This window comes from Streptomyces sp. NPDC090445 (genome assembly GCF_044769385.1).
In the GTDB taxonomy this organism is placed as follows: Bacteria; Actinomycetota; Actinomycetes; order Streptomycetales; family Streptomycetaceae; genus Streptomyces.
The window spans coordinates 1-57,671 of the sequence record NZ_JBIVXV010000036.1 but is presented as its reverse complement, the minus strand read 5'-3'; the positions used below and the strand labels follow the sequence as shown (position 1 = coordinate 57,671).

Genomic DNA, 57,671 nt, shown 5'->3' with positions numbered 1-57,671 from the left:
GCAGGATCAGGGAGGCGAAGCCGACCACCGCGACCGAGCCGGCGATGGAGGCGAAGGCGACCCCGGCGAAGACGAGGTACTTCGCGGTGAGCACGCGGGCCCGGCCGGGCGCCGCGGTGAAGGTCGTCCGGATCAGCCCGGTCCCGTACTCGGAAGTGATCGTCAGGACGCCGAGGGCCATGACGGCGACCTGGCCGATCAGCAGCCCGAACAGGGCGGGCGCGGTCGGCGGCGTGAGCGTGTCGCCGGTGTTGCGGAGTTCGAAGACGGCGAGCAGCCCGATGCCGACGACGAGTGCGACGAGGGAGCCGAGCGTGAACAGGGTGGAGCGCACCGAGGCCAGCTTGGTCCACTCCGAGGCGAGGGCGTGGCCCAGGTGCGGCCGGGGCGTGGGCAGCGGCGAGACGTAGCCCTCCGGTCGGTCCTTCGCCTGCTCCTTTGCCTGGTCCTTCGCCTGCTCCTTCGCCTGGTCCTTCGGCTGGTCCGCGGTCGACGTGGGGCCGGTCATCGGGTGTCCTTGCGCGTGTCCGTGGGGGCGTTCTTGGCGGTGGCGGCGAGCTCGCCGGGGCTGGCGGGCATCAGGAAGGGCTGCCCGCCCGCGCCGGGCGGCGGGGGAGCGAAGAAACCATCCTGCGGGACCTCGGGCGCCGGGGGCTCGTCCTCCCATTCGGGCAGGGCCAGCGGGTCCGGCTCCCACAGTTCCGCCCGCGGGTCCTCGGTGGAGGTGTACTCGACGGAGGACTGGGTCAGCCGCATGTACGCCTCCTCCAGCGAGGCCCGGTGCGGGGACAGCTCCCACAGCCGTACGCCGGCCTCGTGGGCGAGGTCCGAGATGTGCGGCAGCTCCAGGCCGGTCACCCGCAGCGCCCCGTCGGGCTCCTGGAGCACCCGGCCGCCCGCCCTGGTCAGGGCCGCTGCCAGCGTGTTCCGGCCATCCGCTGCCGGTCCGGCCGCGCGGACCCGCGCGAATCCGGCCGAGTTGTGGGCGATGAACTCCTGGGTGCCCATGTCGGCGAGGAGCCGGCCGCGGCCGATCACGATGAGGTGGTCGGCGGTCAGGGCCATCTCGCTCATCAGGTGCGAGGAGACGAAGACGGTGCGGCCTTCGGCGGCGAGTCGGCGCATGAGGTTGCGGACCCAGAGGATGCCCTCGGGGTCGAGCCCGTTGACCGGTTCGTCGAAGAGGAGCACCTGGGGGTCGCCGAGCAGGGCGGTGGCGATGCCGAGCCGCTGGCCCATGCCGAGGGAGAAGCCCTTCGTGCGCTGCCGGGCCACGTCCTGGAGGCCGACCACGGCCAGCACCTCGTCCACCCGGCGCTCGGGGATGCCGGACAGCTGGGCGATGGAGAGCAGGTGGGTGCGGGCCCGGCGGCCGCCGTGCACGGCCTTGGCGTCGAGGAGGGCCCCGACGTGCCGCTGGGCGTTGGGCAGCTCGCGGAAGGGGCGGCCGTTGATCGTGACATGGCCGGACGTGGGCCGGTCCAGGCCGAGGATCATGCGCATGGTGGTGGACTTGCCGGAGCCGTTGGGGCCCAGGAAGCCGGTCACGTGACCGGGCCTGACCTGGAAGGACAGCTGGTCGACGGCGGTCTTGGCACCGAAGCGCTTGGTCAGCCCGACTGCCTCGATCATTCCTCTGCCCCTTGCCCGGTGGACGGCTTTCGTCCGAGTTAAGGATTAAGAGGATATCGAGGAGGCTCCGGTTCCATCCCCGGCCGAACCCCGATCTGTCCCTGACACCGACCCCGGGAAGACCCGTAGTACGGGGGGTGTCCGCCCTGAGGCGGATCGTGAAGCGGGGTCCGTCCTGAGACGGACCCCACACCGCGGCGACGTCAGGCGTCGCGGTTCTTCAGGACGAGGAAGCCCCCGATCACCGCGGCGAGCGCCCAGGCGACCATGATCGCGAAGCCGCCCCACGGGCCGTACGGCGGCTCGTTGCCGTCCAGAGCGACCTGGACGGTCTGCATGATCGCGCCGCCGGCCTGGTTCGGGAGGTACTCGGCGACCGTCTGGGTGGCTTCGACGGAGCTCAGGATCGGCGAGATGAGGAAGAAGAGCGGCAGCAGGATGCCGAGGGCCAGCATCGAGCTGCGCAGGATCATCGTCATGCCCATGGAGAACAGGGCCAGCACGGCCATGTAGAGCCCGGCGCCGACCACCGCGCGCAGCACGTTCGGCTCCCCGATGGCGATGCTGTGGTCGCCGAGGAGGGACTGTCCGGTGAAGAAGGACACGAAGCTGGTGACCAGGCCCACGACGAGGGCGAGGGCGGTGGCCGCGGTGAGCTTGCCGGCCAGGAAGCTGCCGCGGCGCGGCACGGCGGCGAGCGAGGTGCGGATCATGCCGGTGCTGTACTCGGTGCCGACGACCAGGACGCCGAAGACGATGACGGCGGCCTGGCCGAGGGTCATGCCGGCGAAGCTGGCCATGGTCGGGTCGAAGGTGAGCTGCTGCTCCTTCGGCATGTCCTCGAACGTGGAGTCGATGAAGCCGCAGAGCAGGGCGCTCAGGCCGACCGTGACCACGAGGGCGGACGCCAGGGTCCAGACGGTCGAGCCGACGGTACGGATCTTGGTCCACTCGGACTGGAGGATCGCGGGGAAGGACATGTCACTTCCCGCCCTTGCGGTCGGCCACGAGGAGCCGGCTGTCGGCGGCGGTGCCCGGGTCCGGCAGTGCCGCGCCCGGGGTGCCGGGAGCATGGGCGTGGTACTCGACCGAGTCCGCCGTCATGCGCATGAACGCTTCCTCCAGTGAAGCCCGCTGCGGGCTGAGTTCGTGCAGCACGATCCCGTGCTGCGCGGCCAGTTCGCCGAGCTGCTCGGAGGCCACTCCGTCGACCTCCAGCGCGCCGCTGTCCGGGACGGCGGCCGCGTCGATTCCGGCCCGGTGCAGGACGTCCTTGAGCTGCTCCTGCTGCGGCGAGCGCAGCCGGACGAAGCTGCGGGAGTTCTGGTGAATGAAATCAGCCATAGGCATATCGGCCAGAAGTCTGCCCTGGCCGATGACGATCAAATGGTCCGCCGTCAGCGACATTTCGCTCATCAGATGCGAGGAGACGAAGATTGTCCTGCCCTCGGCGGCGAGCCCCTTCATCAGATTGCGGATCCAGAGAATTCCCTCCGGGTCCAGGCCGTTGACGGGTTCGTCGAACATCAGGATTTCCGGGTCGCCGAGCAGCGCAGCGGCGATTCCCAGCCGCTGGCCCATTCCGAGCGAAAACCCTTTCGATTTCTTCTTCGCCACGGGCGTCAGCCCGACGAGGTCCAGCACCGCGCCGACCCGGCCGGCCGGGATCCGGTTCGCCTGGGCGAGGCAGAGCAGGTTGTTGTAGGCGCTGCGGCCGCCGTTCATCGCCTTGGCGTCCAGCAGTGCACCGATGTGCTTCAGTGGCTCCGACAGGTCCCGGTAGTGCTTCCCGTTGATCCTGACCGTCCCGCTCGTCGGGCGGTCGAGGTCGAGCATCATGCGCATGGTGGTCGACTTGCCCGCCCCGTTGGGGCCGAGGAAGCCGGTCACCACCCCCGGTCTGACCTGGAAGCTGAGGTGGTCGACGGCGGTCTTCGCGCCGAATCGTTTGGTAAGGGCCTCAAGCTCGATCATGCCGCTCACGCTAGAACGCCAGAGGGCCCCACGCCACCTCGAAAGGGTGACAGGGGGCCCTCTTGTATGACGTTTCGCTACCGGCGAGTAGACGGCGTGTCAACCGCCCGTACGGGCGGGCCGTGCGGTAGCGCGTGCACCGCGCGCGCGGCGCGGGGCGGCACCGGCGGAGGCGTCGTCAGCGGCTCTGCTGCGCCGGGACGCCGCGGACCGGCTCGTCGTCCATCGGGGAGCCGGCGGCGGCAACGGCCGCACCGGTCAGCGTCGCCAGCATCTCGCGGACGTTGGTCAGCTGGGCGTTGATCGAGTCGCGGCGGTTGGTGAGCGCCGCCAGCTCGCGCTCCGACTCGCTGCGGATGCGGTCCGCCTTGGCGTTGGCGTCGGCCACGATGTCCTCGGCCTGGCGCTGCGCGGTCTCCACCGTCTGGCGGGCCCGGCGCTCGGCGTCCGTACGCAGCTTCTCGGCCTCCAGGCGCAGCTGCTCCGCGCGGTGCTCGATCTCCGCGAGGCGCTTCTCCGCCTTGGCCTGACGCGAGGCCAGGTCGCGCTCGGACTGCTCGCGGCGCTTGGCCAGGTTCGTCTCGAAGTCGGCGGCGGCCTGGGCGGCCTTGGCGCGGGTCTCCTCGAACAGGGCGTCGGCCTCCTCGCGCTTGGAGGCGGCGTCCTTCTGGGCCTCGGAGCGCAGGGTCGCGGCGTCCCCCTTGGCCTTCTCGACGATGCGGACGCCCTCGTCCTCCGCCTTCGCCTTGCGGTCGGCCGCGAACGACTCGGCGTCGTTGCGCACCTGCTGGGCCGCCGACTCGGCCAGCTCACGGTGCTGCTCGGCCGCGCGACGGGCCTCCTCGCGCAGGTCCTTCGCCTCTTCCTCCGCCAGCCGCAGGATCTTCTCGACCCGGGCGCCGAGACCCGCGTACGAGGGCTCCGCCTCGCTCACCTGGGCCTGGGCGTTCTGCGTTTCGAGGTGCAGCTCCTCGATCCGCTTTTCCAGGGCACTGATACGTCCAAGGGCGCTGTCGCGGTCGGAGACCAGCTTGGTGATGCGGTCGTCCACCTGACCGCGGTCGTAACCACGCCGCACGAGCTCGAAGCCGAAGGGGGAGGATGTGTCGCTCATGGGGTTCCTGTCGATGAGACCGATGAGGTGCTACGTGAGGTGTTAAGGGGAATCCTAGGCGCCCGAGCGGCGTGTCATCGAGTCAATCCCAGTTTGATCTGGACAATGACACCCCTTTTGAGTGGCAAGACGGCAGAATGCTTGTCACTCGTTCGCCTGAACCTTCATCAGGTGCACACAAACCATCCTCGCGTGGGCTACTCCGACGACTTGCCACCCGAACGAGTGGAACCCGCGCCGGCCCCGGCCTTCACGCCCCCCGAACCCTGGCTGCCGATCGAAGGCTTTCCGCCCGCAGGCGCCTCGAATGATTCCAACGCCTCAAGAACGTCCTGGACACGGGAAATCTCCGCCTGGATGTCCTCCCGCCTGCGCACCAGGACCTCCAGCTCGCGCCGGCCCTCCTCGACGATCCGCTCGGCCTCCTCCTTGGCCTCCGCCAGGGCGGCCTCGGCCAGCCTCGACAGCTCGGCCTTCTTCTGCTCCGCCTCCTTCAGCAGCGTCTCCGCCTTGCGGACCGCCGCGATGCGCACCTTGCTCGCCTCGCTGCTCGCGTCCGACACCAGGGCCTTGGCCTTCGCCTCGGCCTCCTCGCTCTGCTCGGTCGCCGCGCGCACCAGCTTGTCCACGCGCTCGCCGGCCGACTTCATCTGCTCGGCCGTCTCGCGGCGGGCCCGCTCGTGCAGCTCCTCGATCTCGCTCTCGACGCGGGAGCGCAGGTCCTCCGCCCGCTCCCTTATGGCGGCGGCGTCCGAACGCGCGCCGACCAGCAGCTCGTCCGCGTCCGTACGGGCCTTCTCCACAAGGGAGTTGCCCTCGACGGTGGCCTCCGCGGAGATCCGCTTCGCCTCCTTGCGGGCGGCGTCGACCATCTGGTCGGCCTGCTCCTCCGCGGCCGTCGTCGCAGCCACGGCCTGCGCCTGCGCGTCCGCGGCGAGCGCGTCCGCCTCGGACGCCGCCTCCGTGATGAGCCGGTCCACCTGCTCCGCGGCCTCGGTACGCCGCTTGCCGGCCTCCTCGCGCGCCTCGTCCAGCAGCTGCTCGGCCTCCTCGCGCGCCGAGGTCAGGGTGAGCTCCGCCTCCGCGTCCGCGTCCGCCTTGACCCGGTCGGCCTCCGAACGGGTCCGCGCCGCGTGCTCCTGCGCCGAGGACAGCGCCTCCGAGGCCTCCGCGCGCAGCCGCTCGGCCTCGGCCTCGGCCTCGCCGACCGTCCGCTCGTTGTCCCGGCGGGTCTGCGCGGTGAGCTTGTCCGCCTCGGACGACGCCTCCGTGATGAGCCGGTCCGCCTGCTCCGCGGCGTCCGTGCGCAGCCGGTTGGCCTCCGCCCGCGCCTCGTCCAGGGTCTGCTCGGACTCCCGCTCGGCGCTCTCCAGCGTCTCCGCCGCCGCGGCCGTGACCCGGTCCGCCTCCGCGGTGGCGTCGCCGACGATCCGGCCGCCCTCCACGCGGGCGTCCTCCAGGACCTCCGCCGCCTCGGTGCGCAGCCGCTCGGCCTCCTCGGCCGCCTCGCCGACCGTCAGCTCGTTCGCCGCGCGCACCTCGTCGACCAGGCGGTCGCCCTCGTTGCGCGCGTCGACCAGGACACGGGCCGCGTCCCGCTCGGCCGCGGCCATCGTGTCGGACGCCTGCCGGGTGAGCCGGTCGGCCTTCGCCTCCGCCTCGCCGAGCGTCTTCTCCGTCGCGGCGCGCGTCTCCTCCGTGAGGCGCTCCGCCTCGGACGCGGCCTCGGAGACGAGCCGGTCCGCCTGCTCCGCGGCCTCCGTGCGCAGCCGGTTGGCCTCTGCGCGGCCCTCGTCCAGGACGCCCGCGGCCTCGATCCGGGTGGCCTCCGCCACCTCCTCGGCCTCCGTCACGAGGCGCTCCGCCTCCGCGGCCGCCTCGGTGACGGTGGCCTCGTTGGCCGTGCGCGTCTCCTCGGTGATCCGCTCGGCCTCCGCCGTCGCGTCGGCGACGATCCGCACGCCCTCGGCGCGCGACGCCTCCAGCGACTCCCCTGCCTCGCCGCGGATCCGGTTGGCGTCCCCGCGGGCGTCCGCCCGGGTGCGGGCGGCGTCGCGCTCCGCCGCGGCCAGCGCGTCCGTCGCCTCCGTACGCACCCGCTGGGCGTACTCGGCGGTGTCGGTGCGCAGCTGCTCCGCCTCGGCGATCGCGTCCGCGACGGTCCGCTCGGCCAGCGCCTTCGCCGCATCCGTCTCGGTGCGCGCCTCGGTGCGGATCCGGTCGGCGTCCCCGCTCGCCCGCTCGCGCTCCTCGTAGGCGTCGGCGCGGACGCGGGCGGCCTCCTCCTCGGCCTCCGTACGGGTGCGCTCCGCCGCGTGCTCGGCGGCGCTGCGCAGCCCGGCGATCTCCTCCTCGGCCTCCTCGCGCAGCCCGGACACGGAATCCCGCACCTGCTGGGCGGTGGCCTCCGCCGCCGACACCAGCTCCGTCGCGCGCTGCTCCGCCTCCTCGGTCAGGCGCGCCGCCTCGGCCTGCGCCTCCTCCGAGCGCTTGCGGGCCGCGGCCAGCAGCTCCTCGCTCTGCTCGCGGGCCTGGGCCCGCTCGCTGTCCGCGTCGGTCCGCGCCGACGCCAGTGTCTCCTCGGCCTCCCGGCGGCGCCGGGCGGACTCCTCCTGCGCGGCGGCCAGCGCCTCGGCCGCCTCCGCGGCGACCCGCTCGGCGGCGGCCTTCGCCTCGGCACGCAGCCGGTCAGCCGTCTCCTTGGCCTCCGTACGGACCCGCTCGGCCTCGGTCTCGGCCTCCGTACGCAGCCGTACGGCCACCTGCTCGGCCTCGGCCCGCGCCCGGCCGGCGTCGTCCGCCGCCTCGGTCCGCAGCCGGTCGGCCTCCGCCTCCGACTGCTCCCGCAGGCCGCGGATACGCTCCGCCGCCTCGGCGCGCAGCCGGTCGGTCTCCTCCGCGGCCTCGCGGCGGATGGCCTCGGCCGCGCCGCGGGCGTCGCGCAGCGTCTGCTCGGCCGTGGCCAGCCGGCCCTCGGCGTCCGTGTGCAGGCGGGTGAGCTCCTCCTCCGCCTCGGCGCGCTTGCCGGCCAGGGCCTGCTCGGTCTCCTCGCGCCGGGCGCGGGCCGCGGCGTCCGCCTCGGCGCGCACCGCCTCGGCCTGCTCCTCGGCCTCGGCGCGCAGCCGCTCGGCCTCGGCGCGGGTCCGCTCCAGGGTCTCCTCGGCCTGCCGGCGCAGGGTGGTGGCCCGCTCGACGGCCTCCGCGCGCACCCGCTCGCTCTCGGCGGTCGCCCCGGCGCGCAGCTCGTCCGCGTCCGCCTTGGCCTTGCCGAGCAGCGCCTCGGCGGTCTTGGCCGCCTCCTCGATCTGCTGGACCGCCTCGCGGCGGGCCTCGCCGCGGATCCGCTCGCCCTCGGCCACGGCCTCGGCGCGCAGCTGCTCCGCCTCGCCGCGCAGCCGCCGCGCCTCCTCCTGGAGCTGGACGGTGCGGGCCCGGTACTCCTCGGTGTCGTCCTTCGCGGCGCCCTTCAGCTCCGCGGCCGCGTCCGCGGCCTGGGCGCTCAGCCGCTCGGCCTCCGCCTCGGCCTCGCGGCGGATCCGCTCGGCCTCCTCGGACGCGGCCCGGGTGGTGGCCTGCGCGTTCTCCGACGCCTTGGTCAGCATCTCCTCGGCCGTGCGGGCGGCCTTCGCCATCTGGGCGGCCGTGTCCTCGGCCGCCGCGGCGCGGGCCTGCTCCGCGGCCGCGGCGCGCTGCCGCTCCACGTCGGCGCGGGCGTCGGCGAGCACCTGCTCGGCCTCGGCCTTGAGGGTCTCGGCCTCCTTGGTGGCCTCGCCCACCAGCCGGGCGACCTGCTCCTTGGCGGTGCGGGTGCGCTGCTCGTTGACCGACTCCGCCGAGGCGAGCTGCCGGGCGGCGCTCTCCTTGGCCTCGGCGAGGACGCGCTCCGCCTCGGTACGCGCCTCGCGCAGGGCCCCGTCGGCCTCCTGGACCCGCTGCTCGGCGACGCGGCCGAGGTCCAGGGTCTGCTGCCGGGTCTGCTCCGCCTCGGCGGTGCTCGCCGAACGCAGCCGCTCCGCGTGGTCGGTGGCCTCCTGGGCCTGCGTCGAGGCGGCGGTCAGCAGCCGCTCCGCCTCCTTGCGGGCGCGCAGCAGCGTCGCCTCGGCCTCGGTACGGGCGGCCTCGGCGTCCGCGGCCATGCGGCGGCGGGTCTCCTCGGCGACGCGGGCGGCCTCGGCCCGGGCGGCGTTCAGGGACTGCTCGGCCTCGGCACGGGACTCGTCCATGAGCCGGCGGGCCTGGGACTCCGTACGGGCGCGCAGCTGTTCGGCCCACGCGACGTTCTCGTTGACGTGCGCCTCGACGGTCTGGCGGCGCTCGTTGAGCTCCTGGTCCAGCCGCTGGCGGCGGTTGACGGCCTCGGTGTGCAGCTCGGCCTGGAGCCGGGCCTGGTGCTCGGCGTGCTCCTGGAGGATGCGCTGGGTCTGGGCCCGGGCCTCGCGCAGCTCGCGCTCGGCGTCCGAACGCATCTGGTCCGCCTGGATCTGGGCGTTGCGCAGCAGCTGCTCCGCCTGGTATCCCATGTCCGCGCCGTCGTACGCGGGGCGGGACGCGAGCGCGCGCCGCACCTCGTGCAGCTTCGCGCGCAGGACCTCGACCTGGTAGCCGAGGTCCTCGGCGTGCTGGACGGCTTTTCCGCGCTCCTTCTTGAGCCGCTCCATCTCCGCTTCGAAGAGCGAGAGATGATCGGCCTCAGCCTGAAGGCTCTCCTGGCTTTCGTAGCCCCGCACAGCGCGGTCCCATCCGTCCCCTGGTCGCAAGCTCACTCCCAAATGAGCACCGTCCGCCCGCTGAACGGCGCCCCCGGGGGAATGGTGTCAGATAGTCGGGCAGGGGTCACAGGCCCCGACCCTGTCTGAAGCACCGAACCCCGGCCGAGCCACGGCCACTCTACCGGCCGGGGAATGGGGACATCAGTGCGTGCTTCCACTGATCCCGGACCCGGTCGGCTGTCAGGTCCCTCCTCGGGGCACGGCGAGGACGGGCCGGGTCGGGAGGGAAGGCCCCTTGAGGGTGGATTTGCGATGTTCGAATGCACGCATCCAGGGGCGAGTCCGGTCTTTCCGGTGCGCATCCGGCCGCGCAGGTCACGCTGTTGCGCCCGCGGAGGGGGAATCCGGCGTCCGCCGCGGCCTTCCCTGCCGGCAACGGGCCGCGTCCCCGGTGCCGGTCCGGGGCCGGGCGGAAGGCGTTCCGCGCACCGCCCGGCATGTGATCCATGTGATCAAAAAGACGTGTCCGTGCGTACCCGGCCTGCCGCCGCCGCGGGTGGTGCGGACGGTCCGGACGCGGACGGCACCCCACGGCCGGTGGTGCGCCGTCCGCAGAGCCGGGACGCCAGGGACGGCCGGTCGTCCCGGTCGCCCCGGTCGTCTCAGTCGTCTCAGTCGTCGTGCCCGGTGTGGGACTCGTGCGGGTTGGAGGTGACCAGCTCGGTGAGGACCCCGTGGCAGTCCTTGGGGTGCAGGAAGGTGATCGAGGAGCCCATCGAGCCCGTGCGGGGCTCGTCGTACAGCACCCGGACGCCCTTGCCGCGGATGGCCTCGGAGTCGCCGCGGACGTCCTCGGTGCCGAAGGCGATGTGGTGCACGCCCTCGCCGTTCTTGGCCAGCCACTTGCCGACCGCGGAGTCCTCGCGGGTGGGCTCCAGCAGCTGGAGGTACGAGGCGCCGCCGTCGGAGGTCTCGTTGATCTTGAGCATGGCCTCGCGGACGCCCTGCTCCTCGTTGACCTCGGAGTGGAACACCTCGAAGCCGTACGTGGCACGGTAGAACTCGACGGTCTTGTCCAGGTCGAAGCAGGCGATCCCGATGTGGTCGATTCTTGTCAGCATGGAACCAGTGGACCGCCGCGGGCGGCGGTCACGCAACGTGCCAGCGATCACACCGACTGCCCGATGACGGCGCGGGTACCGCTCAGTACATTCAGGTAAACCCTCGTTCACTCCTCATCCTCAAGGGGCTGTGCTCCATGTCCGGAACGAACAACACCACGTCCGTGATCGTCGCCGGGGCCCGCACGCCCATGGGACGGCTGCTCGGCTCGCTGAAGTCCTTCTCGGGTGCCGAGCTCGGCGGGATCGCCATCAAGGCCGCCCTGGAGCGGGCCGGCGTCGCAGGCGACCAGGTCCAGTACGTGATCATGGGCCAGGTGCTGCAGGCCGGCGCGGGCCAGATCCCCGCCCGCCAGGCCGCGGTCAAGGCCGGCATCCCGATGAACGTGCCCGCCCTGACGATCAACAAGGTCTGCCTCTCCGGCCTCGACGCGATCGCGCTGGCCGACCAGCTCATCCGCGCCGGGGAGTTCGACATCGTGGTCGCGGGCGGCCAGGAGTCCATGACCAACGCCCCGCACCTGCTGCCGAAGTCCCGCGAGGGCTTCAAGTACGGCGCGATCGGCATGCTCGACGCGATGGCCCACGACGGCCTGACCGACGCCTTCGAGAACATCGCCATGGGTGAGTCCACCGAGAAGCACAACGCCCGCCTCGGCATCGAGCGCGGCCCGCAGGACGAGCTCGCCGCCGGCTCCCACCAGCGCGCCGCGGCCGCCCAGAAGAACGGCGTCTTCGAGGCCGAGATCACCCCGGTCGAGATCCCGCAGCGCAAGGGCGACCCGGTGCTGTTCACCCAGGACGAGGGCATCCGCCCGGAGACCACGGCGGAGTCCCTGGGCAAGCTGCGCCCGGCCTTCGCCAAGGACGGCACCATCACCGCCGGCACCTCCTCGCAGATCAGCGACGGCGCGGCCGCCGTGGTCGTGATGAGCAAGGCCAAGGCCGAGGAGCTGGGCCTGGAGTGGATCGCGGAGATCGGCGCCCACGGCAACGTGGCCGGCCCGGACAACTCCCTGCAGTCGCAGCCGTCGAACGCGATCCGGCACGCCCTGAAGAAGGAGGGCCTGGAGGTTTCCGGCCTGGACCTCATCGAGATCAACGAGGCCTTCGCCGCGGTCGCCGTGCAGTCAATGAAGGACCTGGGCGTGACCCCGGAAAAGGTGAACGTCAACGGCGGTGCCATCGCCCTGGGCCACCCGATCGGCATGTCCGGCGCCCGCGTGGTGCTGCACCTGGCGCTGGAGCTCCAGCGCCGCGGCGGCGGCGTCGGCGCGGCCGCGCTGTGCGGCGGCGGCGGCCAGGGCGACGCCCTGATCATCCGGGTCCCGAAGGCGTAGCCCCCTGCGGACCGGCGCCGACACCGGTGCCCGTACCCGTAGCGAGAACGAGGAGCGCAGCACGTTTGACTTACTCCGCTCCCTGACGGAAGGGGAGTCCCACCCTCGCGGGTGGGGCTTCCTGCTGCACCGCGGACGGCCCCGACCGAGAGGAGGACTCCCGTTGAGGTCTTACACCCGCTCCACAGGCGACAACCGCCAGCCCGGCGGCCAGGAGATTCACAGCTGCGTTCCCGTCCCGGTCATGGGCGGTTCCGCAGTTTTTACACGTCCATTCTCGGACGTGCAGGGGCATCGTTTCGGCGACGGCCCCACAGGCGGAGCACAGGCGCGTGCTGGGGAACCACCGGTCCACAGCGACCAGCTCACGTCCGTACCAGGCCGCCTTGTACTCCAGCATCGAACGCAGCTCACGCCAGCCCGCAGCCGCGACTGCGCGGGCGAGCTTGTGGTTCTGCAGGATGTTCCTGACGGTAAGGTCCTCGATCACGAGCGTTTGGTTTTCGCGCACGAGTCGAGTCGTCAGCTTGTGCAGGTGATCGCGGCGTCGGTCGGCGATCCGTGCGTGAATCCTGGCCACCCGGGTACGGGCCTTCGCCCGGTTGTTACTGCCTTTCTCCTTCCGCGACAGCATTCTCTGCGCCCGCACAAGGCGTGCCCGGTCCCGGCGATCGTGTCGCGGGTTGGCGATCTTCTCCCCAGTGGAGAGGGTGATCAGGGACGTCAGTCCGACGTCGATGCCCACCGCATTTGTGCTGGCGGGCATGGGCTCCGGGGTGTCCTCGCAGAGCAGGGACACGAACCAGCGCCCTGCTCCGTCACGGGACACCGTGACCGTGGTCGGCTCCGCACCCTCCGGCAGGGGGCGGGACCACACGATGTCGAGGGGCTCGACGATTTTCGCAAGGGTCAGTCGGCCGTTGGCGTAGCGGAAGGCACTGCGTGTGTACTCGGCCGACGCGTGAGACCTCCGCTTCGACTTGAAGCGAGGATACTTGGCACGCTTCCCCCGGAAACCCATGAAGGCCGTCTGCAGGTGGCGCAGCGTTTGCTGGAGCGGAACCGAGGACACTTCTGCGAGATAGGCCAGCTCGTCGGTCTTCTTCCACGCCGTGAGCATGGCCGACGTCTGTCCGTAGCCCACCCGCTCCTGACGCTTCGCCCACGCCTCGGACCGCGCAGCCAAGGCAAGGTGGTAGACCTTGCGCACACATCCGAACGTCCGAGACAGTTCAGCTGCCTGCGCACTTGTCGGATAGAAGCGGTACTTGAACGCCCGCTTCACAGAGAAAGCCCCCGTGCGCCGGACGCTAGGTGCGGTTGGGATCCGAACACAACCCCAGGTCACAGCATCACGCAGCGGTGCTTCACTGCTGCGCGGCTCCGAGCCGAGGATGCGTCTCTCCCCCGCAAAGCGAAGGTGCTGGCACTTTCGGCTGAAGCCGGGATTTTCCATGCAAGGAGATCGGAATGGCGGTAAACGTTCCCCAGCTGGTGGCCCAGGCGCGTGACGGCAGGCCGAGGGCGGTGGCCCGGCTGATCTCGCTGGTCGAGGGGGCGTCCCCGCAGCTGCGCGAGGTGATGGCGGCGCTGGCCCCGCTGACCGGCGGGGCGTACGTGGTGGGCCTGACGGGCTCGCCGGGCGTCGGCAAGTCCACCTCCACCTCGGCGCTGGTGTCCGCGTACCGCAAGGCGGGCAAGCGGGTCGGCGTGCTCGCCGTCGACCCGTCCTCGCCGTTCTCCGGGGGCGCGCTGCTCGGCGACCGGGTGCGCATGTCGGACCACGCCTCCGACCCGGGCGTGTACATCCGCTCGATGGCCACCCGCGGCCACCTGGGCGGCCTGGCCTGGGCGGCCCCGCAGGCGATCCGGGTGCTGGACGCGGCGGGCTGCGACGTGATCCTGGTCGAGACGGTCGGTGTCGGGCAGTCGGAGGTGGAGATCGCCTCCCAGGCCGACACCTCCGTGGTCCTGCTGGCCCCCGGAATGGGCGACGGGATCCAGGCCGCGAAGGCGGGCATCCTGGAGATCGGCGACGTGTACGTGGTCAACAAGGCCGACCGGGACGGCGCCGACGCGACCGCCCGGGAGCTGAACCACATGCTGGGCCTGGGCGAGGCGCGGGGGCCCGGCGACTGGCGGCCGCCGATCGTCAAGACGGTCGCGGCGCGCGGCCAGGGAATCGACGAGCTGGTCGAGGCACTGGAGAAGCACCGGGCCTGGATGGACGAGCACGGGGTGCTGGCCGAGCGGCGCACCGCGCGGGCCGCGCGCGAGGTGGAGACCATCGCCGTGACCTCACTGCGGGCCCGGATGGCCGATGTGCACGGGGACGCGCACCTGGGTGCCCTGGCGGCGCGGGTGGCGCAGGGCGAGCTCGACCCGTACGCGGCCTCGGACGCCCTGCTGGCCACCCTGACGGAGGGCTGAGGCGCCGAGGAGCGCCCGCTCGGGCTCCCGATGGGCGCTCACCCGCACGGCCGCGCGGGCCCTGCGGGGCGAGGAGGGCGAACGTAGACTGGCGACGCCCGGAATGCCCCGATACCAGCCCATTGAGGGAGTGCGTCATGGCGAAGCGCGGCAACAAGAAGCGAGCGCGCAAGAAGAAGAAGGCCAACCACGGAAAGCGCCCCAACGCCTGACCGCGGCCCCGGCCCCGGTCCTGGCCCCGGCCCCGGTCCCGGCCGAAATCCACAGGAGCCGCACCCCCGTGCTGGGGGTGCGGCTCCTGTGGTGTGCGGTGTGAGCGATGCGTGCGGTGCTGTGGTGATCGTTGTTGCTGGTGATGCGTGGTCTACGCGCGATGACCACCGCGCCGTGGCGCGGGGTGGGATCAGCCCTTGCCGCGCTGGGTGCGCAGGTGCTCCGCGACCGGCTCCAGCGAGCTGCGCAGCGCCGCCAGGGCCTCCGGCGGCAGCAGGTCGATGAAGTGCCGGCGGACGGACGCCACGTGGTGCGGGGCGACCTTCCGCATGAGCTCCATGCCCTCGTCCGTCAGGACGGCGTACAGGCCCCGGCGGTCGGACTCGCAGTTCACGCGGACGACCAGGCCGGCGTTCTCCATCCGGGTGATCTGGTGGGACAGCCGGCTCTTGGACTGCAGCGTCGACGTCGCGAGATCGCTCATCCGCATCCGGTGGTCCGCGGACTCCGAGAGGTTGACCAGGATCTCGTAGTCGTTGTTGGTGAGTCCGAAGGGCTGGAGATCTTTTTCCAGCTGGTGCATCAGCAGTCTGCTGACGTCCAGATGGGTCCGCCAGGTGCACTGCTCGGCGTCGGTGAGCCAGGGGGTCCCCCCGGGCGGAGTCTGGGGGAGGGTGGCCGTCTCGGTCTCCATGGTCTCCATGAATGAACTCTACCTAAGAAGTTGAATGACGTACAAAATCGGGAAAGCTGACGATCACAGTCCGAAGCGCCGCTGGAGGTCCCCCAGCTGCCCCGGCATCCGGATGCCCAGCGACTCCAGCTGCCCCGCGTGACCGTGGCCGCTGCCGCCGCCGGGAACACCCGGCTCTGCGCCGACCGTCCCGACCGCCTGCTCCGCCATCAGCACCTCCGACGACTGCAGCAGCACCGTCCCGGCCCCGACGAACTCGAACTGGTGCTCCTCGCCCGAGGTGCCGCCGATGCCGGTCAGGGAGCGGAGGCCGCCCAGGACGCCCGACATGTACCCGTGGTCGTAATGGTGGCAGGGAGACGGGCAGTCCGCCCAGCCGACGAGCGCCTGCGGGTCCACGCGCAGCGGCGGTTCCATGAACACCACCGGTCCGTTGGACGCCGCCACGAACTTCCCGGTTCCGATCAGGGTCAGGAAACCCGGGACGATGGACTGCTTGAGGGAGAGGGAGGGCTCGTACGCCAGCAGGTTCCCCGACCGGATGGTCAGGTTGCCGTTGTCGAGGTCGAACGAGTTCACGTCGAAGGCGCGGTCGGCCAGCAGCATCTTGCCCTGGCCCTGGGCCACCACCCAGTCGCCGGCGTGCAGCGGGGAGTGGAAGCTCGTGCGCAGCAGCCGGTCGAACCGGCCGTTGCCGATCCCGTCGAACTCGATGCGCCCGTAGTAAGCGATCATCTTGCCCTTCTGCAGGAACCACTCGTTTCCCTTGAGTTCCACGCAGAAGGTGTACGCGTTGACGTTGTCGTCGGAGGGCAGGGTGTACGGGTCGAAGACCGTCGGGCCGCCCGGTCCGCCGGTCACGGGACCAAAATTCACAGCTTCTCCTCCGAGGCCTGTACGTACACGGCACCCTGGCCCGACAGCTCCAGCTGGAACGCCTCGCCCGAGCCGCGCCCCACCATGTCGCGCCATCCCAGCGCGGCGGACAGCTTGTTCCTGACGTCCCCGTGGTGGGCCACGTACGCCTGCGGGTCGACGTGGACCGGCCGGTTCGGGGTGATGGGGAGCTCGATCACCCCGCCGTGGGCCATCACGGCCACCGATCCGTGACCCTTGAGGGTGGTGGTGAACAGGCCCTGGCCCGTCACCTGGCCGCGCACCATGCCCATGACACCCCCTTGCGAGCCCATGAACATGGTGCCCTGCTGGAGCGTGCCGTCGAACGCGAGCAGCCGGTCCGCCTCGACGTACAGGGTCTCGCCGGTCAGGTTGATCACCTGCACGTGGTGGCCGCCGTGGCCGAACATCACCGTCCCGCTGCCCTCGACCTCCATCAGCGGGGTCTGCTCGTTCGCCACCCGGCGCCCGATCATGCCCATGACGCCGCCCTGGCCGCCGGTCAGGCTCGGCGTGAACGACACGCTGCCGCTGTACGCGAGCATCGCGCCCCGCTGGCTGTACATCTTCTGCCCCGGCACCACCTGGGCCTCGACCATCTTCGCGTTGACCTCGCGGAACGGCATCAGACGTCGCCCCCGATGGTGTTGCGCTCGCTGGGCTGCACGTACACCAGGCCCTCGCCCTCGAATCGGATCTGGAACGCCTCGCCCGAACCCTCGCCGATCAGCGTCCGGAAGGTGACCCCCGACTGGAAGGACTGGCGCAGGTCGCCGGTGTGCGCGATGTACGCCCCCGGGTCCACGGACAGCGGGTACTGGGCGCTGACCCGCAGGACCACCGCCGGGCCGTCCGACATGATCGCCGCCTGGCCGGTGCCCTCGACGGTGGTGGTGAACAGGCCGTTGCCGGTCGCGCCGCCGCGCAGGCCGGTGAAGGTGGTGCCGGTGCGCAGGGCCGCGTCCGTGCAGAGCAGGTTGCTGGACTCCACGTACAGCTTCTCCCCGCGCAGGCCGACGAGGTTGATCTCGCTGGCGCGGTCGGCGAAGAAGCACGTGCCGTGCCCCTGGACCTCCATCACCGTCATCTGTTCGCCCGTCAGACGACGGGTCACCATTCCGCGGAGGCCTTCGCCACCGCCGGTCATCTTCTTGAAGGCCATCTGGCCGTCGTACGCAACCATGGAGCCGTTCTTCGCTTTCACGGCATCCCCGGTCAGGTCGACGGCGAGCACCTTGCTGCCTTGGAGTCGGAACTGAGCCACGGGATGACGTTAACGGCAGCGGGCGGAGGCGAACAGGGCCCCCGGGCCCGATACCCGCGGCGGGGCCCGCCGACGGGGTCTGCCGGGCGGGCGCGCCCGGGGCGGCCGAACGAGGACCCCGGGTCAAGATCGGGCAAAGCGGCTGAGACACTGGACGGGCCCCGGACCTCCTCCCCGAAGGTTGATGATGGACATCCAGACCGCCTCCGCCCTGCACCGGCTGCGCCTCGTCTCCGTACCGGAGGCGCTGTCGTTCCCGGCCCTGCTGATCTTCGGTTCGCTGCTGAGCCGGATCTCGGACATCGACTACCTGATGATGCCGCTGGGCGCCCTGCACGGGATCCTGTTCGTCATCTACACGGTGTTCCTGCTGGACGTCTGGAACAAGACCAAGTGGCCGCTCAAGAAGGCCGCGCTGTTCTTCCTGCTCGCCGTGGTGCCGTTCGGCGGCCTGTACGGCGACAAGCTGCTCAAGCGCGAGGAGGCCGACAGCGTCGTCGCGGCCCGGGCGCGCCGCGAGGCGGCCGGCGCGGGCACGGCGGCCGACGCGTGATCGTCGCGTTCTCGGTGACGCCGCTGGGGGTCGGCGAAGAGGTCGGCGAGTACGTGGCCGAGGCGGTGCGGGTGGTGCGGGAGTCGGGGCTGCCGAACCGCACCGACGCGATGTTCACCTCCGTCGAAGGTGAGTGGGACGAGGTGATGGACGTCGTCCGGCGGGCCGTCGCCGCGGTCGAGGCGCGGGCGCCCCGGGTGTCGCTCGTCCTGAAGGCCGACATCCGGCCCGGCGTGACGGACGGCCTGACGTCGAAGGTCGCCACGGTCGAACGCCACCTGTCCTGACGCCCCGCCAGGCGGCCCCGCGGATTCCGGGGCCGCATCCCCGGACCCGGCGCCCGGGCCCGGCCGCGCCTCGCCGCACCGGCGCCCCCGTGGCGTGACGGACCGTCAGGGCCGCCCTCCCGCGCCACCCACCTGCCCCCCCTCGCCGGATGCCCGGCCGACCCGCGAGGCCGCCGCGTCACGGCGGCGGGGGTGCGCCCGTCGCCAGGGCGATGCCCAAGGGGGTGCGCTCGTACAGGATGTGGTGGCCGTGGCGGGACGAGAGGAGCAGGCCCGCTCCGCGGAGTGCCTTCAGGTGCGCGGAGACCGTGGCGGGTGCCAGCCCGAGGTGCCGGGCCAGGGCGGTGGTGGAGGCCGGCTCGGCCAGTGCGCACAGCACGTCCGCGCGGCCCCGGCCGAGCAGCCGGGCCAGGGACTGCGGGGCCGGGCCGGCCGGAGCCGTCCACAGGGCGCCGATGCCGCGGGCCGGGTAGACCAGGGTCGGCTGCCAGGGCGGGTCGTAGCCGCCGACGACCTCCGGCCAGACGAACGCGCTCGGCATCAGCAGCAGCCCCTGCCCGTCCAGACTGCGGTCGTGGTGGCCCGGTTTCCGGATGGTCAGGGTGTTGCCGGACCAGGCCAGGTCCGGGTGGAGCCCGTCGAACAGGGCCTCCAGGCCGCCGGCCGCGAGCCGCCGCGAGTGGAACAGGATGTCGGCCTCCAGCAGCGCACGCAGCCGCGGCCAGTGCGGTGCGATCAGCGCCGTCCAGGCCTGTTCCAGCAGGTCGGACAGTTCCTGCACGGCCCGCGCCGGGTCCGCGAGCATCCGCCGGCCGGCCTCGCTCTCCGCCGCGCCCGGGGTGCACACCAGAGCCCGCCGCAGGTCCTCGCGTACGGCGTCCGGATCCGCGGAGCCGGCCGCCCGGACCCGCGCCAGCTCCTCCTCGAAGGTGACCGACTGCCCGATCGGCGGCGGGCCGAGGAAGTCCGGGTTGTGACCGGCGCGCGGCATCAGCAGCCACAGCTGCCGCAGGTCGAGCCCGTCGGCGGCGGCCCGGATCTGCCGCAGCCAGGGCAGGTGGTAGGCCTGCCGGTGCGGGCGCATCAGGGTGCGCACCGCCTCCTGGGTCTCCCAGCGCGGCGAGATCGAGAACCGGCAGCGCAGCAGGTCGACCGGCCCGAAGCGGAAGTGGAAAGCCATGGTCCGGTCCCTCTCCCTCCTCGTGATCCCCGTGATCCCCCGTCATCCTTCGTGATCCCGCGGTTCCCCGTGAGGGATTCGGGCAGGAACGAATCACTGCCGCGGGCCCACCGCAGCCCCGCAGGGTGTCGGCATGGCCACCACCACCGCCCACCGGGCAGCCCGCGGCGGCTACCGCCCCGTTTTCCGGGTCCGGGAGTTCCGGTACGTCTTCGCCGCCCACCTGCTGTCCGTGCTCGGCATCGTCGTCGCCGAGATATCCCTGACCGTCCTCGTCTTCCGCGCCACCGGTTCGCCGCTGATGAGCGCGCTCGCCTTCGCCCTCGGCTTCCTGCCGTACGCCCTCGGCGGCGTCCTGCTGGCGCCCCTCGCCGACCGCCGCCCCGCCCGCAGCGTCCTCACCGCCTGCGACCTGCTCTGCGCCGGGTGCGCCGCCGCCATGGTGCTGCCCGGCACGCCCGTCGGCGCGCTGCTCGCGCTGCGCGCCGCCATGGCCTTCGTCGCCCCGCTGTTCCAGGGCACCCGCAACGCCTCCCTCGGCGACATCCTGGGCACCGGCGACGCCTTCGTCCTCGGCCGTTCGCTGATGCGGATGGTGGCCCAGAGCGCCCAGCTCGTCGGCTTCGGCCTCGGCGGGCTGCTGCTCACCGTCCTCGCGCCGCGCACCGCCATCGTGCTGACCGCCGCCGGCTTCCTCTGCTCCGCCCTGCTGCTGCGCTGCGGCACCCGGGCCCGGCCCGCCCGGGCCGCCGCCGGGACCTCCGCCGCGGCTGCCGCCCGTACCTCGCCGCTCGCCGGGATCCGGGCCGTGCTGGGCGAGCGCCGGCTGCGGGCGCTGACCCTGCTGTTCTGGCTGCCGCCGGTCTTCGTGATCGCCCCCGAGGCGCTGCTCGCCCCGTACGCCGACGCCATCGGCGCGGGCACCGCCGCGCTCGGGGTGATGATGTGCGCCCTGCCCGTCGGCACCATCGCGGGTGAACTGTGGGCCGGCTCGGCGCTCGGCCCGGAGGCCCGTTCCCGGCTGGTGGCCCCGCTCGCCGCCGCCGGCCTGCTGCCCCTGCTCGTGTACGCCGTCCGGCCCGGCGTGCCGGTGGTCCTCGCCGCGCTGCTGGCCGTCGGGCTGGCCCACGCCCACACCCTCGGCCTCGACCAGTGGTACGTCGACGCCGTCCCCGAGGAGCTGCGCGGCCGGGCGATGACCCTGCTCGGCACCGGCCTGATGGCCTTCCAGGGGGTGGGCATGGCGCTGGCCGGCCTCGCCGCCGAGTTCGTCCCGGTCCATCTGGTGGTCGTCGGCGCCGCCGTCATCGGGACGGCCGTCGTCCTGCTCCTGCTCGCCGAACTGCGCTCCGCCACCCGGGGGAGGGGACCGAGGAATGAGACAGGGCACACCGCCAAATGACCGCCCGGTAGGGTCATATACGTGTCCAAGCCGCTCAGCCTCCCCTTCGACCCCATCGCCCGCGCCGACGAACTCTGGCAGCGGCGGTGGGGGCCGGCGCCCTCGATGGCAGCCATCACCTCGATCATGCGGGCGCACCAGATCCTGCTCGGCGAGGTCGACGCCGTGGTCAAGCCGTACGGCCTGACCTTCGCCCGGTACGAGGCGCTCGTGCTGCTCACCTTCTCCAAGGCCGGCGAGCTGCCGATGTCGAAGATCGGCGAGCGGCTGATGGTCCACCCGACGTCCGTGACGAACACGGTGGACCGGCTGGTGAAGTCCGGGCTGGTGGCCAAGCGCCCCAACCCCAACGACGGCCGCGGCACCCTGGCGAGCATCACGGACAAGGGCCGCGAGGTCGTCGAGGCGGCCACGAAGGACCTGATGGCGATCGACTTCGGGCTGCACACCTACGACGCCGAGGAATGCGCCGAGATCTTCGCGATGCTGCGGCCGCTGCGGGTGTCCGCGGGCGACTTCGAGGAGCGTTAGGCCCGCGCCGGTGCGTCGGCAGGCCCGCGCCGGCAGGCCCGCGCCGGCAGGCCCGCGCCGGTGCGCCGACGGGCCCGCGCCGACGCGCCGCGGGGCCCGCATCGGCAGGCTCGCCGTGGCCCTGCTCACACCGGCCGCCGGCCGCCTGCGGCTTCGTGCTCCCGGCGTCGGCGGGGCCCGGAGCCCCCGCTACGCTCGTGGCCATGAAACGAAGCGTGCTGACCCGCTACCGCGTCATGGCCTACGTGACCGCCGTCATGCTGTTGATCCTCTGCGGCTGCATGGTCGCCAAGTACGGCTTCGACACCGGCGCCGGCCTGACCCTCGTCGTGTCCCAGGCCCACGGTGTGCTCTTCATGATCTACCTGGTCTTCGCCTTCGACCTGAGCTCTAAGGCCCGCTGGTCCTTCAGCCGGATGCTGTGGGTGATGCTGTCCGGGACCATCCCCGGTGCCGCCTTCTTCGTCGAGCGCACGGTCCGCGCCGACATCGAGCCGCTGATCACCGACGACCTGGCCACCGCCGACGCGTAGCCGCCGAACCCCGGGGAGAAAGCTCCTCGGGGTTTCCCATCGACATTTACTAGGACGTCCTAGTAAATTCGAAGCATGGATGCTGACGCCATCGAGGAGGGCCGCCGCCGCTGGCAGGCCCGTTACGACAAGGCCCGCAAGCGCGAGGCCGACTTCACCACGCTCTCCGGCGATGCCGTCGATCCCGTCTACGGGCCCCGGCCCGGCGACGCCTACGAGGGCTTCGAGCGCATCGGCTGGCCGGGCGAGTACCCGTACACCCGCGGCCTGCACGCCACCGGCTACCGCGGCCGCACCTGGACCATCCGCCAGTTCGCCGGCTTCGGCAACGCCGAGCAGACCAACGAGCGCTACAAGATGATCCTGGCCGCCGGCGGCGGCGGGCTCTCCGTGGCCTTCGACATGCCGACCCTCATGGGCCGCGACTCCGACGACGCCCGCTCGCTCGGAGAGGTCGGGCACTGCGGTGTCGCCATCGACTCCGCCGCCGACATGGAGGTCCTCTTCAAGGACATCCCGCTCGGCGACGTGACCACCTCGATGACGATCTCGGGCCCGGCCGTGCCCGCCTTCTGCATGTACCTGGTGGCGGCCGAGCGGCAGGGCGTCGACCCCGCCGTCCTCAACGGCACCCTCCAGACGGACATCTTCAAGGAGTACATCGCCCAGAAGGAGTGGCTCTTCGAACCCGAGCCGCACCTGCGCCTCATCGGCGACCTCATGGAGTACTGCGCCAAGGGCATCCCGGCCTACAAGCCGCTGTCCGTCTCCGGCTACCACATCCGCGAGGCCGGGGCGACGGCCGCGCAGGAGCTCGCGTACACCCTCGCCGACGGCTTCGGCTACGTGGAGCTCGGCCTCTCCCGCGGCATGGACGTCGACACCTTCGCGCCCGGCCTGTCCTTCTTCTTCGACGCCCACCTCGACTTCTTCGAGGAGATCGCCAAGTTCCGCGCCGCCCGCCGGATCTGGGCGCGCTGGATGAAGGAGGTGTACGGCGCGAAGAACGAGAAGTCGATGTGGCTGCGCTTCCACACGCAGACCGCCGGCGTCTCCCTGACCGCGCAGCAGCCGTACAACAACGTGGTGCGCACCGCCGTGGAGGCCCTCTCGGCCGTCCTGGGCGGCACGAACTCGCTGCACACCAACGCCCTCGACGAGACCCTCGCCCTGCCCAGCGAGCAGGCCGCCGAGATCGCCCTGCGCACGCAGCAGGTGCTGATGGAGGAGACCGGCGTGGCCAACGTGGCCGACCCGCTGGGCGGCTCCTGGTACGTCGAGCAGCTCACCGACCGCATCGAGGCCGACGCCGAGAAGATCTTCGACCAGATCAAGGAGCGCGGCCTGCGCGCCCACCCGGACGGCAAGCACCCGATCGGGCCGATCACCTCGGGCATCCTGCGCGGCATCGAAGACGGCTGGTTCACCGGCGAGATCGCCGAGTCGGCCTTCGTCTACCAGCGGGCGCTGGAGAAGGGCGACAAGCGCGTGGTCGGCGTCAACGTCCACCACGGCTCCGTCACCGGCGACCTGGAGATCCTCCGCGTCAGCCACGAGGTCGAGCGGGAGCAGGTGCGCATGCTCGCCGCCCGCAAGGACCGCCGCGACGACGCGAAGGTGCGGGAATCGCTGAAGGCCATGCTGGACGCCGCCCGCGACGGGTCGAACATGATCCCGTCCATGCTCGACGCGGTGCGCGCCGAGGCCACCCTCGGCGAGATCTGCAACGCGCTGCGCGACGAGTGGGGCACCTACACGGAGCCCCCGGGCTTCTAGCCCCTGCACACCCCGGCGCTGCCCGACTTCCCCCGGGGGGCCGCCGGAGGCAGGACGACGGCCGGCCGCGGTGCCGCTGCCCTGAGGCAGCCGCGGCCGGCCTCCTCCGTACGGGGGACAGGACCGGTCCCGGGGGAGCGGGCGTACCGGCAGAGCGGGCGGATCCGGCGGATCAGGCGGCTCCGGCGGCGGCGCCCCGCAGGCCGTGCATCAGCAGGGCCGTGAAGGCGGCCGCCCACGACCCGTCCACCGGCTCCGAGCTGACCAGCGCGCGGTGCACCACGGTGCCCGCGATCACGTCGAAGATCAGGTCCGTGGTGCGCCCGGCGAGGACGGCGTCCTCCTCGTACGGGAGTTCCCCGCGGGCCTGGGCCCGTTCGCGGCCCTGTACGACGAGACGTTTCTGCCGGTCCACGATCGCGGACCGGATCCGGTCGCGCAGGGCCTCGTCCCGCGTGGACTCCGCGACGACCGCCATCAGCGCCGTACGGGCCTCGGGGCGCCGCAGCAGCTCCGCGAACTGCAGGACCACATGCTCGACGTCGGCTTCGAGGGAGCCCCGGTCGGGGAGTTCGAGGGAGTCGAAGAGCTCCGCGACCGCATCCACGACCAGCTCGTTCTTGCCCGCCCAGCGGCGGTACAGGGTGGTCTTCGCGACCCCGGCCCGGGTCGAGACGTCGCCCATCGTCAGCTTCGACCAGCCCAGCTCGACCAGGGCGTCCCGGGTCGCGGCGAGGATCGCGGCGTCCGCGGCGGCGCTTCTGGGGCGGCCGACGCGGCCGCCGGGGGAGCTGGGGTTGCGCATGGCGCAGAACCATACCCGCCAGTAGCGGAACCGCCGGGCGCCTGGGCGTGTGCTTCAGATCACGGGACGCGAGTGCACCCGCGGGGTCCGTGAAGGCGCACGGGGAGTTACGCTACGGCTCGTAGCGTAAGAGCGGCAACCACGCGAACGGCTACCGGCGCCAGGTGGGGACCCGGCGCCACCACAGCACCATCACGGCACCGCCATACGGCAGTTCCGGGGCGCGACAGCAGTGCCGGACCGTTCGACCGCGGGCCGGACCGGCTGCGGCCGGCAGCGCAATTCGGCCGATCTTTTTCGTCGGCGCGCACACAGGGGGGAGGATGTACGCATGCAGCCCAGAAACATGTCCATGAGCGGCGTCGTCGACCTCGCCGCGGTGAAGGCGGCCGCCGAGGCCAAGGCGAAGGCCGAGCAGGCGCGGGCCGAGGCGGCCCGGCAGGCCGCCGAGGGCGGCGCGCCCGCGGCCGGCGGCGCGGTGCCCCCGTCGGCGCTCGTGATCGACGTCGACGAGGCCGGATTCGAACGCGACGTCCTCCAGCTCTCCTCCGAGGTCCCGGTCATCCTGGACTTCTGGGCCGAGTGGTGCCAGCCCTGCAAGCAGCTCAGCCCCGTGCTGGAGCGGCTGGTCGTCGAGGCGAACGGCCGCCTCGTCATGGCCAAGATCGATGTTGACGCCAACCAGATGCTGATGCAGCAGTTCGGCATCCAGGGCATCCCCGCCGTGTTCGCGGTGGTCGCGGGCCAGGTGCTGCCGCTGTTCCAGGGCGTGGCGCCCGAGCAGGAGATCCGCGCGACCCTCGCCCAGCTGGTGCAGGTCGCCGAGGAGCGCTTCGGCCTCATCGGGATCCCGGTGGACCCGAACGCCGAAGGCGGCGCCCCGGTCGGCGCGGCCGCCGCGGAGGTCCCGGCCGGACCGCACGACGCACTGCTGGAGGCGGCCGTGTCCGCGCTCGACGCGGGCGACCTGGCCGGCGCGGTGCAGGCGTACGGGAGCGTCCTGGCGGAGGACCCGGCGAACACCGAGGCGAAGCTGGGCCTGGCTCAGGCCGAGCTGCTCTCCCGGGTCAAGGGCATGAACCCGCAGGCCGTGCGCGCCAAGGCGGCCGAGAACCCGAAGGACCCGCAGGCCCAGATCGACGCCGCGGACCTGGACATGGCCGGCGGCCACGTGCAGGACGCCTTCGGGCGCCTGGTCGACGCCGTGCGGGTGACTGCGGGGGATGACCGGAACGCCGTACGGGTACGGCTGCTGGAGCTGTTCGAGGTCATCGGGGCGGACGACCCCCGGGTTTCGGCGGCGCGTACGGCGCTCTCGCGGGCGCTGTTCTAGGCGGGTCGCGGGCACGGTCCGCCGGGCTGCGGGGCGGCCGCGGACCGGCCGGCGATTTGTTGACACGGAGATAAACAGCGGCCGCACTTTGCCAAAACTTGGCAATGGCGGCCGCTGTTACTCGCAGTAAGTGGAACCCCGTGAACTGCCCGGTGTGTTCCTTTTCCTCCCGATCTGCCATGGCCTTGGGTGGCACTTTGTGTTGCTTCCCGATGGCTGCGGGTCGACCCCTGGTTATCAGGCCGTTACCCGCCAGTAACGAACCCCCTTGTGCCCCGGCCTGGAATGGACCACGATCGGCGACGCTCGGTCCTTCCCGCAGAGCCGCCAGCCGGAGCCGCGGTGGAGGGTCCCCACCGGGCCGGCCGGTGACAGTGGCACCGGCCGCGGGACAGGGGGGTCTTCGCCGCACCGGCGGAGCCTGTCCTCCTGGTCGCGTGAACGCGTGGCCCAGTGGTTGTCGCTCGGGGGTGAACGCCGGTGTATCGGACGCGGCCCGGCCGCGCCACGGCCGCCTGCGCTCCTTCCCGAGGACGTAGCACTTCTCCCATCCCAGGACGGGCTCTGCCCGGACCGGAGATGTACGTCCGAGAAGGAGGAACAACATGAGTTCTCAGGTTCGTGGCGGGACCAGATGGAAGCGCTTCGCGCTCGTCATGGTGCCGAGCATCGCGGCCACCGCCGCGGTCGGTGTGGGTCTGGCGCAGGGTGCCCTCGCGGCGTCGTTCAGCGTCTCCGGTCAGGACTTCAAGGTCTCGGCCGACAAGCTCGACGGTGACGACCTGCTCCAGTACGGCAGCGTCGCCGAGGGCAAGAGCCTGGACGGCAAGACGGTCAAGCACCCGGTCACCATCTCCGGTTTCCGCCGTGCCGAGATCACCAACATGTGCCAGTCCCTGGTCACCCCGGTCCCGGGCCTCGGCCCGATCACGATGCAGCTGCGCACCGGCCAGAAGGGCACGCCGGCCGTCGCGCACAACATCTACTTGGACGTCGCCGAGCTCGACACCGACGCCACGTTCACCGACCTGGACATCGGTGTCGCGGTGGGCGACGCGAAGGACGGGACGCACCCGACCGGGCCGCAGGCCAACACGGTGTCGAACAACGCCATGTTCTCGCAGCGCGCCAAGAAGGCCGTGCTGACGAACGTCCGTCAGAAGGCCTGGGCGACGACGGCGGGCACCTTCACGCTGCCCGACCTCAAGCTGCGCCTGATCAGCGGCAACGAGCCGTGCTACCAGGACGAGAAGTAAGCCGCTTCAGTCCTGTGAAGTGACCGGGCGGGCGGCCGGCGGCAGCGGCCGCCGTGCGCCCGCCCGGGCTCCACAGAGTTCTTCGTACCACCGTTTCCAGGGAGCTGTTGTCCATGAACCCCGAGGCCCCGGTTCGCGCCGCAGACGACCACTGGCTCACCGTCGTGCACCACCGCTTCCGCGATTGGCGGGGCAGCCGTCCCTTCTGGGCCGGACTCTTCACGGCCCTGGGCGGCGTCCCGATCGCCTACTTCCCGTACGCGGACCTGCGGCTGGGCAACGTCACCATCGCCATGGCCACGACCGCAGGCGCGGGCTCGCTGATCATTGGCATCCTACTGATCACCCTGGGCATCGCCCAGTGGTACCAGCAGGGCATCCGGGTGTTCGCGGGTGTCGCCGCGATCCTGCTGGCCCTGGTCTCGCTCCCGGTGTCCAACCTGGGCGGTTTCTTCCTCGGCTTCCTGTTCTCCCTGCTCGGCGGAGCGCTCGCGCTGGCCTGGGCGCCGGGAAAGCCGGTGGAGGAGGACCCCGCCGAGGCCGGGGACGCCGGGGGCGCCGGGGCCGCCGAGGACGAGGCCTTCACCGGTGACCCCCTGGGGGTTCCGCACCCTCGTGACACGGAAACGCCGTACGCGACCGAGACGACTGCCCACGCCGATGGCGGGAGGAACAGTGCGGGGTGACGAGACGCAGCGGGGCGTGGCCCCGAGTGCGGAGTCCCGTGAAAGAAAGGGGCCGCGGCACGCCGCGCCCCGCAAGTCGCTCCTGAACAAGATCCAGATCCCCGTCGGCAAGACGATGGCCCTGGCGGCCATGCCGACGGCGGTCCTGGTCGGCATGGGCATGGCGCCCAGGCTGGCCCTGGCCGACGACAAGGAGATCCCGTTCGCGCCCGGCCCGTGCGTGACACGGTCCGACGAGCCCGCGGCGTCGGCCTCCCCCAGCCCCTCGGCCTCGGCCTCCCCCAGCCCCTCGGCCTCGGCCTCACCCTCGCCGAGCGCGAGTGCCTCACCATCCGCCTCCGCCGCGCCCAAGCCCGGGGTCACCCCGCCGGCGCCGAAGCCGTCCGCGAGCAAGCAGGCCGACACGGCCAAGCCCCCACAGGCGGCCCCCACCAGCCCGGCCGCCCCCACACCGTCCGCCTCGAAGACCCCGAACCCGCTGGACCCGCTGGGCGTCGGCGACAAGGTCAAGGACCTCTTCGACTCGCTCGGCAAGCCGCTCCAGCCCGCGCAGCCGTCGGCCACCCCGACGACGCCCGCACCCCCGGCCCCGTCCGCCCCGGCCCCGAACCCCTCGGCCGACGCGATCCGCGAAGCCGCGAAGAAGGCCGGCGTCGACGTCCGCGAACTGCCCCAGGACGTCAAGGACACCGCGGCCAAGCCCAAGGACGAGACGGGCAAGGCCAAGTCCGACAAGGACGACGCCGACAAGGCCGATGCCGACAAGGACAAGGACAACGACGAGGCCGAGGAGGCGAAGGACGCGGACGGGAAGCAGCCCTTCCCGTGCCCGACCTACGACGCCAAGGCCCTGGCCGACGCCGAACTGGAGCCGGGGATCCCGCTCCTGCCGGACGAGCCCTGGTACCTGGACAGTTCGCTGCTGACCCTCTACGGCCTGGACTACAAGGGCATCGTCGAGGTGAAGACCGCGAGCGGGAAGACCAAGAAGGTCCTGAAGTTCACCGCGGACTCGCTGGACATCAAGGACCTCTACCAGACTGTCGGCAAGGGCGGGAACGTCGCCCACCTGAAGTCCCGCCCGGGCTCCACATCCAAGATCCGCGGCGGCGAGGTGACGATGTACACGGAGAGCCTCAAGGGCAACCTGTTCGGGATCATCCCGATCGAGTTCTCCCCGAACACCCCGCCGCCCCTGAACGTCCCCTTCGCGTTCTTCACGAACGTCAAGGTCGTCCAGGCCGGCCAGTTCGGCGGCAACCTCACCGTCCCGGGCCTGAAGAACTACGTCGGCCCGCCGGAGTAGTTGCTGTTGGCTGTTCGGGGGAAGGCTCTTCTCGGCCCCGCCGGGCTTCGGCTCGGCGGGGCCGAGTGCGCTTCGCGCGGGCGAGGAGCGGGGCCGGGGTCTCAGGTGCGTGCGACCTGCGGAGTAGCGACACATCGCCCCCTTACAACGTCGGCCTTCAAGACCACAACCGGGTCTTGAAGGCCGACGTCTCGCGGAAGGCGCAGGGCGCCGCCCTCGGCAGCGGGGCGGGGGTCAGGTGAGGTCGGGGCCGCCGAGGTGGTGGACGCGGACCATGTTGGTGGTGCCGGGGACGCCGGGCGGGGAGCCGGCCGTGATGATCATCGTGTCGCCGGCGTTGTAGCGGCCGAGCTTGACCATCTCGGAGTCCACCAGGTCGACCATGGCGTCGGTGTTGTCCACGTGCGGGACGACGTGGGACTCCACGCCCCAGCTCAGGGTGAGCTGGTTGCGGGTGTTGACGTCGGTGGTGAAGGCCACGATCGGCTGGGCGGCGCGGTAGCGCGAGAGCCGGCGGGCGGTGTCGCCGGACTGCGTGAAGGCGACCAGGGCCTTGCCGTCGAGGAAGTCCGCGATCTCGCAGGCCGCGCGGGCGACCGAGCCGCCCTGGGTGCGCGGCTTCTTGCCCGGGACCAGCGGCTGCAGGCCCTTGGACAGCAGCTCCTCCTCGGCCGCGGCGACGATCTTCGACATCGTCTTCACGGCCTCGATCGGGTACGCGCCGACCGAGGACTCGGCCGACAGCATGACCGCGTCGGCTCCGTCGAGGATGGCGTTGGCGACGTCGGAGGCCTCCGCGCGGGTCGGGCGGGAGTTGGTGATCATCGACTCCATCATCTGGGTGGCGACGATCACCGGCTTGGCGTTGCGGCGGCACATCTCGATGAGCCGCTTCTGGACCATCGGGACCTTTTCGAGCGGGTACTCGACGGCCAGGTCGCCGCGGGCCACCATGACCGCGTCGAAGGCGGCGACCACGGCCTCCATGTTCTCGACGGCCTGCGGCTTCTCGACCTTGGCGATGACGGGGACCCGGCGGCCCTCCTCGTCCATGACCCGGTGGACGTCCTTGACGTCGTTGGCGTCGCGGACGAAGGACAGGGCGACCATGTCGCAGCCCATGCGGAGGGCGAAGCGGAGGTCGTCGACGTCCTTCTCGGACAGGGCCGGGACGTTCACGGCGGCACCCGGCAGGTTGATGCCCTTGTGGTCGGAGATGACCCCGCCCTCGATGACGATGGTCTTGACCCGCGGGCCCTCGACCTCGGTCACCCGCAGCTCGACGTTGCCGTCGTTGATCAGGACCTGGTCGCCCTTGGTCACGTCGCCGGGCAGGCCCTTGTACGTGGTGCCGCAGATGGACTTGTCGCCCGGGACGTCCTCGGTGGTGATGGTGAACTCGTCACCGCGCACCAGCTCGACGGGGCCCTCGGCGAAGGTCTCCAGCCGGATCTTCGGACCCTGGAGGTCGGCGAGGACGCCGACCGCGCGCCCGGTGTCCGCGGAGACCTGCCGGACGCGGTCGTACCGCTCCTGGTGTTCTGCCTGGGAACCGTGGCTGAAATTGAATCGGGCCACGTTCATGCCTGCCTCGATGAGCGCTTTCAGCTGCTCATACGAGTCGACGGCGGGGCCCAGCGTGCAGACGATTTTGGAACGGCGCATGGACGGATCCTATCGGTTTGTTTCGCAGCGGAATATTCCGTCTGGCGGAAAGTCCAAGTGACTACTGGGTAACCAGCGCATACGCCTGGGTGGCGATTTCCAGCTCCTCGTCCGTCGGGACCACGGCCACGGCCACCCGCGCGTGGTCCGCGGACACGAGCCGCGGCTCGCCCGAGCGCACGGCGTTGGCCGCCGGGTCCAGCACGAGCCCCAGCTCCGCCAGGCCGTCGACCGCGGCCTCGCGCACCTGGTGGGCGTTCTCGCCCACGCCGGCCGTGAACGCCACCGCGTCCACCCGGCCCAGCACCGCCGCGTAGGCGCCGATGTACTTCTTCAGCCGGTGCACGTACGCCGCGAAGGCGAGCCGCGCCGACTCGTCGCCCTCGCCCGCACGCCGCAGCACCTCGCGCATGTCGTTGTCGCCGCACAGGCCCAGAAGACCGCTCTTCTTGTTCAGGAGCGAGTCGATCTCGTCCACCGAGAGGCCGCCCACCCGCGCCAGGTGGAAGACCACCGCCGGGTCCAGGTCGCCCGAACGGGTGCCCATGACCAGGCCCTCCAGCGGGGTCAGGCCCATCGAGGTCTCCACGCACACCCCGCCCCGGACCGCCGAGGCCGAGGCCCCGTTGCCCAGGTGCAGCACGATCACGTTCACGTCCTCCACCGGCCGGCCCAGCAGCGCGGCCGTGGCCCGGGAGACGTACGCGTGCGAGGTGCCGTGGAAGCCGTACCGCCGGATCGCGTACTTCTCCGCCGTCGCGGCGTCGATCGCATACCGGGCGACGTGCTCCGGCATCGTCGCGTGGAAGGCCGTGTCGAAGACCGCCACCTGCGGGAGGTCCGCGCGCAGCGCCCGCGCCACCTCGATGCCGGTCACGTTCGCCGGGTTGTGCAGCGGTGCCAGCGGGATCAGGCTGCGGATCTCCGCCAGCACCTCGTCGTCGATCACCGTCGGGGCGGTGAACCGGGTCCCGCCGTGCACCACCCGGTGCCCGACGGCGGCCAGTTCGGGGGAGTCCAGGCCCATCCCGTCGGCGGCGAGCTCCTCCGCCACCGCCGCCAGGGCCGCCTCGTGGTCGGCGATCGCGCCCACCCGCTCCCGCTTGCCGCCCGCGGCGCCCGGGCCGGCCAGCGGCTCGTGGACGATGCGGGAGGTCTGCTCGCCGATGCGTTCCACCAGGCCGACGGCCAGGCGGGAGGAGTCCGCCATGTCGAGCAGCTGGTATTTCACCGACGAGGAGCCGGAGTTGAGGACGAGGACGCGCGATGCGGTGGTCACGGTGGAGGTCTTTCCTTGGAGGTGAGGGGCGGTCGGGCGGGCGGTGAGGGCGGTGAGGGCGGTCAGGTCAGGCGGTGAGCGGCGCGTCCTGCGCCTGGATCGCGGTGATGGCCACGGTGGTCACGATGTCCTGCACCAGCGCGCCGCGCGACAGGTCGTTGACGGGCTTGCGCAGGCCCTGGAGCACCGGGCCGACCGCGACGGCGCCGGCCGACCGCTGCACGGCCTTGTACGTGTTGTTGCCGGTGTTGAGGTCGGGGAAGACCAGCACCGTCGCGCGGCCGGCCACCTCGGACCCGGGGAGCTTCGTCGCGGCGACCGAGGGCTCGACGGCGGCGTCGTACTGGATCGGGCCCTCGACGGCGAGGTCGGGGCGCTGCTCGCGGATGATCCCGGTGGCCTTGCGCACCTTGTCGACGTCGGCGCCGCTGCCCGAGGTGCCCGTCGAGTACGAGAGCATCGCGATCCGCGGCTCGACCCCGAAGGAGGCCGCGGTCGCCGCCGACTGGACGGCGATGTCGGCGAGTTGCTCGGCGTTCGGGTCCGGGTTGACCGCGCAGTCGCCGTACACGAGGACCCGGTCGGCCAGGCACATGAAGAAGACGGAGGAGACGATCGAGGCGTCGGGCTTCGTCTTGATGATCTCGAAGGCGGGGCGGATGGTGGCCGCGGTGGAGTGCACCGAGCCGGAGACCATGCCGTCGGCCAGGCCCTCCTGCACCATCAGGGTGCCGAAGTAGTTGGCGTCGGTCACCACGTCGCCCGCCAGGTCGACCGTCATGCCCTTGTGGGCGCGGACCTTCGCGTAGTACTCGGCGAACCGCTCCCGCAGGGGCGAGGTCGCCGGGTCGATGAGCTGTGCGCCGGAGACGTCGACGCCGAGCTCGGCGGCCTTCTTCACGATCGCCTGCTCGTCGCCGAGCAGGGTCAGGTCGCAGACCCCGCGGCGCAGCACCACGTCGGCGGCGCGCAGCACCCGCTCCTCGGTGCCTTCGGGCAGCACCACGCGGCGGCGGTCGGCACGGGCCCGCTCCAGCAGCTCGTGCTCGAACATCATCGGGGTCACCCGCTCGGAGCGGGCCAGCGCCAGCAGTCCGCGCAGCTCGGAGGTGTCCACGTGGCGTTCGAACAGGCCGAGGGCGGTCTCCAGCTTGCGCGGGGTCGCGGAGTTGAGCCGGCTCTGCAGTGAGAACAGCTCGGCGGCGGTCGGGAAGCTGTTGCCGGCCACCGACACCACGGGCGTGCCCGGGGCCAGCTTCGAGGCCAGCGCGAGGATGTCGTCGCCCGGGCGCTCGTTCAGGGTCAGCAGCACGCCGGCGATCGGCGGGGTGCCGGAGGCGTGCGCGGCGAGCGCGCCGACGACCAGGTCGGCGCGGTCCCCGGGGGTGACGACGAGGCAGCCGGGGGTCAGGGCGTTCAGGAAGGTGGGCAGCATGGCGCCGCCGAAGACGAAGTCGACGGCGTCGCGGGCGAGCCCCGCGTCGTCGCCGAGGAGCACCTCGCCGCCGAGTGCCCGGGTGATCTGGGCGACGGTCGGGGCGGCCAGGGACTTGTCGTCCGGCAGCACGTAGCAGGGCACCGGCAGGCGGGCGGCGAGCCGCTCGGCTATGGAGTCCCGGTCCGCGGGGGCGACCCGGTTGACGACCATCGCGACGACGTGGCAGCCCAGGCTCTCGTACGCGCGGTGGGCGTTGCGGGCCTCGGCGCGCACCTCGTCCGCGGCCCGCTTGGTGCCGCCGACGACGGGAACGACGACCGCGCCGAGCTCGTTGGCGAGGCGGGCGTTGAGGGCGAGCTCGTCGGGGAGGTTCGTCTCGGCGTAGTCCGTGCCGAGGACGAGCATGACGTCGTAGTGGCGGGCCGCCTCGTGGTAGCGGTCGACGAGCCGGGAGACGAGCTCGTCGGTCCCCTTCTCCGCGAGGATCGCGGACGCCTCGCGGTACTCCATGCCGTACGCCGTCGAGGCGTCCTGCTCGATCCGGTAGCGGGCCCGCAGCAGCTCGAAGAGACGGTCCGGCGCGTCGTGCAGCAGCGGCCGGTAGACACCGACCCGCGCCGCCTGGCGGGTCAGCAGCTCCATGATCCCCAGCTCGACGACCTGACGGCCGTCACCCCGGTCGATACCGGTCACATACACGCTGCGCGTCACGCGTGGTCTCCGTCCATGGTGCGAAAATTTCCCCGATAGGGTGGCCTTGCCCTCTTGACAATACCTCCGTCGATGGTTAGGGCGCCCCCTGGGCAAAGGGCCCGGAGGGCAGGGCCGAACGGCCTGACGGGACGGCGGCGCGGGACGCGGGGCCGCCCGGGCCCGTGGAACAATCGGACAAGCCTCACGATGTGACCAGGAGCAGGAGACACAGGACGATGCGTATCGGAGTTCTCACAGCAGGCGGCGACTGCCCCGGCCTGAACGCCGTCATCCGGTCGGTCGTGCACCGCGCCCTGGTCGGGCACGGCGACGAGGTCATCGGCTTCGAGGACGGCTTCAAGGGGCTCCTGGACGGCCACTACCGCCCCCTCGACATCAACGCGGTCAGCGGCATCCTCGCCCGCGGCGGCACCATCCTCGGCTCGGCCCGCATGGAGCGCGCCCGCCTCCACGAGGCCGCCGAGAACGCCGAGGAGCTGGCGGAGCGGTACGGCCTCGACGCGCTCATCCCGATCGGCGGCGAGGGCACGCTGACCGCCGCCCGGATGCTGTCGGACGCCGGGATGCCGGTCGTGGGCGTGCCGAAGACCATCGACAACGACATCTCCGCCACCGACCGCACCTTCGGCTTCGACACCGCCGTCATGGTGGCCACCGAGGCCATAGACCGCCTGAAGACCACCGCCGAGTCGCACCAGCGCGTGATGGTCGTCGAGGTCATGGGCCGGCACGCCGGCTGGATCGCCCTGGAGTCCGGCATGGCCGGCGGCGCGCACGGAATCTGCCTGCCGGAACGCCCGTTCGAGGTGGACGACCTGGTGAAGATGGTGGAGGAACGCTTCTCCCGCGGGAAGAAGTTCGCCGTCATCTGCGTCGCCGAGGGCGCGCACCCGGCCGAGGGCTCCATGCCGTACGAGCGGGGCGCGATCGACCAGTACGGCCACGAGCGCTTCGCCGGCATCGGCAACCGGCTCGCCGTCGAGCTGGAGCACCGCCTGGGCAAGGAGGCCCGCCCGGTCATCCTCGGTCACGTCCAGCGCGGCGGCGTCCCCACCGCGTACGACCGGGTCCTGGCCACCCGCTTCGGCTGGCACGCGGTGGAGGCCGTGCACCGCGGGGACTTCGGCAACATGACCGCCCTGCGCGGCACCGACATCGTGATGGCCCCGCTCGCGTCGGCCATCACCGAGCTGAAGCGGGTTCCGGCGGACCGCATGTACGAGGCCGAGTCGGTCTTCTGACGCCCCCCGCCGCGCTAGCCGGTGTACGGCCGGTCCGGGGCGGCGGCGTAGGACCAGAAGCGGTCGACGATGGTCGCGAGGAACGCGCGGCCCGCGTCGCCCGTGCCGGCGCCGCCCGCGGCCCCGCCCCAGCCGAGGGTGGCGACCATGGCGGCCTGGTAGTCCGCGTGCAGCCGCTCGACCACCGGTTCCAGGCGCTGCCGGGGCACCGGCAGGAGCTTGGCCAGCGGCTTCACGTACGCCTGCCAGCGGGTGGTGACGGCGCTGCGCAGCAGCTCCGCCAGCTCCTCCTGCTTCCCGGCGGCCGCCACGAACTGGGCCAGGGTCAGGCCGAGGACCTGGGCCAGGGCCACGGACTGGCGTTCGTTGCCCTTCCAGCGCCCGGAGTCCTCCATCTTCTGGTACGCCCCGGTGTCCAGCCCGATGCGGCGGGCCAGCTCGTCCGCGGCCATGCCCCGGGCCAGCCGGTGCTCCCGCAGGGTGACCGGTTCGGCGAGCAGCTCGCCCGGCGCACACCACAGCACGCCGGCGAGGGCGGTCAGCTCGGCGGCGGTCGGTGTCCTCTCGCCGCGCTCCCAGGCCATCACGGTCTCGGGTTCGACGATCAGTCCGTACTGGGCGCGCAGACCGTAGGCGACGTGACCGGGCGCCATGCCCAGGGCAGCGCGGAGGCGACGCGCGGCGGGGGCATTGAAGGGTGGGCTGGAGTGCACAGGGCACACCGTAGGAGTGCCGGGGGTGCGGCGACTACAGACTGTTCAAACAAGCCAACAACTCGTAGGAATGTCCTATCGAGTTCGGGGCATTGGTCCGGATTTCCGGCGACCGTCCGGTAATCGGACGCGCTCCTGGGGACGTGATCATCCTACGGTTCCGGGCCGCCCGCGCGACATCTCTCCACCCGATCTTCACCGATCCCCCGCAGCCGCCCCTGAACCGGCCGCCGCCCCCGTACGTGATCCATACCGGGGCCCTCGCGGACGGGGGTGGCGAGGGCCCTCGGCAGCGCCGGCGGCTAAGGCCTGAACCAGACCGTGGCCAGCGGCGGGAGGGTCAGGTGCAGGCTCGCCGGGCGGCCCTGGGCCGGCTCGCGCCGGGGCCGCAGCGGCGCCGGGTGGCGGACGCCGCTGCCGCCGTACGCCTCCAGGTCGGTGTTGAGGACCTCCCGCCACACGGGCACTTCCTCCGGCACGCCGATCCGGTAGCCGTGCCGCACCACCGGCGAGAAGTTCGACACGCACAGCAGCTGCGAGCCGTCGTGCGCGTACCGCAGGAACGCGAACACGTTGTCGTCCGCCGCGTCCGACTCCACCCACCCGAAGCCCTCGGGCACGGTGTCCCGCTCCCACAGGGCGGGCGCCGCCGCGTAGGCCCGGTTCAGGTCCCGGACCAGGGTCCGCACGCCCCGGTGGTCGGGGGCCGCCGGGTAGGACGGGTCCAGCAGCCACCAGTCCGGGCCGTGGGCCTCCGACCACTCCGAGCCCTGCGCGAACTCCTGCCCCATGAACAGCAGTTGCTTGCCCGGATGGGCCCACATGAAGCCCAGGTACGCCCGGTGCCCGGCCCGCTGCTGCCACCAGTCGCCGGGCATCTTCGACACCAGCGAGCGCTTGCCGTGCACCACCTCGTCGTGCGAGATCGGCAGCACGTAGTTCTCGCTGTACGCGTACACCATCCCGAAGGTCATGTCGTGGTGGTGGTACTTGCGGTGCACCGGCTCCTTCCCGGTGTACCGCAGCGTGTCGTGCATCCAGCCCATGTTCCACTTCAGGCCGAAGCCGAGCCCGCCCCCGTCCGTGGGCCGCGTCACCCCGTCCCAGGCCGTGGACTCCTCCGCGATCGTCACCACACCCGGGCAGCGCCGGTACACGGTCGCGTTCATCTCCTGCAGCATCGCCACCGCGTCCAGGTTCTCCCGGCCGCCGTGCTCGTTGGGCGCCCACTGGCCCTCGCCGCGCGAGTAGTCCAGGTAGAGCATCGAGGCCACCGCGTCGACCCGCAGCCCGTCGACGTGGAACTCCCGGCACCAGTAGACGGCGTTGGCGACGAGGAAGTTGCGGACCTCGTTGCGCCCGTAGTCGAACTCCAGCGTCCCCCAGTCCGGGTGCGCGGCCCGCCGCGGGTCCTGGTGCTCGTACAGCGGCCGCCCGTCGAACTCCGCGAGCGCCCAGCCGTCGCGCGGGAAGTGCGCCGGCACCCAGTCGAGGATCACCCCGATCCCCGCCCGGTGCAGCGCGTCCACGAGCATCCGGAACTCGTCCGGGGTGCCCATCCGCGCGGTGGGCGCGTAGTAGCCGGTGACCTGGTAGCCCCAGGAGCCGCCGAAGGGGTGCTCGGCGACCGGCATCAGCTCCACGTGCGTGAACCCGAGCTCCTTGACGTACGGCGGGAGCTGCTCGGCCAGCTGCCGGTACGAGAGCCCGGGCCGCCAGGACGCCAGGTGCACCTCGTACACGGAGAACGGGGCCTGGTGGGGCGGGCGGGCGCCGCGCGCGGCCATCCACCGGTCGTCGCCCCACTCGTACCGGGACTCGGTCACGACCGAGGCGGTGGCGGGCGGGCACTCCGTCCGCCGCGCCATCGGGTCGGCGCGCAGGGTGTGGCCGCCGTCGGGCCGGGTGATGTCGTACTTGTACAGCGTGCCCTCGCCCACCCCCGGCAGGAACAGCTCCCACACCCCGGAGGCGCCGAGCGAGCGCATCGGGTGGGCGACCGGGTCCCAGCAGGAGAAGTCCCCGGTGACCCGCACCCCCTGCGCGTTCGGCGCCCACACCGTGAACCGGGTGCCGGCGACGCCCTGGTGGACCATCGGCCGGGCGCCGAGCGCCGTCCACAGCTCCTCGTGCCGGCCCTCGCCGATCAGGTGCAGGTCGAGCTCGCCGAGCGCGGGCAGGAACCGGTACGGGTCGTGCACCTCGATCTCGTCGCCCTCGTACACCACCAGCAGCCGGTAGTCCGGTACGTCGGCCAGCGGCAGCAGCCCGGAGAACAGGCCGTCGCCGTCGCTGTGCAGCTCGGCCCGCAGCCCCTTCGCGACGAGGGTGACCGTCCTCGCGTGCGGGCGCAGCACGCGGACGGCCACTCCGCCCCGCAGGGCGTGGGCGCCGAGCACGGCATGGGGGTCGTGGTGGCGGCCTTCGAGCAGCCGGGCCCGCTCCTCCGTGCCGAGTGCGGGCGCCGGCCGCACCCCGTGCGGCGGCGGGGTGGCGGCGGCGGCCCGGCGGGCCCGGGGGGTGCGGGACTTGCGGGCGGACCCGGCTTCGGGTGCGGGTGCGGGTGCGGCCGCGGTCGGCGCCCCGCCCGTGGCGGCGGCGGGCGGGGCTGCGGTGCGGACGGTCGGTGACGGCTGTCGTGCGGCGCTCACGCGAGAGGCCTCCTCGGGGGCTTCGGGCGGGGGTGGGGGGCGGGGGTGGAGCCGGGCTGCGGCGGGGGTGGTGGCATGCGGCGGGCCGGGCGCTCCCGGTCGGCCAGGCGGCGGATGGCGGCCATGGGGACGTGCAGCCAGTCGGGGCGGTGCCGGGACTCGTAGCGGGCCTCGTACACCGCCTTGTCGGTCTCGTACGCGCGCAGCAGGACGGGGTCCTCACGCGGGTCGCGGCCGGTGGTGCGGGCGTAGCCCTCGCAGAAGGCGGCCCGGCAGGCGTCGGCCCAGGCGGGGGCGAACGGGCGGTGCGAGCGGGCCGCGTAGTCGAACGAGCGCAGTATCCCGGCGATGTCGCGCACGGCGGGTTCGGGGCGGCGGCGGTCGGCCAGCGGCCGGGCCGGCTCGCCCTCGAAGTCGATCAGGGCCCAGCTGCCGTCGGCGGTGCGCAGGGTCTGGCCGAGGTGGAGGTCGCCGTGGATCCGCTGGGCGGGCACCCCGCTGCCGCGGGAGGAGGCGGCCAGCGCGTCGAACGCCCCGCGCAGCCCGGCCTCGTAGGGCCGCAGCGCCGGCACCTCGCGGGCCGCGGCCGCCAGCCGGGCCGTCATCCCGGCGGCGAGCCGCGCCGTCTGCCCGGGGCCGAGGGCCACGGTGGGCAGGGCGGCGGCGAGTGCGCTGTGCACCTCGGCGGTGGCCCGGCCCAGCGCGTGCGCCTCGGCGGTGAAGTCGGCTCCCGCGCCGAGCCGGCGCAGCGCCAGCTGCCAGCCGTCGTCGGAGCCGCGCAGGTACGGCTGGAGCACGCCCAGGGTCAGCGGCTCGGGGTGGCCCCGGCCGTCGCGCGGGCCTCCGGGGAGGTCGGCCTCGTACCAGGCGACGGGGGCCGGGACGCGGGTGCAGCCGGCGGCGGCCAGCGCTCTGGGCAGTTCCAGGTCCGGGTTGACGCCGGGGCCGACCCGGCGGAACACCTTCAGGATGTGCGAATCCCCGTAGATCAGCGAGGAGTTGGTCTGCTCCCCGGACACCGGCCGGGGCGGGGCCTCGGCGGGGATGAGGGCGTCCGGGTCCCGGTCGAAGCGGAGCGGGCCGTGGCTGCCCGGGGTGCGCAGCCGCTCCAGCAGCAGCGTGGCGAGTCGCGGGTCGCCGAGGCCCTCGTACACGGCGTGGCCGGCGTACGGGCCCTGCTCGGCGTGTCCGATGAGGGCGGGCGCGAGCGCGGGCGGCAGCGGCGCGGGGCGCACCCCGAGCAGCAGCTGGTAGCAGTCCGCGGCCCCGTCGGCGCAGTCCACTCCGGCGAGCAGGTGCAGCAGGCCGGGGGTGACCCCGGCCGGCAGCAGCTCGACGGCGCTGACCAGGCGGAGCCGGGTGATCGCGCGCCCCTTGCCGGCGAACCAGCGCTGCCGCGGCAGCCACGAGCGCAGCATCGGCTCCAGCGGTCCGAGCGGGACGGCGGCCGGACTGCTCTGGCGGCTCCGGGCGGATGCAGCCTCCGACATGGCGTCGTCCTTTCCCCGGGCCGTCACAGAAATGCGCAGAGTGTCCCGGATGGCGAGGGTTGCTGTCCGGTGGTGGGTGGAGTCGGGTCGGGGTGGTGCGTGGGGGGTGGTGCAGTGGTGCGGTGGTGCGGTGGTGCGTGTGCGGCGGCGCGCGGCGCGGCGGTGCGTACGGGGGCGGGCGCCGGACCCGATCGGCGCCCTCCCCGTGGTGCTCCGCCGGCGGCCTCCCCGGCGTGCGGGGAGGCCGGGCGGGCCGGACGTGCCGGGAAGGCCCTACTCGCGCCGCAGGCGGAACCAGTAGAAGCCGTGCCCGGCGAGGGTGAGCAGGTACGGCCACTCGCCGATCGGCGGGAAGCGCACGTCGCCGGTGAGTTCCACCGGCACGCGCCCGTTGAACGACTTCAGGTCGAGCTCGGTGGGCTGGGCGAAGCGCGAGAAGTTGTGCACGCACAGCACCAGGTCGTCGCCGTACTCGCGGAGGAAGGCGAGCACCGCCGGGTTGCTCGACGGCAGTTCGGTGTACGAGCCGAGGCCGAAGGCCGGGTTGGCCTTGCGGACCTCGATGAGCCGGCGGGTCCAGTACAGCAGCGAGGACGGCGAGGACATCGCGGCCTCGACGTTGGTCACCCGGTACCCGTAGACCGGGTCCATGATGACCGGCAGGTTCAGCCGGCCCGGATCGCAGGAGGAGAACCCGGCGTTGCGGTCCGGGGTCCACTGCATGGGCGTGCGCACGCCGTCCCGGTCGCCCAGCCAGATGTTGTCGCCCATCCCGATCTCGTCGCCGTAGTAGAGGACGGGGGAGCCGGGCAGGGACAGCAGCAGGGCGGTGAACAGCTCCATCTGGTTGCGGTCGTTGTCGAGGAGCGGGGCGAGCCGGCGCCGGATGCCGATGTTGGCCCGCATGCGCGGGTCCTTGGCGTACTCGGCGTACATGTAGTCGCGCTCTTCGTCCGTGACCATTTCGAGGGTGAGCTCGTCGTGGTTGCGCAGGAAGATGCCCCACTGGCAGCGCTCCGGGATCCCCGGGGTCTTGGCGAGGATCTCGGAGACCGGGTAGCGGGACTCTCTTCGCACCGCCATGAAGATGCGCGGCATCACCGGGAAATGGAACGCCATGTGGCATTCGTCCCCGCCGGCCGCGTAGTCCCCGAAGTAGTCGACGACGTCCTCGGGCCACTGGTTGGCCTCGGCGAGCAGCACCCGGTCCGGGTAGTGCGCGTCGATCTCGGCCCGGACCCGCTTGAGGAACCGGTGGGTGGCCGGGAGGTTCTCGCAGTTGGTGCCGTCCTCGGCGAACAGGTACGGCACGGCGTCGAGGCGGAAGCCGTCGATGCCGAGGTCCAGCCAGAACCGCAGCGACGACATGATCTCCTCCTGCACCGCCGGGTTCTCGTAGTTGAGGTCCGGCTGGTGCGAGAAGAAGCGGTGCCAGTAGTACTGCTTGCGGACGGGGTCGTACGTCCAGTTCGAGGTCTCGGTGTCGACGAAGATGATGCGGGCGTCCTGGTACTGCTTGTCGTTGTCGGCCCACATGTAGTAGTCGCCGTACGGCCCCTCCGGGTCCTTGCGGGACTGCTGGAACCACTCGTGCTGGTCGCTCGTGTGGTTCATGACGAAGTCGATGATCACCCGCATGCCGCGCTGGTGCGCGTTGTCCACGAACTCCACGAAGTCGGCGAGGTCGCCGAACTCGGGCAGGACGGAGGTGTAGTCGGACACGTCGTAGCCGCCGTCGCGCAGCGGCGAGGCGAAGAACGGCGGCAGCCACAGGCAGTCGACGCCGAGCCACTGGAGGTAGTCCAGCTTGGCGGTGAGCCCCTTCAGGTCACCCACCCCGTCGCCGTTGCTGTCGTGGAAGGAGCGGACGAGGACCTCGTAGAAGACGGCCCGCTTGAACCAGTCGGGGTCGCGGTCCTGGGCGGGGGTGTCCTCGAAGGTGTCGGGGACGGGATCGTTGATCATCATGTGGTGGGTGACCCTCCGGTGGGCGGGGACGGTCGCAGAGCGGTGAGAACGTGCGCGGGCGTGCGACCCGGCTCTAGGCGCACGTAGTTCGCCCTGCCCCAGTGATAGGTCTCGCCGGTGAGCTCGTCGCGCACCGCGAGGGACCCGTGCCAGTCGAGGCCGAGTACCGGCATGTCCAACGAGACCGTCGCCTCCTGGGTGTGGTGCGGATCGAGGTTGACGACCACCAGTACGGAATTGGTGCCTGCACGCTTCGAATAGGCGATCACCTGGTCGTTGTCGGTCGCGTGGAAATGGATGTCGCGCAGCTGCTGCAGCGCGGGGTTGCGGCGGCGCAGCCGGTTGAGCGTGGTGATCAGAGGGGCGATGGAGCGGCCCTCCCGCTCGGCGGCGGCCCAGTCGCGCGGGCGCAGCTCGTACTTCTCCGAGTTCAGGTACTCCTCGCTGCCCTTGCGGACCGGGGTGTTCTCGCACAGCTCGTAGCCGGCGTAGACGCCCCAGGTGGGGGAGAGGGTGGCGGCGAGCACGGCCCGCACCTCGAAGGCGGGACGGCCGCCTTCCTGCAGGTAGGCGTGGAGGATGTCCGGGGTGTTCACGAAGAAGTTCGGCCGCATCACGGAGGCGGACCGGGTGCCGGACAGCTCGGTGAGGTAGTCGGTGAGCTCCGCCTTGGTGTTGCGCCAGGTGAAGTACGTGTACGACTGCTGGAAGCCGACGGCGGCGAGGGTGCGCATCATGGCGGGGCGGGTGAAGGCCTCCGCCAGAAAGATCACATCGGGATCGGACTTGTTGATGTCCGCGATCACCTTCTGCCAGAACACGACCGGCTTGGTGTGCGGGTTGTCCACCCGGAAGATCCGGACGCCGTGGTCCATCCAGTGGCGCAGGACCCGAACCGTCTCCTCGACGATGCCGGCCATGTCGGCGTCGAAGTGGACCGGGAAGATGTCCTGGTACTTCTTCGGCGGGTTCTCGGCGTACGCGATCGTCCCGTCGGGGCGGTGGCTGAACCACTCCGGGTGCTTCTCCACCCACGGGTGGTCGGGGGAGCACTGGAGGGCGAAGTCCAGCGCGATCTCCAGGTCCAGCCCGCGGGCGCGGGCGACGAACGCGTCGAAGTCCTCCAGCGTTCCCAGGTCCGGGTGGACGGCGTCGTGGCCGCCCTCCGGGGAGCCGATGGCCCACGGCACGCCCGGGTCCCAACTCCCCGCGGACAACGTGTTGTTCGGGCCCTTGCGGAAGGTGCTCCCGATGGGGTGGATCGGCGGCAGGTAGACGACGTCGAAGCCCATCGCGGCGATGCCGGGCAGCCGCTCGGCGGCCGTCCGGAACGTGCCGCTCACCGGCTTCCCGCCCGGCTCGACCACGGCCCCCTCGGACCGCGGGAACATCTCGTACCAGGAGCCGAACAGGGCCCGCCTGCGCTCCACCAGCAGCGGCTGCGCCTTCACCGCCGTCACCAGCTCCCGGTACGGGCGCCGGGCCAGCGCGGCCTGCGCCCGGGGTTCGCGGGAGGCGGCGTACCGTTCGGCCACGGGGAGGTCCTCGTCGCGCATCGCGGCGGCGGCCGCCACCACGTCCTCGCGGCCGTCCCGCTTGAGGATCTTCGCGGCGGCCCGCTCGTAGAGCTCGGCCCCCTCCAGCAGGGTGAGCCCCGGGTCGATGCCGGCGGGGATCTTCACCGCCGCCCGGGCCCGCCAGGTGGCCAGCGGGTCGCTCCACGCCTCCACGGTGTACGTCCACCTGCCCTCGGTGTCGGCGGCCACCCGGGCGCCCCACCGGTCGGTCCCGGGCGCGAGTTCGCGCATCGGCACGGCGGGCCGCACCCGGCCCTTCGGGTCGCGGAGGAGGACGTGCGCGGCGACCGCGTCGTGGCCCTCGCGGAACACGGTGGCGGAGACCTCGAAGACCTCGTCCACCACCGCCTTGGCGGGTCTGGCCCCGCAATCGGTGGCGGGGAGGACGTCCAGCACGGGAATACGACCGATCATGATGGGATCACCTGGGGGCAGTTCGCAGGGCTCGGTGACAACGGGCCGCCGGCCGGAAGGCCGACGGGCAGTGCACGCTCTGTTGGCTCTGTTTCTAGCCGCTCGGAGGACGGCTGGGCTGCGGGCATGGCCGCTCCTGTCCGCGTTCACTCGGGTGGCGGGAGAGGGGTGGGCGAGGTGTGCCGTGCAGGTACGCGGGGAGCCCTTCCCACTCTCGCCCGGCCCAATCCGCGTGTTCGGTTAACTACTCGTACGTAGTGGCGGCGCACGGACCAAGAAGACGCCGGGCTTCCGCCGAGGCTCCGTCAAGTCCGTGTGGACTAACGGATGTACCGCCCGGCGCCCGCGTCACACCGGTCACTTGAGTGGGTCCCGCGGGGTGGGCGAACACACCGAACCGGCCCCAACCGGGCAGGAGTACGACGGCCGGAAAGGCGCACGCGGGCGATGCATTCCCGCCGTTGTGCGCAGGGCACCGCGCGCGGCGCCGAATCCGCGCCCGACCGGCCGATATGGGTGAACGGTCACGGTGTACCCAAGGTGACGACCCGGACCGGGCCGCCCTGCCCGGCGCCGCCCGCCGATGCGCCGCCGGCCTCCGACCGGACGGCCGCGACGGCTCGAACTGCCGTGATACGGGCGGCTGTTCGCGGGCCACGGGCCGCCCCGCCCCGCCTTGCCCCGCCCTGCCGGGGGCCGGTGGCGGGCGAGCAGCGCCTCCGAACGGGATTGCCCCCGCTGTCCGGCAGGCCGCGGCAGCGCCCGGGCCGCCCCCAGGGGGCTACCCGTCGCCGGTCGGCTGCGGGCCGGCCGTTCGCGCAGTTCCTCGCGCCCCTGGGCGGGAGCCCCTGCTCGCCGGGTGGCAGGGCCGGGCCCCCGAGCCCCGCCGCCTGCTACCCGCCGCCCGCGGCGCCACCGCCCCCGGAGCTGCCCCGCAGCCGTTGCCGGTCGGCTGCGGGCCGGGGGTGGTTGTTCGCGCAGTTCCCCGCGCCCCTGGGCGGGAGATCCGGCTCGGCGGTCGGCTGCGGGTCGGGGGTGGTTGTTCGCGCGGTTCCCCGCGCCCCTGGGCGGGAGATCCGGCTCGGCGGTCGGCTGTGGGGCGGGGGTGGTTGTTCGCGCGGTTCCCCGCGTCGCTGGGTGGGAGCTCCTGCCCGGCGGGTGGCAGGGGCGGGCTTCTGGGCCCCCGCCCGTCCGGTGTCCGCCGTCCCTCGCGCCGTGGCAGTGCCGGGCGGGGCGGGGATAGCCTTCCGGGGGTGTTGCGCGGTCGCACAGCGTGGTGCGGCCGCTCCGATCCGTACTTGCCTGCGAAGGTGGAACGCGTGAAGGCAATTCGTCGATTCACCGTACGCCCCGTACTCCCCGAACCGCTGCTGCCGCTCGCCGACCTCGCGCGCAACCTGCGCTGGTCGTGGCACACGGAGACCCGCGAGCTCTTCCAATCCGTCGACCCCGAGGGCTGGCAGGCCGCAGGCGGCGACCCCGTCCGCCTGCTCGGCTCCGTATCCGCCGCCCGCCTGCAGGAACTGGCGGGCGACCGGCGCTTCCTGCGCCGGCTCGCCGTCGCCGCCGCCGACCTCGACGACTACGTCAACGGCGCCAGGTGGTACCAGACCCACGGCGACGGGGCCGACCTCCCCGCCGCCATCGCCTACTTCTCGCCCGAGTTCGGGATCACCGCCGCCCTGCCCCAGTACTCCGGCGGCCTCGGCATCCTCGCCGGGGACCACCTCAAGGCCGCCAGTGACCTCGGCGTCCCCCTCATCGGGGTGGGACTGCTGTACCGGCACGGCTATTTCCGCCAGTCCCTGTCCCGGGACGGCTGGCAGCAGGAGCACTACCCCGTCCTCGACCCCAACGAGCTGCCCCTGTCCCTGCTGCGGGACGCCGAGGGGGCCCCGGCCCGCGTCACCCTCTCCCTGCCCGGCGGCCGCGCCCTGCACGCGCACATCTGGCAGGCCCGCGTCGGCCGGGTCCCGCTGCTGCTCCTCGACTCGGACGTCGAGGACAACGACTGCGGGGCCCGCGAGGTGACCGACCGGCTCTACGGCGGCGGCAGCGACCACCGGCTGCTCCAGGAGATGCTCCTCGGCATCGGCGGCGTCCGCGCGGTACGGACGTACTGCGCGCTCACCGGCCATCCCGCCCCCGAGGTGTTCCACACGAACGAGGGACACGCCGGCTTCCTCGGCCTCGAACGCATAAGGGAACTCGACGGCGAGCCGGGCTTCGGCTTCGACGCCGCCCTGGAGGCGGTCCGGGCCGGAACCGTGTTCACCACCCACACCCCCGTGCCCGCCGGCATCGACCGCTTCGACCGCGCCCTGGTCGCCCGCCACTTCGGACCCGGCGGCGAGCTGGACGGCGTACCCGTCGAGCGGATCCTGGACCTGGGCGCCGAGTCCTACCCGGGCGGCGACCCCGGAGTGTTCAACATGGCGGTGATGGGGCTGCGGCTGGCCCAGCGCGCCAACGGCGTATCCACCCTGCACGGGGCCGTCAGCCGCGGCATGTTCGCCGGGCTGTGGCCGGGCTTCGACGCGGCCGACGTGCCCATCACCTCCGTGACCAACGGGGTGCACGCCCCGACGTGGGTCGCCCCCGAGGTGGTCCGGCTCGGGGCCCGCCAGATCGGTGCCGGCCGCACCGAGGACGCCCTCTCGGTGGGCGGCTCCCAGCGCTGGGACGCCGTCGCCGACATCGCCGACCAGGACGTCTGGGACCTGCGGCGGGGCCTGCGCGAGCAGCTCGTGCTGGAGGTCCGCGAACGGCTGCGGGCGTCCTGGCGGCAGCGCGGGGCCGCCGATGCCGAACTCGGCTGGGTGGACTCCGTGCTCGACCCGGACGTCCTCACCATCGGCTTCGCCCGGCGCGTCCCCTCGTACAAGCGGCTCACCCTGATGCTGCGCGACCCCGAGCGGCTGCGCCGGCTGCTGCTGCACCCCGACCGGCCGGTGCAGATCGTCGTCGCCGGCAAGGCACACCCCGCCGACGACGGCGGCAAGCGGCTGGTGCAGGAGCTGGTCCGGTTCTCCGACGACCCGCGGGTGCGCCACCGGATCGTGTTCCTGCCCGACTACGGCATGGCCATGGCACAGAAGCTCTACCCGGGCTGCGACGTCTGGCTGAACAACCCCCTCCGCCCGCTGGAGGCGTGCGGCACCAGCGGGATGAAGGCCGCGCTCAACGGCTGCCTCAACCTGTCCGTGCGGGACGGCTGGTGGGACGAGTGGTTCGAACCCGACTTCGGCTGGGCCATCCCGACCGCCGACGGGCTCGGCACCGACGAGGAGCGGCGTGACGACCTGGAGGCGGCCGGCCTCTACGAGCTGATCGAGGAGCGGGTCGCGCCCCGCTTCTACGACCGCGCGGACCGCAGCGGACTGCCGGTGCGGTGGATCGAGATGGTCCGCCGCACCCTCGTCTCGCTGGGCCCCAAGGTCCTCGCCGGGCGCATGGTCCGCGAGTACGTGGAGCGGCTGTACACGCCGGCGGCCCGCGCCCACCGGGCCCTGGACGACGCGGCGGCCCGCGACCTCGCCTGGTGGAAGGGGCGCGTCCGGGCGGCCTGGCCCAAGGTCGCCGTCGAGCACGTGGAGGCGCTGGCCGCGGCTCCCGTGAACGGCACCGCAGAGCTGGGGTCCACCCTCACCCTGCGCGTGCTGGTCGCGCTGGACGCGCTCGCGCCCGAGGACGTGGAAGTGCATGCCGTCGCCGGCCGGGTGGACCCGCAGGACGTGATCCGCGACGGGCGGTCCTTCCCGCTCAAGCCGGCCGCCGGGCCGGACCTGGAGGGGCGCTGGGTGTACGAGGGCCCGCTCGCCCTCGACCGCACCGGGCCCTTCGGCTACACCGTGCGGATCCTCCCCTCGCACCCGATGCTGGCCTCGCCGGCCGAGCTGGGGCTGCTCGCCGCCCCCGTGGACACCGACGCGGGGGGTGAGGGCGGCCCGCAGGGCGGCGTACTGATGCGGTAGCGGGCCCCGCAGGGCCCCGCGGCAGGGGGCGGGCGGCCGGTCCACCGGTCGCCCGCCCCGCTGCGTTCCGCTGCGTTCCGCTGCGTCCCGCTGCGTCCCGCTGCGTCCCGCTGCGTTCCGCTCCGTGCCGTTCCGCCGGGCGGGGGACACGGCCGGGGCGGAGGACGGAGCGGGGGAGGAGGTGCGGAGGCGGGGCGGGGTGGTGGACGCGGCGCCCGCCGGATGGGGGTTGCGGGGCGTGCCGGGCGGGTGAACCTGCGAGCACGCCGTGCATGCCGAACCGATTCAGCAGTGGGCGGCGCTCCTACGCTGCCCGCTGGATGCCACCGGACCGGCATCCAGCCCCCACAGAACGGACTGCTTTCCCATGCGTCTTCGCACTGCTGCCGTGGCGTTCCTCGGAGCTTTTGCCCTCGCCGTGCCGTTGGCCGGGCCCTCGATGGCCGACGACTTCGACGACCGGCCCAACATCGGCCGACTGGACTACATCGTCGACGGCGAGCGCCGGCAGATCCGTCCGGCCGACAACGACACCTGCTACGAGCTGACCGGCACCTCGCGCCGCGACCCGGCCACTGCCGTCCGCAACGACACCAAGTCGCGGGCCACGCTCTTCTCGGAGGACGGCTGCAACGGCCGCTCGGAGCGGGAGCTGGAGCCGGGGGACATCGTCTATGACGTCTCGGTCCGCTCCGTGGTCTTCACGCCGGTCCACGTGGACAAGAACGACAAGCACGACCCGTTCGGCGACGTCCGCGACGACCGCGACGACCGCGACCGCTTGGACAGCGCCAGCCGCCCCGAGCACACCGTCATGGGCGCCGTGCAGCCGGTGTCCGTGCTCCCGAAGAAGGACGGTCCCGAGCCGCAGGACGGACCCGAGCCGCAGGACGGAACCGCCTCGGAGGAGCACCAGCGGCAGGAGGAGCAGCGGCAGGAGGAGCAGCGCCAGGAGCACCAGCGGCAGGAAGAGCAGCGCCAGGAGGAGCAGCGGCAGGAAGAGCAGCGCCAGGAAGAGCAGCGCCAGGAAGAGCAGCGGCAGGAAGAGCAGCCGCAGGACGAGCGGCAGCAGCGGGAGCAGCAGGAGCGGCAGGAGGAGCAGCCTCCGGCTGAGGAGCGGCAGGAGATGCCCGGGCAGCAGGAGCCGGACATGCCGCAGGACATGCCGGGTGAGCACCACGAGGGGCAGCCCGACATGTTCGACGCCATGTTCCGCAGCATCCTCTGACGACCGCATGGAACAGGGCCGTCCGGGAGGTTCTCTCCCGGACGGCCCCGTGCCGTGTCAGCCGTCGTGCCCCACTGTGCCCCGAGAGGTCAGAAGGTCAGCTTCCAGCTGTTGATGTAACCGGTGTCGAGGCTGGCGAGGTCTGCCACGCGGAGCTTCCAGACACCGTTCGCGGCCTCGGAGGAGGCGTTCACGGTGAAGCTCTGGACGATGTTGTCCGCGCTGCCGCCCGAGCGGTTGCGCAGGTTGTACACGCTGCCGTCGGGGGCGACGAGGTCGACGCGGAGGTCACCGACGTAGGTGTGGACGATGTTCACGTCCACCTTGAGGGTGCTCGGCGCGTTGCCCGTGCGGGTCACCGTGATCGGGGACTCGACGGTGGCGTTGTCCGCGATCTGGTAGTCGTTCGTGTTCTCGAAGACGTTCTGCTGGCCGGTGCCGACGGTCCAGGTGAAGGAGGCCGTGCCCGTCTTGTTGGCGGAGTCGGTCACCGTCACCGTCACGTTGGACGTGCCCGCGGTGGTCGCCGTACCGGAGATCAGACCGGTCGAGGAGTTGATCGACAGGCCGGCCGGCAGGCCGGTCGCCGCGTAGCCCAGGGCGCCCGGGGTGGTGCTGGTCGCCTGGACCTGGAGGCTGACCGCGGTGTTGACGACGGTGTTCTGGTTCGCGATCTGGGTGACCGTGACGCCGTCGTTGATGCGGGGGCCGACGTTGATGGCCGCCCACGCGTTGGCGGTGTTGTTGTACGTGGCCGAGCCGGCGCCGTAGAGGTCGGCGGCGGCCTGGAGGGTCGCCGTGCGGGCGGCCGCGTAGTTGGTGTTCGACTTGAAGTAGCCGACGGTCAGCGCGCGGAACCAGATCTTCGAGGCGGCGTCGCGGCCGATGGCCGTGACCGGGAGGCCGTCGGAGGTCGGCGAGTCGTAGCTCACGCCGTTGATGACCTTGGCGCCGGAGCCCTCGGAGGCCAGGTAGTACCAGTGGTTGGCCGGGCCCGAGGAGTAGTGGACGTCGATCGAGCCGAGGCCCGAGTACCAGGCGTCCTTGGACGAGCCGTCCTTGCTCGGCTTGTCCATGTAGCGCAGCGGGGTGCCGTCGCCGTTGATGTCGATCTTCTCGCCGACGAGGTAGTCGCCCACGTCGGTCGGGTTGTTGGCGTAGAACTCGACCGCGGCCGCCATGATGTCGGAGGTGGCCTCGTTGAGGCCGCCGGGCTCGCCGCTGTAGGTCATGTTGCCGGTGACCGAGGTCAGGCCGTGGGTCATCTCGTGCGCGGCCACGTCGGTGGAGGTGAGGGGCTTGGCGTTGCCGTCGCCGTCGCCGTACGTCATGCAGAAGCAGGAGTCGCTCCAGAACGCGTTCACGTAGTTGTTGCCGTAGTGGACGCGGGTGTACGGGGCGACGCCGTCGTTGCGCAGGCCGTTGCGGCCGTGGACGTTCTTGTAGTAGTCCCACGTGACCGCGGCGCCGTAGTGCGCGTCGGCGCCGGCCGTCTCCAGGTTGGAGGGCTGGCCGTTGCCCCAGACGTCGTCCGGTCCGGAGAAGAGGGTGCCGGTGCCGGAGGATCCCCGGTTGAGGTTGTACGTCTTGTGGCTGCCGCGGTTGGCGTCGGTCAGCGTGTAGTTGCCGCCCGACTGCGAGGTGCCGAGGTTGACCTGGCCGCTGTACATGGTGTTGCCGGTGCCGGTCTCGACGGCCTGCCACTCGGTGATCTTCGCGCCGGTCTTGGCGTTGGTGACCACGTGCAGTTCGTTGGGGGTGCCGTCGTGCTGGAGGCCGCCGATGACCGTCTCGTAGGCGAGGACGGGCGCACCCTCGGCCGCCCAGATCACCTTGCGGGCGTTCTTGGAGGGCTTGGCCTCCTTGGAGCCGGCGTCCTTCGCCGCGGAGACGGCCTGGCCCTCGGCTGCGGCCGGGGTGACCGCCGCGTCGGTGTCGGCCACCTTGATCTCGTGCTGGGTGGCCTTGGTGACGCTCTTGGTGACGCCGCCCTTGGCATGGACCGTCAGGTCGCCGCCGAGCACGGGGAGTCCGCCGTAGGTGCGCTCGTAGGTGGTGTGCGTGGTGCCGTCGGCGTCCTTGACGACATCACGGACGATCAGCTTCTCCTGGCCGCCGAGGCCGAGCGCCTTCGCCGCCTGCACGGTGGTCGAGTTGGCGTCGGCGATGAGCGTCGCACGCTCGGAGGGGCTGAGCTGGAGCGGGGAGGCCCCCGGGTTGGACTTCGCGGAGGTGCTGCCCTGGGAGGCGGTGGCCTCTGCGGACGCGGTGCCGGCCTGGATGCCGACGGCGAGCAGCGCGGCGGCGGCGACGAGTGCGCCGGCTGCGGTGACACGCCTGTGGGGGGTGGGACTCAACGCAGGACTCCTTCTGCAAGGGGGGTTCCGGACGGCTGGGTGGGCCGCCGGGCACAGCAGGTCGGTGCGATGAACGGATCGAAGAGTGCCACCTGCACGCTGTAATGTCAGGGCCGCGTCAAAAGGTTGGCCGGAAACGGTTCGTTGACCGAGGCGACGTATCCGGTATCCGAACCATTCACCTTCGCGTGCGTCCGCAACGCGCCGGAAATCCGGGACAACTGGCGTCGCTTGCTCATGCTTGGACAACAAGAGTCCCTGTTCCGGGGTTCGGTACTTGTCGTAAGAGTGTTTGTCGTACTGTTTCCCGGTGCGCCTGATGTCCGCGGCCTGGGGAAGTCGCGGACGCGCGCGAGTGTCATAGACCACGTGCCAGGGGGGCCCATGAGGCATGTCCATTTTCCTGCGCAAAGAGTGGCCGGAGCGGCGGCCGAGCTCGCTGCCGCGCCCGTGAGGCGGATCGGCGACAAAGCGCGCTGGTACCTGCCTGCCGCAGTCTCCGCCGACCTCCTCGGAGCAGGCGTGCCCGTGGGCCTCGTCTTCGACGCAGCTCAGCAGGCACGGCCGGGGTACTGCGCCGTCGGGGCCGCCCTTGCGTGGGCCGGGGTACAGGCCGTGCGCCGCCGTTACGCGGCCCGCGCGCTCGGCGAGTCCCGCGGTGTCCTGCCGGTCGTCCACGACTGGCTGATTCTCATCGGCGTCCTGGCCGTCGCCCGCGTGGTGACCGGGGAGAGCACGCCACGGCTCGCCGCGCTCGGAGCCCTGCTGCCGGCCCTCCTCATCACCGTGGCCTGCCACAAACTGACGTACCGCCACCTCTCCGCGGCCCGCCGCGAGGCACAGGCCGTCAGCAGGGTGGTGGTGATAGGAGAGCCCGCCGCCGCGGACTCCGTCATCTCGCACCTCGCCGCACGCACCGACCACCCCTACGTCGTCGTCGGCGTGGTCCCGGTCGGCAGCGGCCCGGTCGACAGCGGCGTGCCCGTCGCCGGCCGGCTCGACGCCCGGGCCTCCGAGGCGCCGGCCACCGACGCCACCGCCGTCCTCGGCGCCGTCCGCAGCCACCACGCCGACCTCGTACTCGTCGCCCCCGGGGCGCGGATCGCGGGGGAGCGGCTGCGCCGCATCGCCTGGGCCCTGCACGACGCCGGACTGGAACTGGCCGTCTTCCCCGGCCTGGTGGAGGTCTCCGTCAAGCGCCTGGAGACCCTGTCCGCGGGCGGACTCGCCGTGCTGCGCGTCGCGCCGCCCGTCAACCGGGGCGTCCAGCCCGTGCTCAAGTCCCTCCTGGACCGGGCCGGGGCCGGCCTCGGACTGCTGCTGCTCTCCCCGCTGTTCCTCGGCATCGTCCTGGCGATCCGCCTCGGCTCCCGGGGCCCGGCGTTCTACCGCCAGGAGCGCATCGGCCGCGACGGCGTCCCGTTCACCATGTGGAAGTTCCGCACCATGGTCGTGGACGCCGACCGGCTCAAGGCCGAACTGTCCGGGGCCAACGAGAACGACGGACTCATGTTCAAGATCCGGCGCGACCCCCGGGTGACCCGGGCGGGCCGGCTCCTGCGCCGCACGTCCCTGGACGAACTGCCCCAGCTGCTCAACGTGCTGACGGGGCAGATGTCGCTGGTCGGACCGCGCCCGCCGCTGCCGGAGGAGGTGGCCCGCTACGACGAGGTCGAGCTGCGCCGGCTCACCGTGCGGCCGGGCATGACCGGGCTGTGGCAGATCAGCGGCCGGTCCGACCTCTCCTGGGACGAGACGATCCAGCTCGACCTCCAGTACGTCGACAACTGGTCCTTCACCAGTGACGTCGACGTGATGGGCCGTACGCTCCGCGCCGTCGTCGACGGCCGCGGAGCGTACTGAGGAGCCGCAGTACCCGTGCGCTCAGCCCCGCGTTCCGCCCTGTTCGAGCCACCACCGGTAGGTGGCGGCGATGCCGTCCCGCAGTCCGATCTCCGGCTTCCAGCCCAGCGAGGTCAGGCGGCCCACGTCCAGGAGCTTGCGCGGGGTCCCGTCCGGCTTGGAGGTGTCCCACGCCAGCCGGCCCGTGAAGCCGGTCACGTCGGCGACCGTCTCGGCCAGTGCCCTGATGGTCAGGTCCTCACCGCAGCCGATGTTGACCGGCTCGTCCCCGTCGTAGCGCTCCAGCAGCACCGCACAGGCGGCCGCCAGATCGTCCACGTGCAGGAACTCGCGGCGCGGGGTGCCGCTGCCCCACAGGGTGACCTCCTCGCGCCCCTCGGCGGCGGCCTCGTGGAAGCGCCGGATGAGGGCGGGCAGCACGTGCGAGGACTCCAGGTCGAAGTTGTCGCCCGGGCCGTAGAGGTTCGTGGGCATCGCCGAGACGTACGAGGCCCCGTACTGCTTGCGGTACGACTGGACCTGGACGATGCCCGCGATCTTCGCGAGGGCGTACGCCTCGTTGGTCGGCTCCAGCGGGCCGGTCAGCAGCGCGTCCTCGGTGATGGGCTGCGGGGCCATCTTGGGGTAGATGCAGGACGAGCCCAGGAACAGCAGCCGGCCGACGCCGGCGGCGTGCGCGCCGCCGATGACGCTGAGCTGGATCCTGAGGTTGTCCTCCAGGAACTGCACCGGGTACGTGCTGTTGGCCATGATGCCGCCGACCTTGGCCGCGGCGAGAACCACCGCGTCGGGGCGGACGTCCTTCAGGTACGCCTCGGTCGCGGCGGCGTCGCGCAGGTCGAGGTCGGTACGGCCCCGGGTGAGCACCTCGTGCCCGTCGGCGGTCAGGCGGCGGGCGACCGCGGAGCCCACGAGGCCGCGGTGGCCCGCGACGAAGACACGGGCGTTCGGGGGCAGGAGCGGCAGCGAACTTGTCATACCGCCGATGATGCCAGTCCGCTCCCGCGGTCCGCGGTCCGCGGCGCGGTCCGCGGCGCGGTCCGCACCGGCCCCCGCCCGCCCTGAGCGCGCTGTGCGCACAACGCGCACGCCGCACACAGCCGTTGGGCCCGCCCCGTGTACGGTACGCATCCAGCCCCGGCCCGAAGCCGCAGTTCACGAGGCCCTGCCTCGGCACACCAGACCGAAACGAATCCCAGGGGGACCCCACATGGGCAAGACCGCACTGATCACCGGCGTCACCGGGCAGGACGGCTCCTACCTCTCCGAGCTTCTGCTTTCCAAGGGCTACACGGTGCACGGGCTCGTGCGGCGGTCCTCCAGCTTCAACACCGAGCGGATCGACCACGTTTACCAGGACCCGCACACCGCCGGCCGGTCCTTCTTCCTGCACCACGCCGACCTCTCCGACGGCGTCGCGCTCGTGAACCTGCTCCGGGAGATCAAGCCCGACGAGGTCTACAACCTCGGCGCCCAGTCGCACGTGCGCGTCTCCTTCGACGCCCCCCTCTACACCGGCGACGTGACCGGCCTCGGCGCGCTGCGGCTGCTGGAGGCGATCCGGGCGAGCGGCGTCGACACCCGCATATACCAGGCCTCGTCCTCGGAGATGTTCGGCGCCACCCCGCCGCCGCAGAACGAGAAGACCCCGTTCCACCCGCGCAGCCCGTACGGCGCCGCCAAGGTGTTCGCGTACTGGACCACGGTGAACTACCGCGAGGCGTACGACATGTTCGCGGTCAACGGGATCCTCTTCAACCACGAGTCCCCGCGCCGCGGCGAGACCTTCGTGACCCGCAAGATCACCCGCGCCGTCGCCCGCATCAAGGCCGGCCTGCAGGAACACCTGTACCTCGGCAACCTCGACGCCGTCCGCGACTGGGGCTACGCGCCCGAGTACGTGGAGGCCATGTGGCGGATGCTCCAGCAGGACGAGCCCACCGACTACGTCGTCGCCACCGGAGTCCCGGCCACCGTACGGCAGTTCCTGGAGTCCTCCTTCGCCCACGCGGGCCTCGACTGGAACGAGCACGTGCGCTACGACGCCAAGTACGAGCGCCCCAGCGAGGTCGACGCCCTCATCGGGGACGCCTCCAAGGCGCAGGAGCTGCTTGGCTGGAAGCCGACGGTCCTGGTGGACGAGCTGGCCCGGATCATGGTCGACGCGGACGTCCGCCAGGTCGAGGACCAACTGGCGGGAGCAACGGTCCGGATCGACCGCTGAAGCCTTATATTTCGCCTACGATTTGCCGTGTCCCGGCCATTGGCGCATTTCCTGCGCCTGCGGCCGGGGCCGGTCTTCCGTATGTCCGCTGTGCGCCCTCACCGCTGAACCCTGCGTTCCGATTCGGTATGCATACGGTCAAGTGAGGTGACCAGGCCCTCGCGCGGGTCCTAGTCTGCGTCCACACATACGGCTGTTCGGATAATTCCAGCCATTAACGGGCGATTGCCCTGGGGGGCTCATGCGTAGATCCAGAGGGCTGACTGCTGCCCTCGTCCTGTCACTGGCCGGTGCCGGAACCGGATTGGGCCTGGTGTTGATGCCCCAGGCGTCCGCCATCACGCCGCCGGTGGCCTTCACCGCCGACACCCTGCCGACCTGGCAGCCGAACGGTGTCGTCTTCGCGATGGCCCAGGCGAACGGCACCGTCTTCGCCGGCGGCACCTTCTCGGCGGTCCGCCCGCCCGCAGGCGCCTCCGGCACCGAGCAGGAGGCGGTGAACTTCGTCGCCCTCGACGCCGCGACGGGCAACCCCACCTCCTGCAAGCTGGCCTTCACCGTCAGCGAAGGCACGGCGACCGTCCGCGCCCTGGCCGTCTCCAAGGACAACAAGACCCTCTACGCAGGCGGCTACTTCGGCGCCGTCAACGGCACCCCGGTCTCCAGCCTCGCCGCCATCGACATCGAGAGCTGCAGCCCCAAGGCCTCCTTCCACCCGGGCTTCCCCGCCACCGTGCGGGCCCTCGCCGTCTCCGACGACACCCTGTACACGGCCGGCGACTTCAACACCGTCGAGGGCCAGACCCGCGAGCGGTTTGCCGCCGTCGACGCCGCCTCCGGCGCGGTCAAGCCCTTCACCGCCAACGCCGACGAGCCGGGCCGCGCCGTCGCGGTCACCCCGGACGGCAAGAACGTGCTGCTCGGCGGCGACTTCTTCACCGTCAACGGCGCCAACACGCACGCGCTGGCCGTCGTGGACGCCACCACCGGCAACGTCGCCAAGACCTACGGCACCATCCCGTCGAACTCGGTCGTCAAGTCGATCGCCACCGACGAGAACGGCTTCTACACGGCCAACGAGGGCTCCGGCGGCGGCGTCTTCGACGGCCGCATCGGCCTGCGCCTGAGCGACTTCGGCGAGAAGTGGCGCGACCGCTGCCTCGGCGCCACCCAGTGGGTGCTGCCGTACGACGGCGTGCTCTACAGCTCCTCGCACGCGCACGACTGCTCCACCGAGCTGGAGTTCCCCGACGGCAAGCGCCACCACCTCCTGGCCCAGCCGACGGACCACACCGGCACCGCCCCCGCCCCCGTGGACGGCTTCGTGCGCGGCCCCCGCAAGCTCGGCTGGTTCCCCGACACCAACGACGGCGTCGGCGAGGGCATCGGCCCGCGCGTCATGACCGTCGCGGAGAAGGGCGACACGAAGTACATGTGGGTCGGCGGTGAGTTCACCACCGTCAACGGCGCCGAGCAGGCCGGCCTGACCCGCTTCGCCTCCACCGGCGACCGCGGCGCCCCGACCACCCCGGTCGCCAGCGCCGGCAGCGTCAAGCCCGGCGAGGCCCAGGTCCGCTGGCGCACCAGCTACGACGCGGACGACAGCAAGCTGACGTACCGCATCTACCGCAACGGCTCCGGCACCCCGGTCCACACCATGACCGCCGACTCCCTGGAGTTCGAGCGGCCGCAGGCCTCCTGGACCGACACCACCGTCAAGGCCGGCCAGTCCTACACCTACCGCGTCACCGCCACCGACGCCGCCGGCAACACCAGCGCCCTGTCGGCCACCGCCTCCGTGACCGTCCCGAGCACGCCGCAGGCCTACCCGGCCCAGGT

General features: G+C 72.1%; 43 protein-coding genes and 1 pseudogene (1 of these 44 running past the window's edge). 19 read left to right on the top strand and 25 right to left on the bottom strand.

Features of this window, described 5'->3' with window-relative positions; translation table 11 throughout:
* The 7 genes from ACIQUT_RS36310 to mce form a co-directional block, all read right to left on the bottom strand.
* Positions 1-508, bottom strand: partial view of an ABC transporter permease subunit gene (locus ACIQUT_RS36310; RefSeq protein ID WP_403569482.1) — the 5' portion only. The gene continues 386 nt to the left of window position 1, outside the view; only the first 508 of its 894 coding nucleotides appear in the window; the start codon lies at positions 506-508; the stop codon falls past the left edge of the window.
* Complete coding sequence (locus tag ACIQUT_RS36305) at positions 505-1,632, bottom strand: ABC transporter ATP-binding protein (protein WP_403569480.1); 1,128 nt, start codon at positions 1,630-1,632, stop codon at positions 505-507. Before ACIQUT_RS36305 ends, ACIQUT_RS36310 begins: the two co-directional genes overlap by 4 nt.
* A 203-nt stretch (positions 1,633-1,835) precedes the next feature.
* Entirely contained in the window at positions 1,836-2,612 is a 777-nt protein-coding gene (locus ACIQUT_RS36300) for an ABC transporter permease subunit (protein WP_403569478.1), read from the bottom strand.
* Position 2,613: 1 nt separating this feature from the next.
* Positions 2,614-3,606, bottom strand: coding sequence for an ATP-binding cassette domain-containing protein (locus tag ACIQUT_RS36295; RefSeq protein WP_403569476.1), 993 nt, complete (start codon positions 3,604-3,606; stop codon positions 2,614-2,616).
* Positions 3,607-3,784: 178 nt separating this feature from the next.
* On the bottom strand, positions 3,785-4,720 hold the full coding sequence (locus tag ACIQUT_RS36290) for a cellulose-binding protein (protein WP_403569474.1): 936 nt from the start codon (positions 4,718-4,720) through the stop codon (positions 3,785-3,787).
* A gap of 197 nt (positions 4,721-4,917) precedes the next feature.
* Positions 4,918-9,447: a polarized growth protein Scy gene (gene scy / locus ACIQUT_RS36285; protein WP_403569472.1), complete on the bottom strand. Its 4,530-nt coding sequence runs from the start codon at positions 9,445-9,447 to the stop codon at positions 4,918-4,920.
* Positions 9,448-10,100: 653 nt separating this feature from the next.
* Complete coding sequence (gene mce, locus ACIQUT_RS36280) at positions 10,101-10,550, bottom strand: methylmalonyl-CoA epimerase (protein ID WP_403569470.1); 450 nt, start codon at positions 10,548-10,550, stop codon at positions 10,101-10,103.
* A 137-nt stretch (positions 10,551-10,687) separates the two neighbouring features.
* On the opposite strand from mce, the gene ACIQUT_RS36275 reads away from it, so the two are divergent.
* Positions 10,688-11,890: an acetyl-CoA C-acetyltransferase gene (locus tag ACIQUT_RS36275; RefSeq protein WP_403569468.1), complete on the top strand. Its 1,203-nt coding sequence runs from the start codon at positions 10,688-10,690 to the stop codon at positions 11,888-11,890.
* 70 nt (positions 11,891-11,960) lie between these two features.
* Here the strand turns inward: ACIQUT_RS36275 and ACIQUT_RS36270 are convergent, their stop codons facing one another.
* Positions 11,961-13,175: an RNA-guided endonuclease InsQ/TnpB family protein gene (locus tag ACIQUT_RS36270; RefSeq protein WP_403569467.1), complete on the bottom strand. Its 1,215-nt coding sequence runs from the start codon at positions 13,173-13,175 to the stop codon at positions 11,961-11,963.
* A gap of 185 nt (positions 13,176-13,360) precedes the next feature.
* On the opposite strand from ACIQUT_RS36270, the gene meaB reads away from it, so the two are divergent.
* Both meaB and ACIQUT_RS36260 read left to right on the top strand, forming a co-directional pair.
* Complete coding sequence (gene meaB / locus ACIQUT_RS36265) at positions 13,361-14,320, top strand: methylmalonyl Co-A mutase-associated GTPase MeaB (RefSeq protein WP_403569465.1); 960 nt, start codon at positions 13,361-13,363, stop codon at positions 14,318-14,320.
* A 137-nt stretch (positions 14,321-14,457) separates the two neighbouring features.
* Positions 14,458-14,532, top strand: coding sequence for a 50S ribosomal protein bL37 (locus ACIQUT_RS36260; RefSeq protein WP_099895366.1), 75 nt, complete (start codon positions 14,458-14,460; stop codon positions 14,530-14,532).
* Positions 14,533-14,723: 191 nt separating this feature from the next.
* Here the strand turns inward: ACIQUT_RS36260 and ACIQUT_RS36255 are convergent, their stop codons facing one another.
* The 4 genes from ACIQUT_RS36255 to ACIQUT_RS36240 form a co-directional block, all read right to left on the bottom strand.
* The gene (locus ACIQUT_RS36255; RefSeq protein WP_403569494.1) at positions 14,724-15,227 is read right to left on the bottom strand and encodes a MarR family winged helix-turn-helix transcriptional regulator; all 504 of its coding nucleotides are present in this window, start codon (positions 15,225-15,227) and stop codon (positions 14,724-14,726) included.
* 63 nt (positions 15,228-15,290) lie between these two features.
* Positions 15,291-16,199 (bottom strand): AIM24 family protein, encoded by a 909-nt coding sequence (locus ACIQUT_RS36250; RefSeq protein WP_403569463.1) that lies wholly within the window; start codon positions 16,197-16,199, stop codon positions 15,291-15,293.
* Positions 16,100-16,750, bottom strand: a complete 651-nt coding sequence (locus tag ACIQUT_RS36245) for an AIM24 family protein (RefSeq protein WP_403569461.1) — start codon at positions 16,748-16,750, stop codon at positions 16,100-16,102. The genes ACIQUT_RS36250 and ACIQUT_RS36245 overlap by 100 nt, the downstream gene beginning before the upstream one ends.
* Positions 16,750-17,388 (bottom strand): AIM24 family protein, encoded by a 639-nt coding sequence (locus ACIQUT_RS36240; RefSeq protein WP_403569460.1) that lies wholly within the window; start codon positions 17,386-17,388, stop codon positions 16,750-16,752. Before ACIQUT_RS36240 ends, ACIQUT_RS36245 begins: the two co-directional genes overlap by 1 nt.
* A gap of 187 nt (positions 17,389-17,575) precedes the next feature.
* On the opposite strand from ACIQUT_RS36240, the gene ACIQUT_RS36235 reads away from it, so the two are divergent.
* Both ACIQUT_RS36235 and ACIQUT_RS36230 read left to right on the top strand, forming a co-directional pair.
* The gene (locus ACIQUT_RS36235) at positions 17,576-17,941 is read left to right on the top strand and encodes a DUF3817 domain-containing protein (protein ID WP_403569458.1); all 366 of its coding nucleotides are present in this window, start codon (positions 17,576-17,578) and stop codon (positions 17,939-17,941) included.
* Positions 17,938-18,228: an MTH1187 family thiamine-binding protein gene (locus ACIQUT_RS36230; protein ID WP_385684821.1), complete on the top strand. Its 291-nt coding sequence runs from the start codon at positions 17,938-17,940 to the stop codon at positions 18,226-18,228. The genes ACIQUT_RS36235 and ACIQUT_RS36230 overlap by 4 nt, the downstream gene beginning before the upstream one ends.
* A gap of 178 nt (positions 18,229-18,406) precedes the next feature.
* On the opposite strand, the gene ACIQUT_RS36225 is transcribed toward ACIQUT_RS36230, so the two are convergent.
* A complete protein-coding gene (locus ACIQUT_RS36225) occupies positions 18,407-19,408 on the bottom strand; it encodes a DUF5937 family protein (protein WP_403569456.1) in 1,002 nt (333 codons plus the stop codon).
* Between the two features lie 133 nt (positions 19,409-19,541).
* On the opposite strand from ACIQUT_RS36225, the gene ACIQUT_RS36220 reads away from it, so the two are divergent.
* The 4 genes from ACIQUT_RS36220 (at position 19,542) to ACIQUT_RS36205 (ending at position 23,650) form a co-directional block, all read left to right on the top strand.
* On the top strand, positions 19,542-20,810 hold the full coding sequence (locus ACIQUT_RS36220; protein WP_403569454.1) for an MFS transporter: 1,269 nt from the start codon (positions 19,542-19,544) through the stop codon (positions 20,808-20,810).
* A 21-nt stretch (positions 20,811-20,831) separates the two neighbouring features.
* Positions 20,832-21,341 carry a MarR family transcriptional regulator gene (locus ACIQUT_RS36215; RefSeq protein ID WP_360635698.1) on the top strand — a complete coding sequence of 170 codons (510 nt, stop codon included), beginning with the start codon at positions 20,832-20,834 and terminating at the stop codon, positions 21,339-21,341.
* Between the two features lie 203 nt (positions 21,342-21,544).
* Complete coding sequence (locus ACIQUT_RS36210) at positions 21,545-21,874, top strand: DUF3817 domain-containing protein (RefSeq protein WP_403569452.1); 330 nt, start codon at positions 21,545-21,547, stop codon at positions 21,872-21,874.
* A gap of 75 nt (positions 21,875-21,949) precedes the next feature.
* On the top strand, positions 21,950-23,650 hold the full coding sequence (locus ACIQUT_RS36205; protein ID WP_403569450.1) for a methylmalonyl-CoA mutase: 1,701 nt from the start codon (positions 21,950-21,952) through the stop codon (positions 23,648-23,650).
* A 172-nt stretch (positions 23,651-23,822) separates the two neighbouring features.
* On the opposite strand, the gene ACIQUT_RS36200 is transcribed toward ACIQUT_RS36205, so the two are convergent.
* Positions 23,823-24,455, bottom strand: coding sequence for a TetR/AcrR family transcriptional regulator (locus ACIQUT_RS36200; RefSeq protein ID WP_403569448.1), 633 nt, complete (start codon positions 24,453-24,455; stop codon positions 23,823-23,825).
* A 331-nt stretch (positions 24,456-24,786) separates the two neighbouring features.
* Between ACIQUT_RS36200 and ACIQUT_RS36195 the strand changes: the two genes are divergently transcribed.
* The 4 genes from ACIQUT_RS36195 to ACIQUT_RS36180 all read left to right on the top strand — a co-directional run bounded on the left by ACIQUT_RS36195 (position 24,787) and on the right by ACIQUT_RS36180 (position 29,036).
* On the top strand, positions 24,787-25,788 hold the full coding sequence (locus ACIQUT_RS36195) for a tetratricopeptide repeat protein (protein ID WP_403569446.1): 1,002 nt from the start codon (positions 24,787-24,789) through the stop codon (positions 25,786-25,788).
* 605 nt (positions 25,789-26,393) lie between these two features.
* Complete coding sequence (locus tag ACIQUT_RS36190) at positions 26,394-27,044, top strand: DUF6230 family protein (RefSeq protein WP_403569444.1); 651 nt, start codon at positions 26,394-26,396, stop codon at positions 27,042-27,044.
* Positions 27,045-27,157: 113 nt separating this feature from the next.
* Positions 27,158-27,730: a DUF6114 domain-containing protein gene (locus tag ACIQUT_RS36185; RefSeq protein ID WP_403569442.1), complete on the top strand. Its 573-nt coding sequence runs from the start codon at positions 27,158-27,160 to the stop codon at positions 27,728-27,730.
* Positions 27,720-29,036, top strand: coding sequence for a hypothetical protein (locus ACIQUT_RS36180; protein ID WP_403569440.1), 1,317 nt, complete (start codon positions 27,720-27,722; stop codon positions 29,034-29,036). The genes ACIQUT_RS36185 and ACIQUT_RS36180 overlap by 11 nt, the downstream gene beginning before the upstream one ends.
* A 234-nt stretch (positions 29,037-29,270) precedes the next feature.
* On the opposite strand, the gene pyk is transcribed toward ACIQUT_RS36180, so the two are convergent.
* The 3 genes from pyk to pta all read right to left on the bottom strand — a co-directional run bounded on the left by pyk (position 29,271) and on the right by pta (position 34,129).
* The gene (pyk, locus tag ACIQUT_RS36175; protein WP_403569438.1) at positions 29,271-30,701 is read right to left on the bottom strand and encodes a pyruvate kinase; all 1,431 of its coding nucleotides are present in this window, start codon (positions 30,699-30,701) and stop codon (positions 29,271-29,273) included.
* Between the two features lie 61 nt (positions 30,702-30,762).
* A complete protein-coding gene (locus ACIQUT_RS36170) occupies positions 30,763-31,980 on the bottom strand; it encodes an acetate kinase (protein ID WP_403569437.1) in 1,218 nt (405 codons plus the stop codon).
* A 67-nt stretch (positions 31,981-32,047) separates the two neighbouring features.
* On the bottom strand, positions 32,048-34,129 hold the full coding sequence (gene pta / locus ACIQUT_RS36165; RefSeq protein WP_403569435.1) for a phosphate acetyltransferase: 2,082 nt from the start codon (positions 34,127-34,129) through the stop codon (positions 32,048-32,050).
* Between the two features lie 218 nt (positions 34,130-34,347).
* Here pta and ACIQUT_RS36160 point away from each other — a divergent pair, with 218 nt between their 5' ends.
* Positions 34,348-35,373: an ATP-dependent 6-phosphofructokinase gene (locus tag ACIQUT_RS36160; RefSeq protein ID WP_403569433.1), complete on the top strand. Its 1,026-nt coding sequence runs from the start codon at positions 34,348-34,350 to the stop codon at positions 35,371-35,373.
* Positions 35,374-35,387: 14 nt separating this feature from the next.
* Here ACIQUT_RS36160 and ACIQUT_RS36155 read toward each other — a convergent pair whose 3' ends face one another.
* The 5 genes from ACIQUT_RS36155 to ACIQUT_RS36135 form a co-directional block, all read right to left on the bottom strand.
* On the bottom strand, positions 35,388-36,095 hold the full coding sequence (locus ACIQUT_RS36155) for an XRE family transcriptional regulator (RefSeq protein WP_403569431.1): 708 nt from the start codon (positions 36,093-36,095) through the stop codon (positions 35,388-35,390).
* Positions 36,096-36,388: 293 nt separating this feature from the next.
* The gene (gene glgB, locus ACIQUT_RS36150) at positions 36,389-38,737 is read right to left on the bottom strand and encodes a 1,4-alpha-glucan branching enzyme (RefSeq protein ID WP_403569430.1); all 2,349 of its coding nucleotides are present in this window, start codon (positions 38,735-38,737) and stop codon (positions 36,389-36,391) included.
* A complete protein-coding gene (locus ACIQUT_RS36145) occupies positions 38,734-40,227 on the bottom strand; it encodes a maltokinase (protein ID WP_403569429.1) in 1,494 nt (497 codons plus the stop codon). The genes glgB and ACIQUT_RS36145 overlap by 4 nt, the downstream gene beginning before the upstream one ends.
* A gap of 273 nt (positions 40,228-40,500) precedes the next feature.
* Positions 40,501-42,195, bottom strand: coding sequence for a maltose alpha-D-glucosyltransferase (treS, locus tag ACIQUT_RS36140; RefSeq protein ID WP_403569428.1), 1,695 nt, complete (start codon positions 42,193-42,195; stop codon positions 40,501-40,503).
* Positions 42,192-44,186, bottom strand: a complete 1,995-nt coding sequence (locus ACIQUT_RS36135) for a maltotransferase domain-containing protein (protein ID WP_403569427.1) — start codon at positions 44,184-44,186, stop codon at positions 42,192-42,194. Before ACIQUT_RS36135 ends, treS begins: the two co-directional genes overlap by 4 nt.
* Before the next feature lie 1,319 nt (positions 44,187-45,505).
* On the opposite strand from ACIQUT_RS36135, the gene glgP reads away from it, so the two are divergent.
* Both glgP and ACIQUT_RS36125 read left to right on the top strand, forming a co-directional pair.
* Positions 45,506-48,160, top strand: coding sequence for an alpha-glucan family phosphorylase (glgP, locus tag ACIQUT_RS36130; RefSeq protein ID WP_403569426.1), 2,655 nt, complete (start codon positions 45,506-45,508; stop codon positions 48,158-48,160).
* 388 nt (positions 48,161-48,548) lie between these two features.
* On the top strand, positions 48,549-49,388 hold the full coding sequence (locus ACIQUT_RS36125; RefSeq protein ID WP_403569424.1) for a hypothetical protein: 840 nt from the start codon (positions 48,549-48,551) through the stop codon (positions 49,386-49,388).
* An 89-nt stretch (positions 49,389-49,477) separates the two neighbouring features.
* On the opposite strand, the gene ACIQUT_RS36120 is transcribed toward ACIQUT_RS36125, so the two are convergent.
* Positions 49,478-51,745 (bottom strand): M4 family metallopeptidase, encoded by a 2,268-nt coding sequence (locus ACIQUT_RS36120; RefSeq protein WP_403569422.1) that lies wholly within the window; start codon positions 51,743-51,745, stop codon positions 49,478-49,480.
* 107 nt (positions 51,746-51,852) lie between these two features.
* Positions 51,853-51,984 carry a hypothetical protein gene (locus ACIQUT_RS36115; RefSeq protein ID WP_403569420.1) on the bottom strand — a complete coding sequence of 44 codons (132 nt, stop codon included), beginning with the start codon at positions 51,982-51,984 and terminating at the stop codon, positions 51,853-51,855.
* 145 nt (positions 51,985-52,129) lie between these two features.
* On the opposite strand from ACIQUT_RS36115, the gene ACIQUT_RS36110 reads away from it, so the two are divergent.
* The gene (locus ACIQUT_RS36110) at positions 52,130-53,608 is read left to right on the top strand and encodes a sugar transferase (RefSeq protein WP_403569418.1); all 1,479 of its coding nucleotides are present in this window, start codon (positions 52,130-52,132) and stop codon (positions 53,606-53,608) included.
* 21 nt (positions 53,609-53,629) lie between these two features.
* Here the strand turns inward: ACIQUT_RS36110 and ACIQUT_RS36105 are convergent, their stop codons facing one another.
* Positions 53,630-54,586 carry a GDP-L-fucose synthase family protein gene (locus ACIQUT_RS36105; RefSeq protein WP_403569416.1) on the bottom strand — a complete coding sequence of 319 codons (957 nt, stop codon included), beginning with the start codon at positions 54,584-54,586 and terminating at the stop codon, positions 53,630-53,632.
* A 232-nt stretch (positions 54,587-54,818) separates the two neighbouring features.
* Between ACIQUT_RS36105 and gmd the strand changes: the two genes are divergently transcribed.
* Together gmd and ACIQUT_RS36095 are read left to right on the top strand one after the other, a co-directional pair.
* A complete protein-coding gene (gmd, locus tag ACIQUT_RS36100; RefSeq protein WP_403569415.1) occupies positions 54,819-55,832 on the top strand; it encodes a GDP-mannose 4,6-dehydratase in 1,014 nt (337 codons plus the stop codon).
* Positions 55,833-56,073: 241 nt separating this feature from the next.
* Positions 56,074-57,671 (top strand): annotated as a pseudogene (locus tag ACIQUT_RS36095) (LamG domain-containing protein); the annotation flags it as partial.

What these genes read in the sequence shown, in the direction of transcription:
- ACIQUT_RS36305 (WP_403569480.1), bottom strand. Translation starts at nt 1,632, where the DNA reads ATGATCGAGGCAGTCGGGCTGACCAAGCGCTTCGGTGCCAAGACCGCC.
- ACIQUT_RS36300 (WP_403569478.1), bottom strand. Translation starts at nt 2,612, where the DNA reads ATGTCCTTCCCCGCGATCCTCCAGTCCGAGTGGACCAAGATCCGTACC.
- ACIQUT_RS36295 (WP_403569476.1), bottom strand. Translation starts at nt 3,606, where the DNA reads ATGATCGAGCTTGAGGCCCTTACCAAACGATTCGGCGCGAAGACCGCC.
- ACIQUT_RS36290 (WP_403569474.1), bottom strand. Translation starts at nt 4,720, where the DNA reads ATGAGCGACACATCCTCCCCCTTCGGCTTCGAGCTCGTGCGGCGTGGT.
- mce (WP_403569470.1), bottom strand. Translation starts at nt 10,550, where the DNA reads ATGCTGACAAGAATCGACCACATCGGGATCGCCTGCTTCGACCTGGAC.
- ACIQUT_RS36275 (WP_403569468.1), top strand. Translation starts at nt 10,688, where the DNA reads ATGTCCGGAACGAACAACACCACGTCCGTGATCGTCGCCGGGGCCCGC.
- meaB (WP_403569465.1), top strand. Translation starts at nt 13,361, where the DNA reads ATGGCGGTAAACGTTCCCCAGCTGGTGGCCCAGGCGCGTGACGGCAGG.
- ACIQUT_RS36255 (WP_403569494.1), bottom strand. Translation starts at nt 15,227, where the DNA reads ATGGAGACCGAGACGGCCACCCTCCCCCAGACTCCGCCCGGGGGGACC.
- ACIQUT_RS36250 (WP_403569463.1), bottom strand. Translation starts at nt 16,199, where the DNA reads ATGGCGCGACATGGTGGGGCGCGGCTCGGGCGAGGCGTTCCAGCTGGA.
- ACIQUT_RS36245 (WP_403569461.1), bottom strand. Translation starts at nt 16,750, where the DNA reads ATGCCGTTCCGCGAGGTCAACGCGAAGATGGTCGAGGCCCAGGTGGTG.
- ACIQUT_RS36235 (WP_403569458.1), top strand. Translation starts at nt 17,576, where the DNA reads ATGGACATCCAGACCGCCTCCGCCCTGCACCGGCTGCGCCTCGTCTCC.
- ACIQUT_RS36225 (WP_403569456.1), bottom strand. Translation starts at nt 19,408, where the DNA reads ATGGCTTTCCACTTCCGCTTCGGGCCGGTCGACCTGCTGCGCTGCCGG.
- ACIQUT_RS36220 (WP_403569454.1), top strand. Translation starts at nt 19,542, where the DNA reads ATGGCCACCACCACCGCCCACCGGGCAGCCCGCGGCGGCTACCGCCCC.
- ACIQUT_RS36210 (WP_403569452.1), top strand. Translation starts at nt 21,545, where the DNA reads ATGAAACGAAGCGTGCTGACCCGCTACCGCGTCATGGCCTACGTGACC.
- ACIQUT_RS36205 (WP_403569450.1), top strand. Translation starts at nt 21,950, where the DNA reads ATGGATGCTGACGCCATCGAGGAGGGCCGCCGCCGCTGGCAGGCCCGT.
- ACIQUT_RS36200 (WP_403569448.1), bottom strand. Translation starts at nt 24,455, where the DNA reads ATGCGCAACCCCAGCTCCCCCGGCGGCCGCGTCGGCCGCCCCAGAAGC.
- ACIQUT_RS36195 (WP_403569446.1), top strand. Translation starts at nt 24,787, where the DNA reads ATGCAGCCCAGAAACATGTCCATGAGCGGCGTCGTCGACCTCGCCGCG.
- ACIQUT_RS36190 (WP_403569444.1), top strand. Translation starts at nt 26,394, where the DNA reads ATGAGTTCTCAGGTTCGTGGCGGGACCAGATGGAAGCGCTTCGCGCTC.
- ACIQUT_RS36185 (WP_403569442.1), top strand. Translation starts at nt 27,158, where the DNA reads ATGAACCCCGAGGCCCCGGTTCGCGCCGCAGACGACCACTGGCTCACC.
- pyk (WP_403569438.1), bottom strand. Translation starts at nt 30,701, where the DNA reads ATGCGCCGTTCCAAAATCGTCTGCACGCTGGGCCCCGCCGTCGACTCG.
- ACIQUT_RS36160 (WP_403569433.1), top strand. Translation starts at nt 34,348, where the DNA reads ATGCGTATCGGAGTTCTCACAGCAGGCGGCGACTGCCCCGGCCTGAAC.
- ACIQUT_RS36145 (WP_403569429.1), bottom strand. Translation starts at nt 40,227, where the DNA reads ATGTCGGAGGCTGCATCCGCCCGGAGCCGCCAGAGCAGTCCGGCCGCC.
- treS (WP_403569428.1), bottom strand. Translation starts at nt 42,195, where the DNA reads ATGATGATCAACGATCCCGTCCCCGACACCTTCGAGGACACCCCCGCC.
- ACIQUT_RS36135 (WP_403569427.1), bottom strand. Translation starts at nt 44,186, where the DNA reads ATGATCGGTCGTATTCCCGTGCTGGACGTCCTCCCCGCCACCGATTGC.
- ACIQUT_RS36115 (WP_403569420.1), bottom strand. Translation starts at nt 51,984, where the DNA reads ATGAGCAAGCGACGCCAGTTGTCCCGGATTTCCGGCGCGTTGCGGACG.
- ACIQUT_RS36110 (WP_403569418.1), top strand. Translation starts at nt 52,130, where the DNA reads ATGAGGCATGTCCATTTTCCTGCGCAAAGAGTGGCCGGAGCGGCGGCC.
- ACIQUT_RS36105 (WP_403569416.1), bottom strand. Translation starts at nt 54,586, where the DNA reads ATGACAAGTTCGCTGCCGCTCCTGCCCCCGAACGCCCGTGTCTTCGTC.
- gmd (WP_403569415.1), top strand. Translation starts at nt 54,819, where the DNA reads ATGGGCAAGACCGCACTGATCACCGGCGTCACCGGGCAGGACGGCTCC.